Genomic DNA, 56,294 nt, shown 5'->3' on the forward strand with positions numbered 1-56,294 from the left:
CCAGTTCGGTACCGAACTGCAAGATGCCGCCTTTTTTCGGGTCTTTCTTGATGATCTGCACACGCTGACCAGCAATCTCCAAACGCCAATCAGCAGCCTTGGCATTCGGGAAGAAGCGCTTCAGCGATTCCATGCGCTGCTCGCTGGACTGCAACACTTCACTGATCAGGTACTTGGTCAGGTCGAAGTTGTCGCGCGCCACCGCCAGCATCGGGCCGAGGTTGCTCGGGCGAACCGACAGCGGCAGGTCGAGGAACGAGCCGTGCTTGAGGAACTTGGTGCTGAAGCCGGCGTATGGCCCGAACAGCAAGGATTTCTTGCCGTCGACCACGCGGGTGTCCAGGTGCGGTACCGACATCGGCGGCGAACCGACCGCGGCCTGGCTGTACACCTTGGCTTCGTGCTGTTTGACGATTTCCGGGTCATCGCAACGCAGCCACTGGCCGCTTACCGGGAAACCACCAAAGCCTTTGCCTTCCGGAATACCGGACATCTGCAGCAGCGGCAGGGCCGCGCCGCCGGCGCCGAGGAACACGAATTTGGTGTCGACTTCACGGCTGGCACCGGACTGCGTGTCCTTGATGGTGACGCGCCAGCCTTTGTCGGTGCGCTTGAGACCGACAACCTTCTGGTTGTAGCTCACGCGGCAATCGCTTTGCTCACCGAGAAATTTCAGCAACTGGGTGGTCAGGGCGCCGAAGTTGACGTCGGTACCAGACTCCACGCGGGTGGCGGCGATGGCTTCATCGGCAGCACGGCCGGGCATCATCAGCGGCATCCACTCGGCCATGGTGGCCTTGTCTTCGGTATAGAGCATGTCGTCGAAGGCGTGGTGCTTGACCAGGGCTTCGTGACGGGTTTTGAGGAACTCGATGCCTTTTTCGCCCTGCACGAAACTCAGGTGCGGAATCGGGTTGATAAAGGCTTTCGGCGAACCGAAATTGCCTTGCTGCATCAAGTGCGCCCAGAACTGCTTCGACACCTCGAACTGGGTGTTGATCTGCACGGCTTTCTTGATGTCCACCGAGCCATCGGCGGCTTGCGGGGTGTAGTTGAGCTCACACAGCCCGGCGTGACCGGTACCGGCGTTGTTCCAGGGGTTGGAGCTTTCGATGGCCCCGCTGCCCTGCATTTCAGCGACTTCCAGCTTGATGCCGGGGTCGAGCTCTTTCAACAGAACGGCCAGTGTCGCGCTCATGATGCCGGCACCTACCAGCAGCACATCGACAGCCTCGTAATCGTTTTGCGCCATTTGCTCGCCACACTCTTGTGAAGTTGTGAAACCGTTTTTTCACGCTCTTTTGGAGACGTGAACCTCAAAAGTTCGGGTGCCAAGGGTACGTTCTGCGCGCTTTTACCAGCCCGTGGAGAGCAAGTGTGAGAGCAAGGCAGAGGTGCTGCAAGGCCACGCGAAGTGGGCGACTCTCTGGGGCGGTGCGGACTGATGCTGAGTACATCAGGGTAGCTGCGAGGCCCGATCAGGAGACGACCTTATAATCGGGGCGCGATTATAACGGCGAAATGACAAAAGTTGGTTTTTTAGCGTGACTTTTATTTCCCCACCGGTCAGCCCGCCAACGCCGAACCCCGTAATCGCACCGATGCCGACCGGTATTTGTGGCCCCCAAATGTTAAAACGCCAGCACGGCCGGAACCTCGCCACACCTGCTGTGTCTCACATTTCAGCGCTGTCAGGCCGCCGCCCTGCTGGGTATACTGCGGCCCCTTCAAGCGGCGACTTTTGGTGGCCGCATCTGCGGCCCAAGCCGGGCGTTTTCATTCCTTGTGGAGAGATGAGCATGCTGCACCGTCTGTTGTTTGGTCTGATCGCTGTAACCAGCCTGACGCTGGTTGGCTGTGCCCACAGCCCGCAACAACTGAGCCCAACTCCAAAACTCACCAGCAACCTCACCCCGGTCGGTCAAGGCCAGCCTGTGGTGGTGCGCGTGGTGGATGGTCGTCCATCGCCGGTGCTCGGCACCCGTGGTGGCCTGTACCCGGAAACCAGCGCCATCAGCGTGACCGGCGCGGATATTCTGCCCAAGCTGCAACAACAGGCTGAAGCCGCAGTACGTCTGCTGGGCTTCACCCCGTCGCCAGGCGCGCCGAATGCACCGCAAATCACCATCACCCTGGCCGAGCTGAAATACCAGTCGCCCAAAGAAGGCCTGTACGTGACCGAAGCCAGCATCGGCGCGACCTTCCGTGCTGACGTGCAGAACGCCACCCGCCGTTACAGCGGCCGTTACGGCGCCACCCTGGATCAGAAATTCGGCATGGCGCCAAACCAGGACACCAACACCAAGCTGGTCAGCGACGTGTTGAGCGATGCCCTGACGCGTACCTTCAAAGATCCAACGATTGGCCAGATCCTGTCGCAGTAAGGATCTCGCTGAAATAAAAAAGCCCGGCAACTAGCCGGGCTTTTTTGTGTCTGCGATCGTCGTTAACCGCAGAGGCAATTCCTTCCCTGCTGCTTGGCCTGATACAGCGCGCTATCGGCCCGGGCAATCAACGTCTGCAACGTATCGTTCGGCCGAATTTCCGCCAGTCCAATCGACATCGTCACCCCCGGCAATACCCCCACCGGCGAATAAAACGAGCTCACCTGCTCCAACGCCGCCCGCAGCCGCTCGCCAATTGCCCGGCCTTCATCGGCGTTCATCTCCGGCAGCAGAATCACAAACTCTTCGCCGCCGTAACGGGTCAGGCTGTCTTTGGGCCGCAACTGGTTGCGCAGGGTGTGGGCCACCAGGCACAAGGCGTAGTCGCCAGCCAGGTGGCCGTGGTTGTCGTTGTAGGGTTTGAAGTGATCCACATCAAGCATCAACAGGCACATCGGCTGGCCGTTGAAGGCGCAGCGGGTGTTTTCCCGTTCGAAGATATGTTCCAGCCAGCGGCGGTTGAACGCGCCGGTCAGGGTGTCGACGTTGGCGTTCTGCTCGCTGTCGATAATGATCTGGTTGCCCTGGCGCACGCGCTCGCAGAGCAGCTCCAGCAAGTTCTGCATCAGCTCAGGCGACTGCGCAAACAAGCTGAACAGCGAGTCACGGTGCAACCGCAGCACCAGGCAACGGCTAGCCGCCACCACATAAGCGGAAGGGTGGTCGTTGTCGATAAAGCTGATTTCGCCCACGCACTCGCCCGCCTGCAAGGTTTTCACCGCGGGGTTGTCCATGGAGGCGAGGAATACTTTCAGTTCGCCTTCCAGCAACACATACAGGTGCTGGTTACGGTCGAAAGGCGAGAGGAGTATTTCCTCTGCGTCGATTTCAAAGGCATGAAATTGCTCCAGCAGGCGGCCCAGGTTATGGGCGGCGACATTCTGGAACAGGCGCATGTCATGAATGGAATGCAGGTCGGCCTGCCACTGCGCGTTTTTCATCGCAATTGAAGCGTTCCGTGTGAATAAGCAATAGGGAATGGCATCGCGACGCATCCTTTCGTAAGTGCGAAAACCCGGTTAGCTGAACAAGGTCTGTCCCGTTGCAACCCCTTGGCGAAACGACGGTAAGCGCTGCGATCATCATGTTCGCGGCGCCACCTGTTGGCATTTCGTCGACAAGGGCTGGTAGAAAAAAGACCCAGGTGAACCATAGCTGGCAAGGCAGCAATCTGCTGCTCAGCGGTTCACAGCCCGGCAACTATTCCGAGTGCGCTGCCGGTTTTTCCGTTCCCTATTTATTTAGGTAGCGTCAGGCGCCTTGCACTACCTCGTAACGTACGGCGTAGCCGTTGAGGGCGGCCTCCACCGCTGCATGGCGCGCGGCGTCTAGCTCGGTGAAGTACAGACGTGCCAATTGGCCGTAGCTGTCATGGGCAACCACTTCCACACGTACTTGAGGGTCGATATGCCGTAGGTCGGCCTCGAAAACCCGACGGATGGCGTCATAGCGCAGCGTCGGTTTAAAGGTTTTACCCACCGCCGTCAGCGGAATGCTATCGATGATCCACACATCTTTCGGCACGGCTGCGCGCTCGGGAATATGTGCGCCGGCATGGGCCAGCAATTCCTCGGTAGTTACCGTCGCGCCCGGCACCAATTGCACATACACCACCGGCAACTCGCCGGCTTTTGCACAGGGTTTGCCGACCGCCGCGGCCATGGCCACCGTCGGGTGTTTGTGCAACGCCTCTTCGATCATCTGCGGGTCGATATTGTGGCCGCCGCGAATGATCAGGTCTTTGCTGCGGCCGGTCAGCCAGATAAATCCATCGGCATCGATGCGGCCCAGGTCGCCGGTGTTGAACCAGTCGCCATCCACCCAGATGCCTTTGTTCTTGTCGGCCTGCAGGTAGCCGTTGAACACAGTGATGCCGCGCAGCACCAGGTTGCCAATTTCATTCTCGGCGGCGTCGCGCAGGTAGTTGCCGTGGTCATCCAGTACGGCAATTTTTACCTCGCAATACGGCATGCGAATACCGATGGAGCCGGGCGGCGTTCGCCAGCTGGCGGGTTGCCGCAGCTGCCGCAGGTGCCTTCGGTAAGGCCGTAGCCTTCGATTATCTTCAGCCCGGTTTTGCTCTCGAATTGGCGGATCAACTCCACCGGCATCGGCGCTGCGCCACACAACGCGTGGCGCAGACTGGAGAGATCGTGTCCTGCGCTCGGCACCTGTAGCAGCCCGGCATAAATGGTCGGCACACCGCTGAAAAAGCTCACCCGGTAACGCTCGATGATTTTCCAGAAATGGCTGATCAAACTCGGGCTGCGATAGCCCTGCGGAGAAGCCAGCAGCACTTCGGCGCCGACGTAGAACGGCGCCAGGCCGGTGACCATCACGCCGTTAACGTGAAACAGCGGCAAGCCGCACAAGGTTACGTCGCTGGGATGCAGGTCAATGGCGAACGCCAGAATCATCGCCATCGCCACTTCATTGCGGTGCGTGTGCGGCGCCAGCTTGGGCGTGCCGGTAGTGCCGCCGGTGTGGAAGTACGAGGCGATATCGTCCGGGCTGATCACCCGGCCGCTTTCCAGGTGGTCGGCGGGGCAGGCGGCAATCAGTTCGTCAAAATCCAGCACGCCGGCGGGCAATGCACCGCGCTGGGCTTTTACGCCGCTGCGTTGTGGCTCGGCCAGGTAGTTGGCCATGTCCACGGTAATGATGTGCTTGAGCTCGGGCAGATGTTCGCGCAGGCCGGCGACCTTGTCCCACAAGTCGGTGCCGGGGAAGGGCGCCAGGGTTACCAGCACTTCGGAGTCGGACGCGCGAATCAGCTCGGCAATATGTTCGCTGTCGAGCAACGGGTTGATGGCATTGGTCACCCCGGCCGCTTCGCCGCCCCAGATGGTGAAGTGGGTATGCGGCAAATTCGGCAGCAGAAACGACACCGCCTTGCCGGGCCGCACGCCCAGGCGATGCAGCGCATTGGCGGTCTGCGTCACCTTGGCAAACAGCTCGCCATAACTCAGGCGGTACGGCTGCTCTTCATGGTTGCCCTGCAACAGAAAGGTCAGCGCCGTGGCATTGCTGTTGCGCGCCGCGCTGCGTTGCAGCACCTCGTAGGTGCTGGCCGGCATATCGCGGTCTTGCAGGGCGATTTGCTCGATGGCCTGGGTGTCGCGCAACGAGGCGATGGCGGGTACGTGAGCGAGTGGGTGCGCAACGGCTTGGCTCATTTGCTGACCTTTTCAGTGAGTGCTGTTCAGCCCAGTCGCGCTGCCAGCCAGGTGCCGATATCGTGGATTTCCTGGGGCAACACTTCATGGCTCATCGGGTATTCCTGCCAGGTTACGGGCACACCTTGCGCCTCCAGGCAGTCATGTGCAGCACGGCCCATGGCGCGCTGCACAACGTCGTCAAACGTGCCATGCAAACAGTAAACCGGCAGTTGTTTTTTTGTATCTGCCAACACCACGTCGGGGCTCAGGGTCGGCGAATAAGTGGACAGCGCGAGTACGCCACCCAGCGGTCCTTGCCAACGCAGGAAGGCCGCGTGATAGACCACCGCACCCCCTTGCGAGAAACCGGCGAGGAAAATGCGCGCCGGGTCGATACCGCTGTCGCGTTGTCCCTCTACTAGCGCAATCACCTGTTGCGCCGAGGCTTCCAGCTGCTCGTGGTTGATGGCGCGCGCCGGGCTCATGGCCAGAATGTCGTACCAGCTGGGCATGGCGTAGCCGCCATTGATGGTCACCGCCTGGGTCGGCGCCTGCGGCAGGATAAAACGCGTGCTGGTCAGTTTTTGCTGCAGCGCTTCGGCCACCGGCAGGAAATCGAAGCGGTCGGCGCCCAGGCCGTGCAACCAGATCACGCAGGCGTCTGCGCTAAGTGTGGGCTCAAGTATCAGATTTTCGTGCATGGCGGGCTCCAGTTCGGTGCGTACGCCCCGCTTCGGGGCGTGTGCTGAATAAGGGTTTGGTTGATCCGTTAATTACTTGTCGCAAGGGTACAAGTTTTGCTCTTGACCTGCCTGAATCGCCCCTTTCAAGGGCGTGTGGTACGGCGTTTGCTATAACTGATTTAACCGATTGCATGCCCCAATTTGGGTAACACTCCACCGTTTATGTGGTCCCACTCATGCAAAGTAGAGTGCGGCGAAGTAGACGGGCAATCGAGTTACGCAGGAACACGCTACAAAAATAAGCCACGGGAAATTCCCAACAGATTCGCCACGGGTCGCAGAGCGACTAAGCGAACGGGAAAATCCCCCACCCGTCTACTCGCGCAAACACATGCAAACAGTAAGCGGGGGGTGAGTTTTGGCCGGTGAGAGCATCGCCAACTAGACTCGCTCTCAGGTCTGCACCCCGTATTGACCATCCACTGATGGTTAAGCGTGCCTCAAAAGGGTACGGCGGTGGGGCCAAGACTCCAAACACAACAACAGCAACTGGAGGTTTTAATGAAGATGGTGAAATCCACCCTGGCTATCCTGACCGCAGCGACCATTCTTGGCGCCAGCGGCTTCGCTCAAGCGGGCGCGACTCTGGATAAAGTCAAGAAACAAGGCTTCGTTCAGTGCGGTGTAAGTGACGGTCTGCCGGGTTTCTCGGTTCCAGATGCCAAAGGTAACTACCAGGGTATCGACGTTGATATCTGCCGTGGTGTGGCTGCTGCTGTTTTGGGCGATGCCTCGAAAGTTAAATACAGCCCGCTGACCGCTAAAGAGCGCTTCACCGCCATCCAGTCCGGCGAAGTCGACATGCTGTCGCGTAACACCACCTGGACCAGTTCGCGTGACGCGGGCATGGGCCTGGTCTTCACCGGCGTAACTTATTACGACGGTATCGGCTTCCTGGTTAACAAGAAGCTCGGCGTTTCCAGCGCCAAGGAACTCGACGGCGCGACCATCTGCATCCAGGCCGGTACCACTACCGAACTGAACGTGTCGGACTACTTCCGCTCCAACGGCCTGAAATACACCCCGATCACCTTCGACACCTCCGACGAAAGCGCCAAGTCGCTGGAATCCGGTCGTTGCGACGTGCTGACCTCCGACCAGTCGCAGCTCTACGCACAGCGCATCAAGCTGGCTGCACCGACTGAATACGTGGTTCTGCCGGAAGTGATTTCCAAAGAGCCGCTGGGCCCAGTCGTACGTAAAGGCGACGAAGAGTGGTTCAGCATCGTTCGCTGGACACTGTTCGCCATGCTCAACGCTGAAGAGGCCGGTATCACCTCCAAAAACGTTGAAGCTGAAGCCAAGTCCACGAAGAACCCGGACGTTGCTCGTCTGCTGGGTGCTGACGGTGAATACGGCAAAGACCTGAAACTGCCGAAAGACTGGGCAGTGCAGATCATCAAGCAAGTGGGTAACTACGGCGAAGTGTTCGACCGCAACGTCGGTGCGGGCAGCGAGCTGAAGATCGAGCGTGGCCTTAACGCTCTGTGGAACAAAGGCGGTCTGCAATACGCACCACCAGTGCGTTGATGTCCCAGACCACATGAGAACTACTGCGCTCGGTTAGGCGGCGTTGAAAACAATCTCAAAATGCTCATTGGCTACAGCCAACTCCGCTTTTTCGATTGTTTTCGCCTTGCCTAACCTTCGCTCGCTACGTTCTCACGCGGTCTGCCCAGTGATTGCTCTGCGATCACTGGGCTTTTTTCGTTTCGACGTTTTTGGGGACACTACATGCAAAATAAAATCGGCACAGCGGGGAGCTTTTCGTTAAGCGATCCGCGCTTGCGTGCCTGGCTCTTTCAGATTCTTACGATCGTCGCGGTGGTTGGCACTGGCTGGTTTCTGTTCGACAACGTACAGACCAACATGCAGCACCGCGGCATCACCTCCGGCTTTGGCTTCCTGCAAAACAGTGCAGGCTTCGGCATCGCCCAGCACCTGATCGACTACACGGAAGCGGACACCTACGCACGCGTGTTTGTCATCGGCCTGCTCAACACCTTGCTCGTTTCGGCCATCGGTATCGTGCTGGCCACCATCCTGGGGTTCATCATCGGTGTGGCGCGGTTGTCGTCCAACTGGGTGATCAACAAGCTGGCCATGGTCTATATCGAGACCTTCCGTAATATCCCGCCGCTGCTGCAAATCCTGTTCTGGAACTTTGCGGTGCTGCAGCCCCTGCCAGGGCCGCGCAACAGCATCAACGTGGGCGACACCTTCTTTCTCAGCAACCGCGGTTTGAACATGCCCCAGGGCACAGCAGCCGACGGCTTTGCCGCGTTCGCTGTAGCCGTGGTGCTGGCGATTGCGGCCACTGTGTTGATGGTTCGTTGGGCCAACAAGCGCTTTGAGGCCACCGGTGTTCCGTTCCACAAGGGCTGGGTTGGCGTCGCCATCATGGTGGTTATTCCTGCGCTGAGCGTGGTCATCTTCGGCGCCCCGTTCCACTGGGAAACGCCAGTACTCAAGGGTTTCAACTTCGTTGGCGGCTGGGTGATGATTCCCGAGTTGTTGGCGCTGACCATCGCCCTGACCGTGTACACCGCAGCATTTATTGCTGAGAACGTACGTTCGGGCATCAAGTCGGTTACCCACGGGCAGACCGAAGCGGCGCACTCGCTGGGCCTGCGCAATGGGCCGACCCTGCGCAAAGTGATCATCCCGCAAGCCATGCGCGTGATCATTCCGCCGCTCACCAGCCAATACCTCAACCTGGCGAAAAACTCCTCCCTGGCCGCCGGTATCGGTTACCCGGATATGGTGTCGCTGTTTGCCGGTACGGTGCTCAACCAGACCGGGCAAGCGATTGAAGTAATTGCCATCACCATGAGTGTGTACCTGGCCATCAGTATCAGCATTTCCATGTTGATGAACTGGTACAACAAGCGCATTGCGCTGATCGAACGGTGAGGAAGGGCGCATGACGACTCATACATTCAAACCCGACATGCCACCACCGAGCACCAGCGTCGGCGTGGTGGCGTGGATGCGGGCCAATCTGTTCTCCAGTTGGCTCAATACACTGCTGACCCTGTTCGCCATTTACCTGATCTGGCTGATCGTGCCGCCGCTGTTGAGCTGGACGATCTTCGACGCCAACTGGGTGGGCACCACCCGCGCCGACTGCACCAAGGAAGGCGCGTGCTGGGTGTTTATTCAGCAGCGCTTCGGCCAGTTCATGTACGGCTTCTACCCAACCGAACTGCGCTGGCGTGTCGATGCCACCGTGTGGCTGGCAATCATTGGTGCGGCGCCGCTGTTTATCAGCAAGTTCCCGCGCAAGGCCTATTACGCCATCGGTTTTCTGGTCATCTACCCGTTGGTAGCGTTCTGGCTGCTGCACGGCGGCATGGGCCTGGAAAACGTTGCCACCAGCAAATGGGGCGGCTTGATGCTGACCTTGGTGATTGCCGCGGTCGGTATTGCCGGTGCATTGCCGCTGGGTATTTTGCTGGCCCTCGGCCGGCGCTCGAAGATGCCCACCATTCGCGTGGTGTGCGTCACTTTCATCGAGTTCTGGCGCGGCGTGCCGTTGATTACCGTGCTGTTTATGTCCTCGGTAATGCTGCCGCTGTTCCTGCCTGAAGGCATGAGCTTCGACAAGCTGCTGCGCGCCCTGATCGGCGTCATCCTGTTCCAGTCGGCCTATGTGGCCGAGGTGGTACGCGGTGGTATGCAAGCCATTCCCAAGGGCCAGTACGAGGCGGCTGCCGCCATGGGCCTGGGTTACTGGCGCAGCATGGGCCTGGTGATTCTTCCGCAAGCCCTGAAGCTGGTTATTCCCGGCATCGTCAACACCTTTATCGCCCTGTTCAAGGACACCAGCCTGGTGATCATCATCGGTCTGTTCGACTTGCTCAACAGCGTCAAACAAGCCTCCGCCGACCCGGCCTGGCTGGGCATGGCCAGCGAAGGTTATGTATTCGCGGCCCTGGTGTTCTGGATTTTCTGTTTTGGTATGTCCCGCTACTCCCAGCATCTGGAGCGTAAGCTGGACACAGGCCACAAGCGTTAGGAGTCGACTAAATGAGCGAAGCGATCAAAGAGCCTGTGAGCCCTGAAGGCATTATTCAAATGCAGGGCGTGAACAAGTGGTACGGCCAGTTTCACGTACTCAAAGACATCAACCTGAACGTGAAGCAGGGCGAGCGTATCGTGCTGTGCGGGCCTTCGGGCTCGGGCAAATCGACCACCATCCGCTGCCTTAACCGCCTGGAAGAACACCAGCAGGGCCGCATCGTGGTAGACGGCGTGGAACTGACCAGCGACCTCAAGCAGATCGAAGCGATCCGCCGTGAAGTCGGCATGGTGTTCCAGCACTTCAACCTGTTCCCCCATCTGACCATTCTGCAGAACTGCACCTTGGCGCCGATGTGGGTCCGCAAGATGCCCAAGCGCAAGGCCGAAGAAATTGCCATGCACTACCTGGAACGCGTACGCATTCCAGAGCAGGCGCATAAATACCCGGGCCAGCTTTCCGGTGGTCAGCAACAGCGTGTGGCGATTGCCCGTGCGCTGTGCATGAAACCGAAAATCATGCTGTTCGACGAACCCACTTCCGCCCTCGACCCCGAGATGGTGAAAGAGGTGCTGGACACCATGATCGGCCTGGCCGAAGACGGCATGACCATGCTGTGCGTAACCCACGAAATGGGTTTTGCGCGCACCGTGGCCAACCGCGTGATCTTTATGGACAAAGGCGAAATCGTTGAACAGGCACCGCCAAACGACTTCTTCGACAACCCACAAAGCGACCGCACCAAGCTGTTCTTGAGCCAGATCCTGCACTAGTAGGGGATGGGTCAAAAGGAAGGAGCCGCGAGGCTCCTTTTTTTGTGGCTATAAATCGCGTAACGGCTAGCCCCTCAGGGGAATCCATCACCGATTTATCAGTGAAATGCGCTCTGGCCCCCTCTCCCGTTTACGGGAGAGGGCTGGGGGGAGGGGCTCTTTTACGCTCAGTGCAAATGATCCAACAGCCGCTGCGCCGCCTGCTTGCCACTCAGCCAGGCGCCTTCCACCCGCCCGGACAAACACCAATCCCCGCAGGCATACAGCCCCAGGTCCGCATCCAGCAGCGAGCCCCATTCATGGTTGCTCGCCGGCCGCGCATACAGCCAGCGGAGCGCCAGGCTGAACACCGGAGCGGGCAGGGCGCAGCCGATCAGTTCGGCAAACGCGCCGTGCAAATGCTCAATCACCGCTTCCTTGCTCAGGTCCAGGTGCTGACGGCTCCAGGTACTGCTGGCGTGCAGCACCCAGGTGTCCATGCTGGTGTCGCGTCCGGGTTTGCTGCGGTTGCGCGCCAGCCAGTCGAGCGGGCCTTCGCGTACAAAGCAGCCTTCTACCGGGGTATCCAGCGGTTCGGCAAAGGCCAGGGCGACGGCCCAGGTCGGGTCCATGGCCACGCTGGCGGCGGCGCCGGCCAGTTTCGGCGCGGCCGCCAGCAGCCCGCTGGCCTGGGAGGCCGGGGTGGCGATGATTACGTGGCTGAACGGGCCGTGGGTTTGCCCTTCGGCATCTTGCAGGCTCCAGTGCTCGGGGCCGCGGAATACTTCGGTGATACGGCAGGAAAATTTCACCGCCAGCGCACCGAGCATCGCCCGGGTGATCGCGCTCATACGCGGCGTGCCCACCCAGCGCACCTGCTCATCCGGCGAGGCGCCGAGCAGGCCGTTGTTGAAGGTGTAAAGGCTCGGCGTCCACTCGGCGACCCAGCCACGGGCCTGCCATTGGTGCACGGTTTCGAGAAAGCGGCGGTCGCGGGCGGTGAAGTACTGCGCGCCCATGTCCAGCGCGCCGGCATCGCTGCGCTTGCTGGCCATGCGGCCGCCGCTGCCACGGCTTTTATCGAACAGTTGAACGGACAGACCTGCGTCGTGCAGGGTTTGTGCGGCAGAAAGACCGGCGATGCCGGTGCCAATAATGGCAATGGGGAAACTCATGTCTGACCTCTAGAAATCGCAGGCTGGGCGGGGCTGTCTCCAGGTGTTGGCCATGGGCGTTGAAAGCAGGAGGACGGCGGCCGGGCAGGGGCAGTGCGGCGGCGACCGGCTGTGCTTGCGCGAGGACCTTCCCTCGCTCTGATTCGCGGATTGGCCACAGGTTCGAACGGCCTGTGTGCTTGTGTTAGGTATAGAACGCTTCCCCGGCAGATGCCTGCTTTGTTTGCGCATCGGGTTCGTCTCTATAATGCCGGCCTTCTTCCGCGTTATTACGCCTCGTTAGGGAATATGCATGACCGATCACGCCTTGCTTCTGGTCAACCTCGGCTCGCCGGCCTCGCCGCAAGTGGCCGATGTACGCAGCTACCTCAACCAGTTTCTGATGGACCCCTATGTAATCGACCTGCCGTGGCCCATCCGCCGTCTGCTGGTGTCGCTGATTCTTATCAAGCGTCCGGAAGCGTCGGCCGAGGCGTATGGCTCCATCTGGTGGGAAGGCGGTTCGCCACTGATCGTACTCAGCCAGCGCCTGCAAGCCGCCATGAAAGACACCTGGAAACACGGCCCGGTGGAACTGGCCATGCGCTACGGCGAGCCGTCGCTGCAAACCGTGCTCACCCGTCTGGCCAAGCAAGGCGTGAAAAAAGTCACCCTCGCGCCGCTGTATCCGCAATTTGCCGACAGCACCGTGACCACGGTGATCGAAGAAGCCAAACGCGTGGTGCGCGAGCAGAACTTGAAGTTGGAGTTCGCCACGCTACGGCCGTTCTTCGCCGAGCCTGCGTATATCGACGCCCTGGTGGCCAGCGCTCAGCCGTACCTGGAACAAGGTTACGACCACCTGCTGTTCAGCTTTCACGGCTTGCCGGAAAGCCACATCCGCAAACTGGTGCGCGACCCCAAGCACGACCTGCTCGCGCCGAACAGCAAAGGCGTCAGCGACGAGATCATGGCCTTCTGTTACCGCAGCCAGTGCCAGCGCAGTGCCGAGGCCTTTGCCGAACGCATGGGGCTCAAGCCGGAGCAGTGGTCGGTGTCGTTCCAGTCGCGCCTGGGCAAAAACAAATGGATCGAACCCTACACCGAAGCGCGCCTGGATGAGCTGGGCAAGAAAGGCGTCAAGAAGCTGCTGGTGATGTGCCCGGCTTTTGTCGCCGACTGCATCGAGACGCTGGAAGAAATCGGCATTCGCGGTGAAGAGCAATTCCACGAAGCCGGCGGCGAGAAGCTGGTGCTGGTGCCGTGCCTAAACGATCACCCGCAATGGGTGCAAACGCTGACCGAGCTTTGCGAAAAGGCGCCGGCAGGGCTGGGAAACTCGCTTAATTCGTAACAGGTTTTTGCACCGGTTTGAAAAGCCCCGCTTTGGCGGGGCTTTTTTATGCCCGATCAAGAGCATCGAGGCTGAAACCTCTCCCACAAGGGACCTCATTTCTCCTGTGGGAGAGGCTTTAGCCTCGCTCGGCGGACCTGAAAACGGCTGATCTGAGATCAAATCCCTTCGGTCAATCAATCCAAAGAGCGATTCCAGGAAGTAAAAAACAGGTGCTGACTGGCAAGTCATTCGCCAAAGGCGCGTACCTGCATTCGCTCGGCTGATAACGGCCAAATGGCGCGCTGGATGGGGCTACTCTGCGAGCACTTTCAACGGCCGCGCGTTGCACTGGCAGCGCCGAAGGAGACCATGGTGCATAACAACAATAATGCCGGTTATCCCTCCAGCCTCCGCGCTTGGGGCACTGTCACCATTCTGATGGTGGCGTACATCCTGTCATTTATTGACCGGCAAATTCTCAACCTGCTGGTCGGCCCCATCCGCCGCGATCTGGAAATCAGCGACACACAAATGAGCCTGCTGATGGGCTTGTCATTCGCGCTGTTTTACACCGTATGCGGCATTCCCCTCGGGCGCCTGGCTGACACCAAAAGCCGTCGCGGCCTGATCGCCGTCGGCGTGCTGTTCTGGAGTGCCATGACGGCGGCCTGCGGCATGGCCCGCCTGTATTGGCAATTTCTGCTCTGCCGTATCGGCGTTGGTGTGGGCGAGGCGGCGCTGTCGCCGGCGGCCTATTCGTTGATCGCTGACAGCTTCCCCAGCGACCGGCGCGCCACCGCCATCAGCGTGTATTCCATGGGCGTGTACCTGGGTTCTGGGCTGGCGTTTCTACTCGGCGGCCTGGTGATCAAGTTCGCCTCGGCGCAGGGCGACGTGGTGTTGCCGTTGCTTGGTGAAGTGCGCCCGTGGCAGCTGATCTTTCTGCTGCTCGGCGCGGCGGGTGTGCTGTTTACCCTGCTGATGCTGGCCGTTCGGGAGCCTGCTCGGCGTGGCGTGGGTGCCGGGGTGGCGGTGCCGCTCAGTGAAGTGGGCCGTTATATCCGCTCCAACCGCACCACCGTGCTGTGCCACAACTTCGGCTTCGCCGGTCTGGCCTTCGCCGGTTACGGCAGCGCCGCGTGGATTCCAACCTTCTATATCCGCACCTACGGCTGGGATGCCGGCCATGTGGGCGTGGTGTACGGCAGCATCGTGGCCGTGTTCGGGTGCCTGGGCATCGTGTTCGGCGGGCGTCTGGCTGACTGGATGAACAAACGCGGGCGTACCGACGGCAATATGCGTGTCGGCCTCATCGCCGCCATCGGCGCCTTGCCCTGCGTACTGGCGTTCCCGCTGGCCACCAGCGGCAATATCGCCTCGATCTTCATGTGCCCGGCGGTGTTCTTCCTGAGCATGCCGTTCGGCGTCGCGCCGGCGGCAATTCAGGACATCATGCCCAACTCGATGCGCGGGCAGGCGTCGGCCATTTACCTGTTTGTAATCACGCTGATCGGCCTGGGCATTGGCCCGACGGCGGTGGCGATGGTGACCGACTACGGCTTTGGCAACGACAACGCGCTGCAGTATTCGCTGCTGATCGTGACCACCGTGGCTGTGGTGTTTTCGATCACGCTGCTAGCCAAAGGCTTGAAGCCGTATCGGGCGAGTGTTGAGCGGTTGAAGGGCTGGTCGGCGGAGCCGGCTGTGGAAGCAATCGGGGTTCCGGCGAAGGCTTGAATTTCTGGTTTTCAGGGCAGGCCAATCGAGGCTGAAGCCTCTCCCACAGGGTTCACCAGGTCCTTGTGGGAGAGGCTTCAGCCTCGACGCTTTTAAGTGGTCAAACCCAGGTATTCAACTCAAGCGCCAGCTTCGACGTCAGCCGCAAATACTGCTCGCTGGCCTTGGTCAAAAATGCCTGGCTATCCACGGTCAATTCGCGGCTCTGTTTGCCGGCCGTCTCGTAGCGATACAAGGTGTGCTCGTCCTGCTGGCGCAGGCACTGGTAGCGCTGGCTGCGCGCTTGCACGGTGAACGTCAGCATATCCACATAGGCCACCAGCACCTCATCGCTTTGCCCCACTTCCAACCCGCTGCGCTGCAGGATGGCCGTGTGGGTGAACGGGGTGGCCGAGAGCATTACGTGCTGGCAATCGTTGAGGTCAGGGCGCGGCTCGCCATCGAGTAGCCAGTGGCCGCGAATATCGCGTTCCAGCTTCAGGCTGCGCTGGCCGAGGTTATCCACCTTCAGCCACAGGCGACGGAAGCGCCAGCGCGGGTCGTAGTTGAGCACGTAGGTAGCGGCGATGCTGTTGCCGCGCACGCTTTGAATCAGATGGCTGCTGGCATGAATGCCGCTGTCGTCCTGGCGCAGGCGCAGGTTTTCCACGCCAGGGTTGAGCCAGGGTTTCCACACGAGGGTTTGTTGCTGCATCAAGGTTGGCTGCATCCGTGCAACTCCAGGGAGTGGACGGCGGGGCGCGTTCTTGCAGCCGCAGGGCACCGTCCATGGTGTACACCGGCGGGCAGAATAAGCGGTGGTTTCTGTGATGTATGTAGGATTTCAGCTACACGGGAAAGTATTTTTGCGGGCCGCTAGGCCTTGTGCTTGAGCGGTTGCTGCGCAAAGTTCACGCCGCCAAGGCCGGTTTCCATCAGCGCACGGATATTGCCGTGGTCGCTGCCGGTCGGGGTGGCCAGCACGCTGCGGTAATGCTCGCCAAACGCGCGCAGGGTTTCTTCCAGGCTCAGGCCTTCGAGCAGGGCCAGGCCGAGGGTTTTGCACGAACCTTCGTTCTGCCCGCTGGCATTGTTCTGGTTGCCGTTTACGAAGGCGCTTGGCTGGTAGTCGTAGTGCTCGGCGATAAACGCCAGGGTGCTGGCAAACAGGTGCTGGTCGCTGTGCAACGCAGCGCGAAAATCGGTGAGTGCAGTCATTACTTCTGGCCTTTGTTGAACGCCGCTTGCTGATCGCTGCTGGCTTCTTTCTGGTATTTGGTTTTCCACTCGCTGTACGGCATGCCGTAAACCTCTTCGCGCGCCTGGTCGATGGTGACCGGCAGGCCGACATCATCGGCGGCGGCCTTGTACCACTTGGACAGGCAATTGCGGCAGAAACCGGCGAGGTTCATCAGCTCGATGTTCTGTACATCGGGGCGATCGCGCAGGTGTTGCACCAGTTGGCGAAAGGCGGCGGCTTCGAGTTCGATCTGTTCTTGCTCGGTCATGGCGACGTACTCCGAGAACGTGCGGGGCTAAAAGGGGGGCAACGCAATGGGCGCGATGATAAAAGCGCCCAGCCCGCACGGCAATGCGGCGCAGGCAAGTTAGCGATGACCGGCGAGGGTGATCGACACCGACTCGGCAAACCGCAGGGCGTGCAGCTTGTCCACTTCAACTTCGGCATAACGCACCGCCGGGTGGGCCATGACCAGGTCGAGCAATTCCTGAGTCAGGCGCTCGAGCAGGGCAAAGCGGTTGTTTTCCACGTGGGCAATGATGGCTTTGGTGATAGTGCGGTAATTGAGCGCGTGCTCGATATCGTTCACCTGCACCGCGTCTACCGCCGGGTAGAGGATGGTCAGGTTGATCAGCACGTCCTGCTTGTTATCGATTTCTTCCTGCTTGATTCCGATGAAGGTGCGCAGGCGCAGGTCTTTGACCCTGATGCGCGCCATTCCAGGCTCCAGTCTCGCATAGCGATGTACTCCAATCTGTTTACTTCAGGTGCCGGCCGCCGTTGACGCTGAGGGTGGTGCCGGTGACATAGGGGTTGTCGAGCAAGTAACGCAGGCTCTGGTAGACGACTGCGGCGCCGGGTTCGATACCCAGCGCCGATTTGGCCAAGGCGTTGGCGCGGTAAGCGGCGTCATCGCCTTCATTGACCAGAACCAGTGCCGGGGCAATGCCATTGACCTTGATCGCCGGCGCGTACTTGGCCGCGAACGACAGCGTGAGGTTTTCCAGCCCCGCCTTGCTGGCGCAATAGGCCAGGTGTTTGGCACTGCCTCGGCGTACAACGTCGTCACTGATGTGCACGATATCCGCCGGGCTCGACTGGCGTAGCAACTCGGCGCAATGCAGGTTGATCAGGTAGGGCGCGAGCATATGCACGCTGAACATCTGTTGGAAGATCGCGCCTTCATCGCCGGCCGTTTTCCGCCAGCCATTGCGACGCGTTGTGCACGATGGCGCGCAGGCTTTGCGTATGGGTTTTCAGCTCGGCGACAAAGGCCAGAATGCTGGCCTCGCTGGAAAAGTCCGCCTGAATAGTGATCGCCCCGCGCTCGCGCAAGCGTTGCAGGCTGTCGCGCTCCTGGCGGTAGGTAACAATCAGCGGATGACCGTCATCGAGCAAACGCTCGGCGCAGAACAGGCCGACGCGCTGGCCGGCACCGGTTAGCAGAATGGGGGCAGAAACAGACATGGGTCACTCGCAGGCAAACAGGCCCGGCAACGTTAACCCAGTCTGCCGCCGGGTACAAAAGGCGGCGTTTTACTTGGCGTCGCTTGCCAGGGCCGAGCCACCCGCTGCGCGCAATTCTTTGCGCTTGTGCAGCCACGGCGCCAACAGCCGGGTGGACAGCGGAATAAACCAGTAGGTCATCAGCGGCGTCAGCGCCAGGGTGCTGAGCAGAATGCGCACGGCCAGCGGCAATTCGCTGAGCAGCCCGCCAAAAATCAAATTGAACGCCAGCGACACTGGAAAGAAGGCCAGCCAGATGGCCACGCTCTGTTTCCAGCGCGGCACGTTGCGGCTGGCGCTGCCGAACCAGGCGTCGATGCCTTGTACCCGGTGTTCCAGCGGCTGGGCGAACAGGCCTTGGCCACGTTGCAGCCAAGCGCGGCGCGAAACGGAGTGTTCCCAGCTGGCGAGCAGCTCGGCATCGGCGAAGCGGAATACGATTTGAAATTCGTCATCGTCGGGCGGTGGGGCGAGAACGCCGGAGCCGAGATAACCAGGGAAGTCGGTGGCCAGTTGTTCGCCTTCGCGCAGCCAGAGCATGAAGTCCTGGTAACGCTCGCGGGGCACGCGGCGAGCCACCATCAGGGTGACGGGGGAAGCAGACATTATGTATCTCCTCAAAACCTCGCCGCCGCTCGGATAAAGCCTTGGCAAAAAAAGCGCCCCAGGGGTGGCGGGGCGTTGGGTGAAGAGTAGTGGTTGTTCGCTGCCAAATGCCAGCAAAGATGCGAAATAGACGGGTGCAGCTCGTCAGATGGCTGGCGCGGGCTCGACTGGGTTGAGCAAGCGGTGCTGCTGATAGATGTACTGACGCAGACGCTCGCTGTGCACGGTTTTGCGCCCGCTCAGGCGGTAGGCCACCAGGCGCTGCTCGCTACGCCGGGCCAGAATGCCCTGCAAGCGAATCGGCGACGCACCCGCTTGCGGCAGCCACAGGCTGAAGTTGTTGGGCACCAGTTTGTGCCGCACTTCCACCAGCAGGCCGGTGGTGGACAGCGTGTGCAACCAGAAACCGCTGGGTTTGCCATGCTCATCCACCAGCGCCACTGCCGGGTTCAGGTGCAGCCGCCACGGCCGTTCGGACGGGCCTTGCTCCACCACCTGCGGCGGACCTATTTCGAGGGTCAGGCTATGGAATTCGTCTTCCACCAGTTGCAGCGGGAAAGTCACGCGCTCGCCGTTGAAGTGCGCTTCGATGGTCAGTTGGTCGCTGGCCGCCAACGGGTGAGCAGGGCTTTGGTCTGGGTGCCACCGTCTACCCGCAGGCTCGGGGTTTGCACCGGGCCCTGGGAGCGGGGCGGGGTCTGCAGGTCTTGGAGGAAGTCCAATTCCTCGCTAGTAAGAAGAGAAGAGTCTTGCATGGGGTAGATGCTCCAGTACTACGGTGGGCAACTGGCAGTGTGTAGCTAGGTGAATCAGTGGCGACGCTGGTGGGACAACGCAGCGGCAACTTTATTAGAGTGCTCCAGAGCCTTTCCGATAGACGGGGCAAAGGGTGACGGCAAGCGCGGCTCAGGCATAATGGCCGGCATTTTTTTAGCCCTGCTGCGGAGCATTTTGATGAAAGTTGCGATCTTGTCCGGTTCGGTATTTGGCACCGCCGAGGAAGTGGCCCGTCATGCCACCCAACTGCTCAAGGCGGACGGCTTCGATGCCTGGCACAACCCCCGTGCCACCCTGGAAGAACTCAAAGCCTTCGCCCCCGAGGCCTTTCTGGCCGTGACCTCCACCACCGGCATGGGTGAGCTGCCGGATAACCTGCAGCCGCTGTTTCACGCCATCCGCGATGTGCTGCCCAGTGAGTGGCGCGGTTTGCCTGGCGCAGTGATTGGCCTGGGCGATGCCAGTTATGGCGACACGTTCTGCGGTGGCGGCGAACAATTGCGTGAGCTGTTCGCCGAGCTGGGCCTGCGTGAAGTGCAGCCGATGCTGCAACTGGATGCCAGCGAGAGCGTGACGCCGGAGACGGATGCCGAGCCCTGGTTGGCGGGGTTTGCGGCGGCGCTCAAGGGCTGAGTTCACATCAGGCTCACCGTCATCCCGGCGCAGGCCGGGATCCAGACTTTTGTGGCGAGCTCGCTACCTCGTCCACTCCAACATTCTGGATCCCGGCCTACGCCGGGATGACGGTGGATTTGCTCATACTGGCGTCACCCCTGACCCACAAGGCCACCAAGCTGGCCGCAATAGCGACTACCGCCCCCGCCATCCCTCGCTAGACTCAACCTCACTAAAAAACAACAACAAACCGAGGTGATTGCCGTGACTGCTGCGCAGATCAAATCCGTACCGACTATCAAAGATCAGGTGTCCGCCGCTGAATGGCAGGCCCGTGTCGACCTCGCCGCCTGCTACCGCCTTATCGCCCTGCACGGCTGGGACGATCTGATCTTCACCCATATTTCCGCCAAGGTGCCCGGCACCGAAGACTTCCTCATCAACCCGTTCGGCTTGATGTTCCATGAAATCACCGCCTCCAGCCTGGTAAAGGTCGACCTCAATGGCGTGAAGCAAATGGACAGTCCCTACGAAATCAACCCGGCTGGCTACACCATCCACAGCGCCGTGCACGAAGTGCGTCACGACGTGGGTTGCGTGATTCACACCCATACCGCCGCCGGTATCGCGGTGTCGGCGCAGAAGCAGGGTTTGTTGCCGTTGTCGCAGCAGGCGCTGTTCGTGCTGGCTAGCCTGTCGTACCACGGCTATGAAGGCGTAGCGCTGAACCATGAAGAGAAGGCTCGCCTGCAGGCGGATCTGGGTGAAAGCAATTTCATGATTTTGCCCAACCACGGCCTGATGACCTGCTCGGCCAGCATCGCTGATGCCTTCCTGATGATGTTCACCTTGCAGCGTGCCTGCGAAGTGCAGGTGATGGCGCAAAGCGGTGGCGCCGAGCTGATCCATATTCCCCAGCAGATTCTCGACGGCGCCAAAGCCATGGTGCAGGGCGTGATGAAAACGGCCCAAGGCATGGGCGGCAATCTGGCCTGGCCAGCGCTGATGCGCAAACTCGACCAACAGAACCCGGGCTACGCCGTCTGATGTCGCCGGCGCTCGCCGGCATTCCCCTGCGTGACTGGCGCGCGCAGGGGAAGAGCCTGAATTTTCAGGGCCACACCATTGCCTACTGGACGGCCGGTCAGGGCGAGCCACTGTTGTTGATTCACGGCTTTCCCACCGCCAGTTGGGACTGGCATTTTCTCTGGAACACCCTGGCCCAGCATTACCAGGTGATCGCCTGCGACATGCTCGGCTTCGGTGATTCGGCCAAACCCCGTGGCCATAACTACCGCTTGCTGGAACAGGCCGATATTCATCAGGTGCTTCTTGCCCATTTGAATGTCGACGCCCCGGTGCATGTGCTCGCCCATGACTACGGCGACAGCGTCGCCCAGGAACTGGTCGCTCGCCATCACGAAGGCCGCGCGCGCTTGGCGTCCTGTGTGTTTCTCAACGGCGGTCTGTTCCCGGAAACCCATCGCCCGGTGCTGGTGCAGAAACTCTTGCTCAGCCCGCTCGGGCCACTGATTGGCCGGCTCTTTAGCCGCAAGAAACTGGCGTCCAGTTTTGCCCAGGTATTCGGCCCGCACACCCAGCCCAGCGAAGCGGAGCTGGATGACTTCTGGAGCCTGATCGCCCGCAACAACGGCCCAGCGGTGATGCATCGGTTGATTCACTACATTCCCGACCGTCGCGAGCACCGTGATCGTTGGGTGAGTGCGATGCAGAAGGGCGGCCTGCCGCTGCGGGTGATCGATGGCGCGGTGGATCCGATTTCGGGTGCGCATATGGTGGCCCGCTACCGCGAGCTGATCCCCGAGCCCGATACCGTGTTGCTCGACGGCATCGGCCACTACCCGCAAACCGAAGCGCCGTGCCAGGTGTTGCAGCACTACCAAGCTTTCCGCGCCGGGTTGGGCAAGGCTGCTGTAGCCTAGCCGCTGACTTTTTCGGCGGGAGGCGATATGCGCAGGTTGGCGGTGATGGCAGCGGTGTTGGCCCTGGGCGGTTGCGCAAGCACCGGCCCGCTAGATGCGCCGCCCTTGTTCGATGGCTGGTATGCCCAGCAACCGCTTGGCAACCCCGACCACGCGCCGGGGCTGTGGCCATTGCTGGCCAGTCGCGCCAATTACCCGGTGCTCGATGCGCCGGGTACGGCGGGGCTGGTCCATCTGCATATCGACGCCGATCAGCAACTCACCGCGCGCCTGCAGCGTGACGGCCGTTGTGTGGGGCAACTGAGCATTGCCGGCAATCTGGATGGCACGAAGTACCAGTTTTCCGACAACGACTTCAATGGCATTCCGCTGCTCGCCTGGGGCCACAACAGCCGCGAGGTAACCCTGGATCTCAGTACGCCCGCGCAACTGCCGGCCACCATCCACACCAGCAGTTTCGGCATGTTCCTGATCATTGCCGGCGGCGCGCCCGACCGCGATGTCACCTATCGCTACACTGCCATTGCCGCGCCCAGCGAACCCGCGCCCAAATGCCCGGCACCCACGCCGGGCCGCTAGGTAAACGGGTCTGGAATCATGCCCTAACCTTATTGGGCGCTATTCAGCCCCGGCCGCTTTTATTGTGGCTGCCGCCGCGCTACCGGAAACTCGGCGCATCGCATGTTCTGCCATCTGCCCCAGGAGTTATGTATGAGCGAGTCCGTTCGTTTTGAAGACAAGGTTGTAATCGTCACCGGCGCCGGTGGTGGTATCGGCCGCGCCCACGCCCTGGCGTTCGCCAAAGCTGGCGCCAAAGTGGTGGTGAACGACCTGGGCGGCAGCACCCACGGTGAAGGCGCCAACGCGTCGGCAGCCGACCGCGTAGTGGCCGAAATTCGTGAAGCCGGTGGCACCGCCGTGGCCAACCACGACTCGGTAACCGACGGCGAAAAAATCGTACAAAACGCCCTCGACGCCTTCGGCCGTATCGATGTGGTGGTGAACAACGCCGGCATCCTGCGCGACAAAACCTTCCACAAAATGGAAGACGCCGACTGGGATCTGGTTTACCAAGTGCACGTGGCTGGCGCCTATAAAGTCACCCGCGCCGCCTGGCCGCACATGCGCGAGCAGAACTACGGCCGGGTGATCTTCACCTCGTCCACTTCGGGCATTTACGGCAACTTCGGCCAGTCCAACTACGGCATGGCCAAGCTCGGCCTGTACGGCCTGACCCGTACGCTGGCCATCGAAGGCCGCAAGAACAACATCTTCGTCAACGCCATTGCCCCAACCGGCGGCACGCGCATGACCGAAGGCCTGATTCCGCAGCAAGTGTTCGAACAGTTGAAGCCGGAACTGGTCAGCCCGTTGGTGGTGTACCTGGGCAGCGAAAACTGCCAAGACACCGCCGGCCTCTACGAAGTAGGCGGCGGCTGGATCGGCAAAGTACGTTGGGAGCGCAGCAACGGCGCAGGCTTCGACCCGAAAGTCGGCTTTGACGCTGACGACGTGGCCGCCGCCTGGAAACAGATCGGCGACTTCGAAGGCGCTAGCCACCCTGAAGACAGCCTGCAAGCGCTGCAGGCGATGATGGCCAATCTGCAGAAATACGCCGGCAAGTAACGGTAGCGCCGTTTGCAGGAAATCGAGGCTGAAGCCTCTCCCACAGGGCTCGATGAAACTTGTGGGAGAGGCTTCAGCCTCGAGCTTTTGAGCTAGCAAAAAACCAAAAGGCCGACTTCTGGCAGAAGTCGGCCTTTTTTGTTTTCCGATATCGGCGATTTTGTTGACCCGTTGGTAACGCATAAACGCCGGCAATATTTTGTAGTCTTTCCCTTACAAATATGAAAGTTCCCTCAGCGCCGAATATGCCTCCATTCATTCCAGTGTTGGTGCCCTGTGATCGCCATATGGAGCGGGCATTCATACTTACGAGCGACAGAAAGAATCAATCCTTCGTGCGCTACTCCGTCTATCATCCGCTGAGTACGGTGCATCACAGTTTCACCAACTAGGAGAGCCGCATGACAACAACAAAAAGGCCCGGACTGTTCCAGCCAAAGACTCTGGCAATCGCGATCGCAATGGGCATGTCGGCCCAGGCTGGCGCGGTAAGTTTCAACATCGGCGAGATCGAAGGGCAATTCGACTCCTCGCTGTCCGTAGGGGCCAGCTGGTCCACCCAGAAGCCGGATTCGACCTACATCGGCGAAGCCAACGGCGGTCAGGCGTTTACTCAAACCAACGATGACGTCGCCAGAACTTCCAGCGCGGCAAGACTTTCTCGAAAATCTTCAAAGGCATTCACGACCTTGAGCTCAGTACGGGGGGGATACGGTATCTTCCTGCGAGGCAAGTACTGGTACGACTTCGAGCTGAAGGATGAACACCAGAACTTCGTAGACGTCACCGACGACCACGCCAAAGAGGGCGCCAAGTCCTCGGGCTATCAACTGCTCGACGCCTTCGTCTACCACAACTACCAAATCGCCGAGCAGCCAGGTAGCGCCCGTCTCGGTAAGCAAGTTGTGAGCTGGGGTGAAAGTACCTTTATCCAGAACGGTATCAACTCGATCAACCCGGTTGACGTTTCCGCCTTCCGCCGCCCTGGCGCTGAGGTTAAGGAAGGTCTGATTCCGGTCAACATGTTCTACATGTCGCAGAGCTTCAACGAGAACCTGTCCGCCGAGGCGTTCTACCAGCTCGAGTGGGACCAGACCGTTGTGGATAACTGCGGCACCTTCTTCTCCAGCACGGACGTGCTTCAGGAAGGCTGCGATACGAACTACCGAATTCTGGACGGCGCCACTGTTACTGCGTTGAACGATCCGAGTACCAAAGCGTTACTTTCAAGCCTTGGGGTAGACGTCAACTCTCAGGGGGTGGCCGTTCCCCGTACAGGGGATCGTGACGCTCGCGACGGCGGTCAATGGGGTGCTGCACTGCGCTGGCAGGGTGATGAAACCGAGTACGGCGCGTATTTCATGAACTACCACAGCCGTACGCCATTCCTCGGCGTGCAAAACGCCAATGCTGCTGATATCCAGACTGGCCTGGGCCTTGCGTTTAACCCCATCCCGGCGCTGCGTCCACTCGCCCAACCTGAGTTGCTGGGTACCGGCCGTTACTACTTTGAGTATCCAGAAGATATTCAACTGTATGGCCTGAGCTTCTCCACCACGTTGCCTACCGGTACTGCGTGGTCGGGTGAAATCAGCTATCGCCCGAACCAGCCGCTGCAGATCAACACCAACGATATGACGCCGCTTGTAGCTACTAGCGTTGTTGCCGGCCTGACCACTGGTGGTGTTGCAGGTGCCTTGGCCACTGCCGGCGACGATCATCGCGGTTACAACCGCAAAGAAGTCACCCAGATCCAAACCACCTTCACTCAGTTCTTCGACCAGTTCATGGGCGCAGACCGTCTGACGATCGTGGGTGAAATCGGTGCCAACTCCATCGGTGCTCTCGGTGATATCGATGACATCCGCTATGGTCGCGACTCCACCTTCGGCAACATGGCCCAGGGCGGTCGTCACGGTTACTACACCAGAACCTCGTGGGGCTACCGTGCTCGCGCCATCTGGGATTACAGCGATGCATTCGCCGGTGTGAACCTGAAACCGAACCTGTCGTGGTCTCACGATGTCGATGGTTACGGGCCTAACTTCAACGAAGGTGCCAAGGCCGCGAGCATTGGTCTGGATGCCGAGTACCGCAACACCTACACCGCGGGTATTTCGTACACCAACTTCTTCGGCGGCGACTACAACGTACTCACCGACCGTGACTTCCTGGCCCTCAGCGTTGGCGTGAACTTCTAAGAATTGCTTGGCGGAATAACAGAGGACTACAAGAACAATGAAAACAACGAAAAATCTGTTTGGTGCATTGGCCCTCTCGCTGCTTGCCAGCAGCGTGTTGGCCGCCGTACCGGCTGCGGAAGTAGCCAAACTCGGCACCACCCTCACGCCACTGGGCGGCGAGAAAGCCGGTAACGCTGATGGCAGCATTCCGGCCTGGACCGGTGGCCTGCCAAAGACCGCTGCCTCGGTAAACGCCGGTGGCTTCCTCGGCAACCCGTTTGCCGATGAGAAACCGCTGTTCACCATCACCGCAGCCAACGTCGATCAGTACAAGGCCAAGATGTCGGCCGGCCAGATCGCGATGTTCAAGCGCTACCCAGAAACCTACAAAATGCCGGTGTACACCACTCACCGTACGGTTTCCGTGCCGGATGCAGTGAATGAAGCGGCCAAACTCAGTGCGGCTAAAACCACCACCGTAGAGGGCGGCAATGGCCTGCTGAATTTCCAGGACAGCCGTTACTACGCTTTCCCGATTCCGCAAAACGGTCTGGAAGTCATCTGGAACCACATTACCCGTTACCGCGGTGGCAACCTGCGCCGTAGCTATACGCAGGCCACGCCGCAAACCAACGGCAGCTACACCCTGGTGAACTTCACCGACGAGGTGTCGTTCCCGCAATCCATGACAGGTATGGACGCCGACAAAGCCTCCAACGCCCTGCTGTTCTTCAAACAGCAAGTAACCGCGCCGGCACGTCTGGCCGGTAACGTGCTGCTGGTACACGAGTCGCTCGACCAGGTTAAAGAGCCACGCATGGCGTGGATCTACAACGCCGGTCAGCGCCGTGTACGCCGTGCTCCACAGGTTTCCTACGACGGCCCGGGCACTGCCTCGGACGGTCTGCGGACCTCGGACAACTTCGACATGTTCAACGGTGCACCTGACCGTTATGACTGGAAGCTGATCGGCAAGAAAGAAATGTACATCCCGTACAACAACTACAAGCTGGAATCGCCGGACGTTAAGTACGACGACATCATCAAGACCGGCCACACCAACCAGGACCTGGCGCGTTACGAGCTGCACCGCGTGTGGGAAGTGGAAGCGACCCTGAAGTCTGGCGAGCGCAACATCTACGCCAAACGTAAGTTCTACGTAGATGAAGACTCCTGGACCATCGTGGCTTCGGAAATGTATGACGGCCGTGGCCAACTGTGGCGCGTCGGTGAAGCCATGATGTATCAGCAGTTCGTGGCTCAAGCACCGGCATACGCCTTCGAAGCGCTCTACGACATCATCGCTGGCCGCTACCTGGCCATCGGCATGATGAACGAAGAGAAGAAGTCGTATGAATTCGGCATCAAGACCTCGGCTACCGACTACACCCCGGCAGCTCTGCGTAACGCCGGCGTTCGTTGATGGTGTGCGTGTTGGGCTTCGCAGGGCTCAACCCAACCTACGAATCTGTAGGTTGGGTTGAGCGCAGCGAAGCCCAACAAGGTCCATCACCCAGCGTGATGATCCGCACTAAGTTGTAAAAATAAGGCGGCCCGAGGGTCGCCTTATTTGTTTCCAAGGCTCTACTCAGCGCTTTTTGTGGTTAAGATCGGTTCACCGCTACACCCTAATAAAAACAAAAAAGCAGAGGCATCGACCATGCATAACGTTCACGCGATTGGACCGCGCCCCCTGCGTTTAACCGACAGTCCGCTGCCGCGTTTGCCGGCCGCCCATTTTCCCCGTCCACGCCTGGTGCAGGCGCTTCTCGCTGGCGACAGTCGCCTGGCGCTGATTTGCGCGCCCGCCGGTTTTGGCAAGAGCGTGTTGCTCAACGAATGTGTACGGCAAGCGCCGGTCGGCACCCAGGTGGTGTGGCTGGACTTGCTCGGTCGCGCCCTGACCCCGGTGGAATTGCTCAAGCGCCTGGCCAAGGCCATGGGCCGCCCGGTGGAAGAGGGCGATACCTATGACGAGCTGTGCAGCCTGCTCAGCCGTAGCGAAACACCCCTGTGGATTGTGCTCGACGACTACCCGCGCGATGCCTGCGCCGAGCTCGACGACTGCCTCGACCGCCTGCTCGAACAAGCCCCGCACACCCTGCGCTGGTGGATCGGCGGACGCCGTCGCCCGGCCTGGAACTTGCCGCGCCTGATGCTGCAGGGCGACCTGCTGGAGCTCGACGCCCCGGCTCTGGCCCTGGACGAACCCGAGCTCGACGGCCTACTGCACCAACATCACCTCGACCTGCCCCCGGAGCTGCGTTCACAACTGCTGCACAACAGCGAAGGCTGGGTAGCCGGCGTTTGCCTGCTGCTGATCAAAGGCACGGCGGAAAACCTGGGCGAGCGGCTGGCCTCGGGCACGCCGCTGCTCAACGAATACATCGTGCGCGAAGTGCTGAGCGGCCTGTCGCCCACCTTGCTGCGCGCGCTGTCACTGATGGCGCATATGCCGAAGTTTTCCTCGGCCTTGTGCGAGCACGTGCTTGATGAAGGCGGCGCGGCGCTGTTCGAAGAATTGCAGGCGCGGCAAATGTTCTTTCTTGGCCTGGACAGCTGCGGCGAGTGGTTCCGCCTGTCGCGCCCGGTGGCAGCCGTGCTCAAGCGCCAGTGCGCGGCACCGGCGCCGACCCAGGCCCATGTGCGCGCCTGCCAATGGTTTGCCAGCCACGGCGACGTGCGTGCGGCGGTAGAACATGCCCTGTTCGCCAACCAACCGGATGTAGCCGCCAACTACCTGCAACGGTTTGGCCAGGAGCAATTGCTGATCGGCCAGAGCGTTGCGCAATTTCTGCAATGGCGCCACGAGCTGCCGGCCAGCCTGTACTCCAGCACGCCACGGCTTATCACCTTGCAAGCCTGGGCGCTGCTGATTTGTGCGCGCCTGGATGAAGTGGACGAGTGCCTGGAAGACCTCGGCCGTTTCTTCCCGCAACCCAGCTTGCGCCAGCAGCAACAGTTGCTCGCCCACTACCAGGCGATTCAGGGCGTGCTGCAACGCCAGCGCGGCCAACGCAGCGCCCGCGAGCAATCGCTGCAAGCGCTGGAAGTGTTAGTGGATGAAGCCTGGTCGCAGCGTGCGCTGTGCTACCAGGCGCTGGCCCAGCAAGCGTTTTCGGAAAGCCTGCTGAGCGATGCCCAAGACTATATTCAGGAAGGCCTGAAGCTGGCGCGGTTGAACGGTAGCGTGCTGTTCGAAGCGCTGCTGAGCGTCGACCGCATTCACCAGCTGACCATCCTTGGCGACTCGCGCGCGGCGCTGGAGTTGGCCGAACTGTGCCTGCAACACCTGCAAGCCGGCGGTTGCCAGGGCCCGGTACTGGGGCGGCTGCAGCTGTTGCGCGGCAGCCTTCTGGCCAGCCACGGGCAGGTGGAAGCCGCCCATGCCTCGTTCACCGCCGGCCTGCATGCCGCTGAAGCCTGCGAAGACGCCTACATTATTTTTGGCTATCAGGGCCTGGCCGAACTGGCCGCCCAGGCCAATGACTTCACCCTTGCCTTCCAATTGCTGCGCAAAGCCGAGCGTTTGATGCAGTGGCAGCATGTACCCGAAGTGCGCTATCGCGGCGTGCTGCAGCTGGCCCAAGGCTCGCTGTGGCTGCGCCAGGGCGAAGCCCAGCGGGCGCGCACGCTCTTGCAGGCAACGCTGGACAGCTATCAGCAGCGCGACCTGTTGGCGCCGTCCGGTTTCTACGACCTGCTGCCGCGGCTGCGCTACTACGTGGCGTTGGCCGATCTGCAATTGGGCGAGGTGCGTTCAGCACTCGAAGCCTTGCAAGCCTTGAGTGAAGACTGCGAACTCAGCGGCTATTTCAATTTGCAGAATCGCTGCCGGTTCAGTCTGGTTCAGGCTTTGCTGGCCACCGGGCAGGAGAAACCCGCCGAAGCGATGCTGCGGCTGGCGCTGGAGACTTCTCACCAGCAGGGCGTAAATCCGGAATTGCAGGCGCTGCATGCGCAATTCGGGACATGGTTGGAGCAGGTGTTACCGCAGTTGGCCGAGCCGCTGGAGTTGCGTCAGTTGCTGAACCAGGCGGGTGCCGGTGTGCAGCCGAGCCCGGAAAGCTCGCCGCTCAGTGCGCGGGAGAAGATGGTGTTGGAGCAGATTGCTCAGGGGTATTCCAATCTGCAGATTGCCGATCGGCTGCATATCTCGCTGCACACGGTGAAGACCCATGCGCGGCGGATTAACGTGAAGCTTGGGGTTGAGCGGCGTACTCAGGCAGTAGCGCGTGCCAAGGCGTTGGGGTGGTTACTGTGAGTGTGAGTGTGATTTTCTGACGGTGTAGTTCTTCGTTACCGCGTGTGCTGGGCGTTTTGTTTCGCGCCTTACGCGCGAGTTTCTTTTGTCAGTCGCCACAAAAGAAACCAAAAAGGCTTGCCCCTACCTGGGCCCTACGCTGCGCTTCGGGTTCCCTCGCTACGTCGTCGCTCCAGGGGCCGGGCTGAGGGCCATCCATGGCCCCATCCCTCTGCGCGGCTCCCGGCCGCTACGACCCCTTACGCAACGACTCCACTCGGCCTGGCGCTAAAGGGGCGGGTAGATCACAAGCGGTAGATCACAAGCGGTAGATCACAAGCGATAGATCAAAAGCGATAGATCAAAAGCCCCTCTCGCCTGGCCGGCCGGCCTAGCGGGCGAGGGGTGACGTTTGTGCTGCGACCTCACTCGGTCAAGCCCCCTCTCCCGCGTGCGGGAGAGGGTTGGGGTGAGGGGCCGTTGAGCACACGAACGCAAACAACCAATTCCCTCCATCCGACATAATTTTCACACCTCCCCCAGTAAGGTCCATGCCCTTACAATCCGCGCGCGGTGTTTTTTCATCGTCTTCGCCGCGCCGGGAGTCTGACCCTCGGTGGAGCGACGCGGCATGCAAGTACGAAGTGAGAAAGGATGGGGTATCGACTGGGCCGGCATTGGCTGGTTGTTTCTGTTCTTCTGGTATTTCTCCTGTGTTCCGCAACTACTCATTCAAATCACCGGCACGTCCGGCTTTACCGGTTTTCGCCAAGCCTTTCTGATGAGCGCGCTGTGGCTGGTGCCGGTGTTGATGTTCCCGGCCAAAACCCGCGTTATTGCCGGCGTAATCGGCCTGCTGTTGTGGGCGGGCTCGCTGGTCAGCCTTGGTTATTTCTTTATCTACGGCCAGGAGTTCTCCCAGAGCGTGATTTTCATCATGTTCGAATCCAACGCCGCGGAAAGCGCTGAATACCTGATTCAGTATTTCGCCTGGTGGATGATTCCAGCCTTTGCCCTTCACACCTTTGTTGCCTACCTGCTGTGGCGTCGGGTGCGGCCGATTGAGATGACCCGCCAACCGGCCTTTGCCGCCGCTGCGTTCATGCTGCTGTGTTCGCTGGGCTACCCGCTGATCAGCCAGACCCTGCGTGAGCCGACCTTCAAAGGCGCCTTGCTGAAAACCGAAGCGCGCCTGGAGCCGGCCGTGCCATGGCAGCTGGTGCTGGGTTACCGCCAGTACCGCGAACAGTTGAGCAATATGCAGGGCATGCTGACTGACGCGGCCAAGATTCCACCGCTCAAGCACCTCAAAAGCAGCCTGGGCGATGAACCGGCAACCTTGGTGCTGGTGATTGGCGAGTCCACCAACCGTCAACGCATGAGCCTCTACGGTTACCCACGCAACACCACGCCAAACCTCGACAAGCTGCGCCAGGACATGCTGGTGTTCGACGATGTGGTCACCCCGCGGCCTTACACCATCGAAGCGTTGCAACAGGTGCTGACCTTCGCCGACGAAGAAAGCCCGGACCTGTACCTGAAAACCCCGTCGATCGTCAGCGTGATGAAACAGGCAGGGTTCAAGACCTACTGGATCACCAATCAGCAGACCATGACCAAGCGCAACACCATGCTCACCACCTTCTCCGAGCAGGCCGATGAGCAGGTGTACCTGAACAACAATCGCAACCAGAACGCCCGGCAGTACGACGGTGACGTGCTGGCGCCGTTTTGCCAAAGTGCTGCAGGAAGACGCGCCGAAGAAGTTTATCGTCGTGCACTTGCTGGGCACGCACATGAGCTACCAGTACCGTTATCCGCCCGAGTTCGAGAAGTTCACCGACCGCAGTGGCGCGCCGGCTCGCCTGAGTGACGACCAGTTGCCCACCTACAACGCCTACGACAACGCGGTGCTGTACAACGACTTCGTGGTGTCCAGCCTGATCAAGGAATACGCCCAGAAAGACGACAACGGCTTCTTGCTGTACCTCTCCGACCATGGCGAAGATGTGTTCGATTCGCCCACCGGCAATGTGCTGGGGCGTAACGAGGCCAAGCCAACGGCGCCGATGTACACCATTCCGTTTATGGTTTGGGCCTCGCCGAAGTGGCGTAACGGGCATGAGTGGAGCTTTATCGCCGATACCAATCGGCCGTATAGCAGCTCGCAGCTGATTCACACCTGGGCCGATCTGGCCGGGCTGAGTTTTGATGAGTACGACGCCAGCAAAAGCATTGTCAGCCCCGAGTTCAAGGAGCGGCCGCGTTTGATCGGCAACCCCCATGGGGACAAGAAATCCATGATCGACTTCAGTTTGATCAAGCCCAAAGCGCCGAAGACCGATATCGAAACCGCGCAGAAGTAACGCCATTGCACCTTTGAAAACGCCCCGACCAGGGGCGTTTTCATGTCTGAAAGCGACCAACCGGCCGCTCTAGTGGCGAGAAGCCATGCAAGTTACCGTTGGTGACCTACTCTTTTGCTTGGGCAGGCGTATAAGTAGGAAATATCTTACGCATGGTGTCGTCCGTATTCGGGGTAGTGGGTGTAATGCGGCTGTTTCTTTCTATATTGCTGAGTGCGCTCACGCTGGGGGGCTCGTCACTGGTGCTGGCTGCACCAGGGATTAATTGCACCCGCACCATGACCCTGGCCCTGCATGACCACGGCCTGCTTTATTCAGCCGATACCGACGCCGGCATCGACAAAGATTTCTCGGATGAACTGATCAAGCGCAGTGGCTGCAAGGTCACCGTGTCGTTATTGCCGCGCGCGCGTATCTGGCAATTGATCGAGCAGGGCGGTCTGGATTTCAGCCTGTCCGGCATCGCCGATGAGGCGCGCAACCGCTACGCCAGCTTTGCCTGGTACTTTTCCGACCAGTTCTATCTGCTGGTGCGCAAAGATGCCGAGGTGCAGAAGCTTGCCGACTTTGCCGCCAACCCCGCCTTGCAGCTGGGGATAATCCGCAGCTTTCGCTACAGCCCCAAAGCCAACGACCTGGTCGATGACCTGACCGCCCAGCGCCGCGTGCGCCATGCCGCTCGCCTTGAGCCGTTGTATGAGGTGCTGATGGCCAACCAGATCCAGGGCATGATCATTGAGCCGTTCGACTATCCCCAGGTGCAGAGCGAGGAGATTCGCCAGCACACCCGCGTGGTGGAAACCGGCGATGCGCCGACGCCCCACGGGCTGATCATGTCCAACAAATCTCTGAGCATCGAGGAGCGCGCGCAGTGGCGGGCCATCGTCGATGACATGCGTGCCGACGGCACGGTGGAGCGCATTTTCGCCAAATACTTGCCAGCGGACTTGGCCCATACGCTGGTTGATTTCTGATCATGTCCCGCCTTGGCTTGCGCTACAAATTGCTCGCGCCGCTGATGCTGCTGATATCGCTCGGGGTCACTTATTGGCTGTGGCACCACGAGCAGCGCAACGCTCAGATCGACCGCCTGGAAGCCGCCGATTACAACCTGCGTGAAGCCACCGGCAATATCGACCAGCGCATCGCCGCCTATGAACAGGTGCTTCGCGGTGTGCAGGGTTTGTTCGCCGCCTCCGATTTGGTGCGCCGCGAGGAATTCAAAACCTACCTGGACTCGCTGCAACTGGGCGCCGAATACGGCGGCCTGGAAGGCATTGGCTTTTTGCAGTGGACGGCGCGGGCTGATTTGCCGGCGCTGATCGACCAGCAGCGCAGCAGCGGGGTGCCCGATTACCAAGTGCGCCCTGAGAGCGACCGCGACTTCTATGCGCCGGTGGTGCAGATGGAATTGCTGTCGGGCAACAGCCACCTGATTCTGGGTATCGACCCCTACGTCGACGCGGAGCGGCGCTCGGCCATGGAGCGGGCCCGCGATTCGGGCGATGCGAAAATCACCGGCAAGGTGGAACTGGTTATTCCCGGCGAGACGGATGCGCAAACCAAGGCCGGCTTTCTGATGTTTCTGCCGGTGTATGCCAAGGGCAAGCCCCATCAAACCCTGGAAGAACGCCGCGCGGCCATTATCGGTTGGGTGGTGGCGCCGCTGCGTATCAACAAGTTGATGGCCAGCCTGTATGGCACGCGTTCCACGGCGATGCCGATCCGTATTTATGAAGGGGTGAAGCAGGCCAAGCAATCGCTGCTCTACGACTCCAGCCAAGACAACGGCCGCAACGCTATCGGCCACAGCGACGCGGTGGAATACCTCGAAGTCGCCGGCCGTACCTGGACCCTGGAAATGCTCGGCGAACAGCGTCGGGCGCGGCCGATCAGCAAGGACAACTCGGGGTTGATCGCGGGCGCCGGTCTGGCCTTGAGCCTGTTGCTTGCCGTGCTTACCTGGGTGCTGACCACTGGGCATTCGCGGGCGTTAACGTTGGCGCGGGAAATGACCCGTGAGTTGCGCGACAGCGAAACCCGGCTGCGCCATCAGGCCGAGCACGATGCGCTGACCGATCTGCCTAACCGGCGTTGTTCAGTGATCATCTCAGCCATGCCCTGGCTCAGGCGCGGCGCAACCGCACGCGGTTGGCGCTGATGTTTATCGACCTGGATCGGTTCAAGCCCATTAACGACACCCTGGGGCATCATGTGGGGGATGCGTTGCTGCAGGAGGTTGCCAAGCGTTTGCAGCACTGTGTGCGGGAGTCGGACATTGTGGGGCGTATGGGCGGGGATGAGTTTGTGGTGTTGTTGCCGGTGATTGATGGTGATGAGGATGCGTTGCTGGTGGCGGAGAAGATTCGTGAGGCGCTGAATGAGCCGTTTGAGTTGGGCTGCGGGCAGCCGCTTAGTTTGTCGTCGAGTACGGGGATTGCGCTGTTTCCTGAGCATGGGCAGGACGAGGTGCAGCTCACTAAGAATGCTGACGCGGCGATGTATCTGGCTAAGGATAATGGGCGCAATCAGGTGCAGTTGTATCGGGCTGGGGTGAATGTTCTGGGGTAGGGATATTTGGTGGTTTGGTGATGGCTGTGGTTTTGGGGACTTCTTCATTACCGCGTGTGCTGGGCGTTTTTGTTTCGCGCCTTACGCGCGAGTCACTTTTTAGCAGTCGCCCTAAAAAGTAACCAAAAACGGCTTGGGTACGACTCACCCACATAGGTAACAAATCAGTTCAACCACATGGGTAACAGTTTTTAACCTAGTGGGGTCTCCTCAGGAGGGTGCCCCATGCCGTGGCGAGAACTGAAACCTATGGACGAGAAAGTGTTGTTTATTGCTGACTACCTCAGGCAGGTCAGCAGCTTCACTGCGTTGTGCGAGCACTTCGGCATCAGTCGAAAGACCGGCTACAAGTGGGTGGAACGCTACAACCTAGCCGGTATGGAGGGGTTGGCTGAGCAAAGTCGCCGCCGCCGCGAACAGGTGTGCACCCCCTTTGTTATTCGTGAATACATCCTCGATCTGAGGCGCCGATCTGCCGTTGAGCTGGGACCGAAGAAGATCCAGGCACTGGTGGAGCAGCGATACCCTGGGCAGAGTCCTTCCCGGACCACGATCTACACCATCCTTAAGCAGGCGGGGTTGGTCACGCCCCGCCGGCTTCGTAAGCGGGTGCCCAGCTATCCAAAGCCGCTTAAATCCACCAACGAACCTAATGAACTCTGGAGCGCCGACTACAAAGGCCAATTCCTGACTCAGGACGGGAAGTGGTGTTATCCGTTGACGGTGATGGATCACGCCAGCCGCTTTCTGCTGGCTTGCGAAGGCATGTCTGGCACGCGATTGAAGGAAACCCAGTCGGCTTTTGAACACCTGTTTCGCTGCTACGGATTACCTTCGCGCCTGAGAACAGACAACGGAACCCCTTTCGCCAGCGCTGGCAAAACCGGCCTAAGCCAATTGTCCATTTGGTGGTTACGGCTGGGCATCATTCCTGAGCGAATAGCACCTGGTCGCCCCGAACAGAATGGGCGCCACGAACGCATGCATCGCACGTTGAAACGCGCCGTCACTCACCCCTGTTCTGCGCATATGGCAGAGCAGCAAAAGCAGTTCGACCTGTTTCGTCACAACTACAATGAGCAGCGGCCGCACGAAGCGCTAAACCAGAGCACGCCCAAATCGCACTACCAGAGTTCGCCACGCCCATACCCTGAACGGTTGCCGGAGCCGGCCTATCCTGGCTATGTCGAACCACACCGTGCCGACTGCAGCGGAATCATCAATCGGCACGGCATGCGCATCTATGTGGGGCACCTGTTGAAGCACGAGCTAGTTGGGCTGGAGCAAATTGGCGATGATCTTTGGGCCATACATTTCGGCCCGGTAGTGATCGGTAGGCTGGACGAAAGGGAGCAGAAGGATGGATATCTATCCTTGAAAGTGTCACCCATGTGACTGAACACTTTTGTTACCCATGTGGTTGTCTCGTACACTTGCCCCTACCTTGGGTTTTCACTGCGTGAAAACTCCCCTCGCTCCGTCGCCGCTCCAGGGGCCGGCAAAACGCGGCCATCCATGGCCCGTCTTTGCCTTTCGCGGCTCCTGCCGCTCAACCCCTTCCACGACGACTGCGCTCGGCCTGCGCTCAAGGGGCGGGCAGATCAACAGCGGTAGATCAAAAGCGGATCAAAAGCAGATCAAAAACTCGAAGCTGAAGCCTCGCAGGGACCGAGCTGTTTGTGGGAGAGGCTTCAGCCTCGATTCCTGAAAAAGGCGATTTAAGACCAGACCTCAATGCAGTTCGGGCGTCGCCCGCAATTGCCGCAGCCGTTCACTAAGCAGCAACCGCTGCGCCGTGTCGTCGCACAGTAGCAGCGCATGCTCCACGTCGTATCGCTCCGCCTGCGGGCATTCCAGTTGCCGATAGATATCCGCGCGGGCCAGGTGGTCGACCAGATTCGGTTGCCCCAGCAGCAATACGCGTTCGGCGTCCTTGAGCGCCGCCAGCGGTTCTTGCGCTTGGGTGTGCAGGCTGCGCAGGTTGCGTGACAGGCGTTGTAGCATTTGCCGCGGGTTGCAGCTTTGCAGGTGGCCGGCTTGCAGTTCGGCTTTGGGGCCCAGGGTGCGCAGCAGCAGTTCGCGGCAGTCGCGGGTGTACAGGCGGCGGCCGCTGCTGGGGTCGAGCAGGTGGTCGGCGCCGGGTACGCGCAGTAGAAAATGGCCGGGGAAGTTCACGCCTTGCAGGGGGATTTGCAGGCGCTCGGCGAGCTCCAGAGCAATTAACGCCAGCGACAGGGGTTGGCCGCGCCGGCGCAGCAGTACCTGGTCGAGCAGGGCGCTGCGCGGGAGTAGTGGGGTGCTGTCGTCTTCATGGAAGTCCAGCTCGCCGAGGCGGCGCAGTAATGGCTGGGCTAGCTCGTTCGCCGGGAGGTGGGGCAAGCCGCTGCTGACTAGCTGGGTCAGGCCGCTGAAATCGCGCATCACTTGCTGCGGCACCAAGCTGTCGTCGTGTTCAGCGGCTACCCACAGCGCAGCTTCGAACAGCGCGGGCGGTTCACGGTCTAGGCAGGCGAGGCAGGCTTGGCGTGGGGTCATCGGATTCTCCGGGTCGCCCTAGGTTTGTAGCGCTTCGCTCGCCCTTCGTCCAGCGCCCCGTTATGCCCGGTCCAGAGGGCTGGCTGAAATGCTTATGCCCGGCTGGTCGGTTGGGTTGCAGGCGCTTACCTATACTGGTTGGAATTACAAAAACAAGGAGTCACCGCATGTTCGCTTTAATGGAAGCGGCACGTGTCGAGGCCCTGCATTGTTTTAATGATTCTGTCACCGGGCTGCGGGCCATCATCGTTATTCACAACACTCGCCTGGGCCCTGCTCTGGGCGGTTGCCGGTACCTGAGCTACCCCGACGAAAAAAGCGCCATCGATGACGCCGTGCGCCTGGCCCAGGGCATGAGCTACAAGGCGGCGTTGGCGGGCTTGGCCCAGGGCGGCGGCAAGGCGGTGATTCTGCGCCCGCCGGGTGTGGATAACCGCGCCGAGCTGTTCGAAGCGTTTGGTCGTGCTGTCGATAGCCTCGGCGGCCAGTACATCACCGCCGTCGACAGCGGCACCCTCAGCGCCGATATGGACTGCGTGGCGCAGTTCACTGGCCATGTTACGAGCACGACTAGCGCCGGCGACCCTTCGCCGCATGCCGCCATGGGCGTGTTCGCTGGCATACGTGCTACGGCGCAAGCGCGTTTGGGTAGCGATGACCTGGAAGGGCTGCGTGTAGCCATTCAGGGCTTGGGCAATGTGGGCTATGCGCTGGCCGAACAACTGCATGCGGCGGGTGCCGAGCTGTTGGTCAGCGACCTCGACCCAGGTCGCGTGCAACTGGCGGTGGAACAACTGAACGCGCGTCCGGTGGCCAATGAAGCGCTGCTCTGCACTCCATGCGACATCCTCGCGCCCTGCGGGTTGGGCGGCGTGCTCAATAGCGCGAGCGTAGCCAAGTTGCGCTGTTCTGCGGTGGCCGGCGCGGCGAATAACCAATTGCTTAACCCCAGCGTGGCCGATGAGCTGGAAGCGCGCGGCATTCTTTACGCGCCGGATTATGTGATCAATTCCGGCGGGCTGATTTATGTCGCGCTGAAACACCGGGGGGAGGAGTTGCCGGCGATTACGGCCCATCTGACGCAGATTGATCGGCGTCTGACCGAAATCTACGGCCACGCGCAAGCCGATAAACGCTCACCGGCCAGGGTGGCGGATGCGTTGGCGGAGCGGATTTTGTACGGGAATCGTTAGATCAAGCGCATCGCGGCTGAAGGCGCTCCCACGGATTGTGCACCCCGTAGGAGCGGCTTCAGCCGCGATGCTGTTCGCTTACAAATCAATCTCGCCTTCAGCCTTGCGCTTCCAGCTGTCGTTACCCGGCAGCAGCAAGTTCAGGGCGATGGCGACGATGGCGCACAGGGCGATGCCCTTGAGGCCCACATCGTCCGGGCCGGTGCCGGTACCCACCAGTACACCGCCGATACCGAACACCAAGGTCACCGACACGATCACCAGGTTGCGCGCCTCGGCCAGGTCGACCTTGTGGCGAATCAGGGTGTTCATGCCTACCGCTGCAATGGAACCGAACAGCAGGCAAAGAATGCCGCCCATGACCGGCACCGGGATGCTTTGCAGCAGTGCGCCGAACTTGCCGATAAAGGCCAGCACGATGGCGAACAGAGCCGCGTAGGTCATGATTTTCGGGTTGTAGTTTTTGGTCAGCATCACCGCGCCAGTCACTTCGGCGTAGGTGGTGTTGGGCGGGCCACCGAACAGGCCGGCCACCGAGGTGGCAATGCCGTCACCCAGCAGGGTGCGGTGCAGGCCAGGTTTTTTCAGGTAGTCGCGACCGGTCACGCTGCCCACCGCAATTACGCCGCCGATGTGTTCAATGGCCGGTGCCAGGGCGACCGGCACGATGAACAGAATGGCCTGCCAGTTGAATTCCGGCGCGGTGAATTTCGGCAGTTCGAGCCACGGTGCGGCGGCAATCTTGGCGGTGTCGACTACGCCGAAATAGAACGCCAGAGCAAAACCCACCAGCACGCCGGAAATGATCGGCACCAGGCGGAAAATACCTTTGCCAAACACGGCCACGATCAAGGTGGTCAGCAGCGCCGGCATGGAGATCAGCATGGCGATTTTGTACGGGATCAGCTCGGTACCATCACCGGCTTTGCCCATCGCCATATTGGCGGCGATAGGCGCCATGGCCAGGCCGATGGAAATCACCACCGGGCCAATTACCACCGGCGGAAGCAGACGGTCGATAAAGCCGGTGCCTTTGATTTTTACCGCCAGGCCCAGAAAGGTGTACACGAAGCCGGCGGCGACGATACCGCCCATGGTCGCGGCCAGGCCGAACTGGCCCTTGGCGAGAATGATCGGGGTAATAAAGGCAAAGCTCGAGGCGAGAAATACCGGCACCTGCCGACCTGTGACGATCTGGAACAAGATGGTGCCCAGGCCCGCGGTAAACAGCGCCACGTTGGGATCCAGCCCGGTAATCAGCGGCATCAGCACCAGGGCGCCGAAGGCCACGAACAGCATTTGCGCACCCGATAGCACGGTGCGCCAGAGTGGATCGTTGAATTCGTCCTGCATGGGTTAGGCGTCCTTTTGCTTGGTACCGAAGATCTTGTCGCCGGCATCGCCCAGCCCGGGAATGATGTAACCGTGTTCGTTGAGTTTTTCATCGATGGAGGCGGTGAAAATCATCACTTCGGGATGCGCGTCTTGCACCGCCTTGATGCCTTCTGGCGCGGCCACCAGCACCATGGCGCGAATGTCTTTGCAGCCGGCTTTTTTCAGCAGATCGATGGTGGCGACCATCGAGCCGCCGGTGGCCAGCATCGGGTCGATGATCAGCGCCAGGCGCTCATCAATTTCCGGCACCAGCTTTTCCAGGTAGGTGTGTGCTTGCAGGGTTTCTTCGTTGCGGGCCACGCCCACCGCGCTGACCTTGGCGCCCGGAATCAGGCTGAGCACGCCTTCGAGCATGCCGATGCCCGCGCGCAGAATCGGGACTATGGTGATCTTCTTGCCGGCAATTTTTTCCACTTGCACGCTGCCACACCAGCCATCAATGGCGTAGCTTTCCAGGGGCAGGTCCTGGGTGGCTTCGTAAGTGAGCAGTGCGCCCACCTCCTGTGCCAATTCGCGGAAGTTTTTCGTGCTGATATCGGCGCGACGCATCAGACCTAGCTTGTGGCGGATCAGTGGGTGGCGGATTTCACGGATGGGCATGGGTAGGCTCCGAAACGGGCTGCAAAAAATTGTGACAAGAGTAAAGCATTCGATATGCCAAGTGGCGCGGTGACCGCGTGGTCAGGCAGATTTCCTGTTCTGCAAGACAGGAGATGTCGCAAGCAGATACGCGGCGCGTCATTGGCGACACGTGACCGACGGGGCTTGCCCCACGGCAAGGGGATGCGTACCTTTGCCGACTTTTATTTTGACGCCTTGATCAGGTTTTGATCAGCGCACCTAAACCCCGTGAGGAATAGCCCATGTCCGTCGATATTGCCCACATCCGTCAAGTGATGGCCGAAGCCGATTGCCTGTACAGCAACGCCGAGGTCGAAGTGGCCATCGACACCATGGCCAGCGCCATCAACAGCGAAATGGGCGACAGCAACCCGGTGGTGTTCTGCGTCATGAACGGCGGGCTGATCTTCTCCGGCAAATTGCTGCCCAAGCTCGACTTCCCGCTGGAACTCTCCTACCTGCACGCCACCCGCTACCGCAATGAAACCAGCGGCGGCGAGTTGTTCTGGAAAGCCAAACCGGAAATCTCCTTTATCGACCGCGACGTGCTGGTTATCGACGACATCCTCGACGAAGGCCACACCCTGGGCGCGATCATCGACTTCTGCCGCCATGCTGGCGCGCGGAACGTGCGCATTGCGGTGCTGGTCGACAAGACCCACGACCGCAAGGCACGGCCGGATCTGAAGGCGGATTACGTGGGCATGCCGTGTGTGGACCGGTATGTGTTTGGGTATGGCATGGACTACAAAGGCTACTGGCGTAATGCGCCGGGCATCTACGCCGTAAAAGGGATGTAAGCGTTACGTTCGAGATTCTGGATCCAGGTGCGCAGATGTATGGCGGCGAACAGCGGTTGGCCGTTTCTACTTCCGTTACAACCCTACATCCAACAACACCGGCCGCTTGGCCAGCGCCTTCTCCATCACGCCTTCCACAAACAACCGGTCACTGTCCGGCAACGCCAAACGCGGTGGACGGGTGAGGGCGCTGCCGCGTTGCATGATCTGCTCGCAAAGCTTGATGCATTGCACCAGGTCCGGCCGCGCATCCAAATGCAGCAGCGGCATAAACCATTCATACAGTGGCATGGCTTCGGCAAAGCGCCCGGCTTTCGCCAGGCGGAACAGCGTTTCGCCTTCTTTGGGGAAGGCATTCGACATGCCCGACACCCAGCCCACCGCGCCCACCGCAATGCTTTCCAGCACCACATCATCCAAGCCTGCGAATAGCACAAAGCGGTCGCCCACTTCATTGCGCACGTCGATAAAGCGCCGGGTGTCGCCGGAGGAATCCTTGAAGCAGACGATGTTGTCGCAGTCGGCCAGTGAAATCAGGATGTCCGGCGTCACGTCGTTTTTGTAGATCGGCGGGTTGTTGTAAACCATCACCGGCAGGTCGATGCTGGCCGCCACACTGCGAAAGTGCGCGGCGGTTTCAAAGGGTTTGGAGGAGTACACCAGCGCGGGCATCAGCATGATGCCGTCGGCGCCCACGCGTTGAACTTCCTTGGCCACTTTGCTGGCATTCAAACTGGTGAATTCGGCGACGCCGGAAATCACCGGCACGCGCCCGGCTGCGGCGTCTTTGGCCACTTCCACCAGGCTGATTTTTTCCTCGACGCTCAGCGAGGTGTTTTCCCCCACCGTGCCGCAAATCACCAGGCCCGACACCCCGTCGCGCACCAGGCCGCTTATCACGGCGTGGGTGGCGTCCAGGTCGACCGAGAAGTCGGCGCGAAATTGCGTGGTAACGGCGGGGAAAACCCCACTCCAGCTAGGTTTGCTGCTCATGCTCGACTCCAGGATTGGCTGTGGATAAATGCAAATGACGGGCACACGGCCACGCGGGAAAAGCGCCCGTGCGGGGTGTGGATAACGTGGGTTATTGGGTGGCGAGGCTTTCGCGATAACGCGTCGGCGACAGCCCGGTCAGCGCTTTGAACTGCCGGCTGAACGCACTGTGGTCGGTGTAGCCACAACGCAAGGCGATGTCGGTGATCGGCAATTCGCCGGCCAGCAATTGCGAGGCCGCGCCCAAGCGGGCTTTGTGAATCATCTGCCGTGGCGTGAGCTGGAAGATGCGTTTGCAGTGCCGCTCCAGTTGCGCCACCGACAAGCCGGCAATCGCGGTCAGATCGCCAAGGCTGATGGGCTGGGCGAAGTGTTGGCGAATATGCGCATCGACGCTGGCCAGCTTCTGGTACGCCGGATGGCTGGACTGCGGCGCCAGCAGGTCGTAGGAAATGCCCGCCATGCCGATGATCGAGCCATGCAGGTCGCGCAACGCCAGCTTGTGGGTCAGGCACCAGCCCGGTTCGCGGCCGGGGTAGAGGTGCAGTTCGAGCTGATCGCTTAGGGGATTGCCGCCGCCCATCACTTGCCGGTCCTGCTCGGTGTACAGCGAGCCAAAGCGCGCCGGGAATACCTCGGCGGCGGTCTTGCCCAGTAACTCGTTTTTGTCCTTCAGGCCGCAGCGCTGGGCGAGCGTCTGGTTGGCCAGCACGTAGCGGGCCTGCATGTCCTTGATAAAAAACACCACGCCGGGCATGGCATCCAGCAGGGGCGCAATCTGCGTCAGGCTGCCGAGCAGGTCGGGCAAATTCCGTGGGGTGGGCAGCGGGGCGGGGAACATTGGCCTGGAACACTCCGGTCATGGCGGCGGACCTACTCTACGGCCGCGGGCGCTGCGCTGGAAAGCGCGGCACTGTGCAGCAGGCTGTCGAGGCGTGCCGGTACAAAAGGCGCACGCAGCGTTGGCGTCGGCCAGCCCAGCAGAAACTCGGCCGCCGTACCGCATACCCGGCCCTGGCACGCGCCCATGCCGCAGCGGCTGTGCAACTTGGCCTGGTGCCAGTTGGCGTGTTGGGCTACGGCGCCGTAGGGCACGTCTTCGCAGCGGCATAACAGGGTGTCCGCGGCAGGCAGGTTTTTCAGCGCGGGGTTGAGGGCGAAGTGGCGTTTGAGCAGATCGGCAAAACGTTGCCAGTGCTGGCGCTGGGCCGTTAACGCCGCTGCCTGATCCAGTAAACCGACGGCGGCAAAACCCGCGATGGCGCCTTCTACTTGCGCCAATTCATTGCCACCGATGCCGGTGCATTCGCCGGCGGCAAAATGGTGGGCGAGGGTGGTGCGTTGCAGGTTATCCACAGCGATAGCTTGGGCTTCAATTGTGCAGCCCAAGGTCTGCGCAAGGTCGGTATTGGCACGCAGACCGAACCCGCAGGCGACCCGGTCGCAGGGGATTTCGATCAGGTGATTGCCCCGGCGAATGCGCACCGCCTCCACGCGCTTATCGCCCAGCGCTTCAACAACCTGGCTGTCCGCGCGGTAATGCCGGTCGAACAGTTGAATGGCCTGACGCAACTTGCCCGGCCAGCGCGGTAACTGCAGGGCGAAGGCCGCCAACTGCGCCTTTGATGCCTGCTCGGCGATGTACTCAATGTGCGCGCCTGCCGCCTTGGCGCTGGCCGCGCTGGCCAATAACAACGGTCCGCTGCCGGCAATTACCACGCGCTCGCCGCGCACCGGCATTCCGCCTTTGATCAGCGCCTGCAAGCCGCCGGCGCCGGTCACGCCGGGCAACGTCCAGCCGGGGAAGGGCAGCAGCACTTCGCGAGCGCCGCTGCAGAAAATCAATTGCCCGTAGCCGATGCGCCAGCTGTGCAGGGCGTTTTCCAGCAGCAGTTCGTGGTGGCCGGTGTGGGCGATCACGCGGGTGGCGGTGAATAGCTCGATGGTGTTTGCAGCGCTAAGTTGATCGCGCAGTTTTTCCGCCGCCGGGTAAGTCGGTGCTTTTACGCCGGCGCGCCAGATCTGCCCGCCGGTGGCCGGGTTGTCGTCCAGCAGGGCAATGCGCTGGCCGCTCGCACTGGCCGCCACAGCCGCCGCCATGCCCGCCGGACCGGCGCCGATAATCAGCAGATCGAACTCGCGCTTCATGGCTGGCTCTCCACCTGCATTCCTGCGCTGCACGCCGTCTGGCAGGCCAGGCGCCGCTGGCCGTCGATAGTCACCCGGCATTCCTGACAGATGCCCATGCCGCACAATGGCGCGCGGCGTTGGCCGCTGACGGCGGTGCGGGTGCTGCCATCGCCAGCCAAGTACAGCGCGGCGGCCACGCTGGTGCCGGGGGCGACGCGCAGGGCTTGGCCGTTGATATGGAGTTCGATCATGCCGGCTGCTCCACTGCGGCAAAACGCTGCGGCAGGTAGGGCGTGGTATCGATTGCGCAGGTTTCCTTGAAGAGCTGTGCGACCAGCAATTGCGCGCTGGCCGGTGCGGTGGTGACGCCCAAGCCTTCATGCCCGAGTGCCAGCCACAGGCCGGGTTGAGTCGGGTGCGGGCCCAGCAGCGGCAAGCTATCCGGCGTGGCGGCGCGAAAGCCGGTCCAGCTGCGGATGGCATTGAGCTGCGCGAGCCCCGGCAGATAGTCGATGGCCCGCTGCAGCATGCGCGCCAATACGTCGTGCTCAATCTCGGGGTCGAGGCTGTCAAATTGCCGGGACGAGCCAATCAGGATCTGCCCGGTCGGTCGCGGCTGCGCATTGAACGCCACCGACGTGCCGGAGCTGCTGTGGGCGCTGCTCACATAACCCAGTTCCACCAGTTGATGGCGGATGCCCGCGTGGTAGCGGTCGGTGATCAGCAGGTGGCCTTTTTTCGGCCGAATCGGTAACTCCGGGCACAGCTCGCGGGCGCTGCCGGTGGCCAGCACGACGGCTTCAGCGCTTAACCATTCGCCGCTGCCGAGCTTTACCCGATTGCCGCTGACTTCACTGACCTGTGCCTGCCGCTGACGAACACGCGCCGGCTGCTGGGCCACCAGCCAACGGGCCACATTGGGCGCATATACAATGCCGTCGCCGCTCACATGCAGGCCGCCGACCAACCCAGGCCGCAGCAGCGGCTCGGCCTGCTGCACGGCGCTGGCCGTCAGCATGCGGCAGCCCAGGCCTTCGCCTTCGAGCAGCGCGCGTTTCTGTTCGGCCACCGCCAGCTCTTCATCATTGGCGGCCAGCCACAGCGTGCCGCAGTTACGGTAGGCGCAGTCGTCAGCCAACAAGGGCGCCCAGTGCCGCCACAGGCTCAGGGAATATTGGCTAAGGGCCAACTCGGCCGGGTTGTCATCCATCACCACCAGGTGGCCCATGCCGGCGGCCGTGGCGCCGCCGCGCTGGTCGTCGAGCAGCAGCACATCCAGGCCGCGCTCGGCGAATGCATGGGCGCATGCCGCGCCGATAATGCCGGCGCCGACGATGATGACGTCGGCATTCACAGCACGATGCCCCAGGCGAACGGGTCGTCGTCTTGCAGCAGCAGGGTGGCCTCGGCACTCAGGTGCGCGCGGCCGCGAATGGTGGGAATGACGCGGCCCGGTTCGCCGTCGTTAAGCCATTCGTAACTGCCTTCGAACTGGCTGCCGATCACACTGGCCTGGCGCCAGATTTCGCCCGGTTTGAGTTTGCCGTCGGCTGCCAGGCACGCCAGCTTGGCGCTGGTGCCGGTTCCGCAGGGCGAGCGGTCGTAGGCCTTACCGGGGCAAAGCACGAAGTTGCGGCTGTCGGCCTCAGGGTCGTCGGCGAACAGTTCGATATGGTCGATGACGCCGCCGTCCTCGCCGTAAATGCCCTGGGCTTGCAGCGCGGCGCTGACCGCCACCGTGTAGGCCGTCAGGGCATCCAGGTTGCTGCCGTCGATGCGCTGGCCATGTTGGCTGACCAGAAAGAACGAGTTGCCGCCCCAGGCGATGTCGCCGGTAACCGCGCCGTAGCCTGGCACCTCGACGGTGACCGCAGAGCGAAAGCGATAAGCCGGCACATTGCGCACGCTCACCGAGTGGTCGTCGTGCAAGGTGGCTTGCACCGTGCCCACCGGCGTTTCGATGCGGTGCGTGCCCGGCCCGATGCGACCCATATGGGCGAGCGAAATCACCAGGCCGATGGTGCCGTGGCCGCACATACCGAGGTAACCGCTGTTATTGAAAAAGATCACCCCGGCACAGGCCGTCGGGTCGACCGGGGCGCAGAGCAGGGCGCCCACCAGTACGTCGCTGCCGCGTGGCTCCAGCACGGTGGCGGCGCGGTAGGCATCGAAGCGTTCGGCCAATAGCGCACGGCGTTCGGCCATGCTGCCGCTGCCCAGGTCGGGAAAACCGTCGATGACCAGGCGGGTCGGTTCGCCGCCGGTGTGGCTGTCGATAATCTGGATGCGCCGCATGGATCGTCCCCGAAAGCCTTGGAAGTAACGGCAAGCCTGAGCTTTTCGGGCGGGGGCGGCTTGAGGGTTTTGTACCGTCTTGAAGACGAAATCGGCACAGAGCCGTACGCCAGGCTACGCACAGCACACCCGGCCTGCGTGCTAAGGTTGCTCGCTGATTTTCTGCGAGGACGTAATCGTGTTGCGTGTTTCCCTGTTGGCGCTGTTGCTCGGTGGTTCGTCCCTGGCGTTTGCCGCATTGCCCCATGACCAATATCTGCCCCCGGACGAGCAGAACCTGCGCTCGGACGCGCCCGAGCAACAGCAAGTGCTGCAAGTGACCGAGTACTCGGTGGTGGTCGGCAGCCAGCGCGAATCCAACCAGCAACCCATTCCCATCACTTCGCCCACCTGGCTGCTGCTGAAAACCAAAGCGGTGAGCAAAGGCGCAGCGGCGAGCAAGGTAGTGGTGCGGTTCGAGTCCGAAGGCAAAAGCCTGAAACGTCCGAGCTATGACGAGGCCAGCAAAACCCTGACCCTCAACTACCCGCTGGCGCAGTACCGCGTGCTGCTCGACTTGCTGCGCAACGGCACGGTGTATGTGCAGTTTCTGAGTTACCCCAACGGCCACGTGTGGGCCGACCTGCACACTGGCGTGCAGCGCGCGCGTTGAGCCCGCGGCCCGGGGCGGAGTAAACTGCCGGCCCGGCGTTCCCCCGTTAAGAGAAGTGATCATGCGTAAAGACAAGAAACAGGTGATTGGCGAAGAGATTGGTGACGAGCCGATCAAACTGTTCCTGAGCGTGGAACCGGCCGACGACACCCCGCCGTCGCTGCACAAGCTGGTCAAGGCCTACCGTGGCCTGCGTATCGACGACTTCGAACGCTTCCTGGGTTTTTTCGTGGAAGCCGGTTTCGACCTCAACGCCAAAGATGCCCAGGGCCATGACTTTGTAGCCCTGATTCAGGACCAGCGTCTGGCTGAGCCCTATATCGAGGCGATCAAGGCTGCTCGCGGGTAACCGCACGCCGTCGTGAAAAAGCCCGCTTAGTGCGGGCTTTTTATTTCTACAACGGCTGCAGGCTACCGGCCGTACGCAAGTACGTTTCAAACTGCTGCACAATCGCCGGCCAGCCCTGGCGACTGGCATGCTGGCGGGCATTCAAGCGCACCCGGCGCAAGGTTTCCGGGTCTTCCAGCAGCCAGCAGGCGCTGTCGATAAACGCCGCTTCATCACCGGGCATCGCCAACGCGCCGTTATGGCCGTGGCGAACGTGTTGCCCGGCCGCCGCCTGATCAAAGGCCACCACCGCGAGCCCCGACGCCAACGCTTCGAGCAGCACATTGCCGAAGGTTTCCGAGAGGCTGGGAAACAGAAACAGGTCGGCGCTGGCGTAGTGCGCAGCCAAGGCCTGATCGCGTTGCATCCCGCAGAACACGGCGTCCGGCAGTTCCTTTTGCAGCGCGGCACGTTGCGGCCCGTCGCCGACCAGCACCAGCTTCATGCGCCGCTGTGGATAACGTTCTTGCAGGGCGCGAAAGCTGCGTACCAACAACCCCAGGTTCTTTTCCGCCGCAATGCGTCCGACATGCAGCACAGCCAGTTCGTCGTCCGCCAGGTCCCAGTCGGTTCGCAGCGCGCTGCTGCGTTTGGCCGGGTGGAACAGCTGGCTATCCACGCCTCGGGCCAACAAGTGCACCCGCTCGAAACTGCGCCGCTGCAACTCCAGGCTCTGACTGGCACTGGGCACCAGGGTGAGCTGCGAGCGGTTGTGAAACCAGCGCAGGTAGTTGGTCAGAAAACGGGTCAGCAAACCAAACCCGTACAGGCTGCTGTATTGCTGAAAATTGGTGTGAAAGCCGCTGATCACCGGGATGTGCAAACGCCGCGCCGCGCGTAGGGCCGAGAGCCCCAACGGGCCTTCGGTGGCGATATACAGCACATCCGGACGCTGGCGTTTCCAGCGCCGCAGCAGCTTGTGCATCGAGGCCTGGCCCCACTGCAAACCGGGATAACCGGGCACTGGCCAGCCGCGGGTGAGCAGCAATTCATCGGTGCTTTTCTGCCCGTCATCGCCGCTTTGCCGTGGGCGTATCAGTTGCAGCCGATGGCCCCGTTCGCGCAGGCCCGCACATAGCCGCCCCAGCGTATTGGCGACGCCGTTGATTTCCGGGGGAAAGGTTTCGCTGATCAGCGCGATATGCAAGGGGGATTGGCTCATGACGCCAGTGTCAATGGGCGCCGTTTAACCTGTGTGACGGTTTTGTGGCTTTTCGTTGACGGTGGGTATAGGCGTTTTGTGCCAATTTGTAGGCAATAGGTGTAGGGGGCTTAAGAGGACGATTACAGGGTAGCAGGGGAGACAGCGCATAGAGTTTGCGCCCTCCTCCTTTTGACTGAGCCACCATGAACACGCGCTGCTTCCGCCTTATTTTCAGTAAGCCACTTGGCTTTTTATTCCTGTAGCCGAAATCGCTCGCACCCAGCGGAAGCCGGGGCAGCAGAAAGCGGCGTCGCCGGTAAAACCTCTTGTGGTGACGCTGTTGCTTGCCAGTCTGCCTGGCTGGGCGGTGGCCGAGATTGTGGTCGATCCGATCCGCCCCTCTGACACTAACGTGATCAGCGCACCCAACGGCGTGCCTGTGATCGAGATCGCCTATCCAACCCGCATTGATATCGATGATCAAGGCCATAAATACCCGGTAGAAACAGGCGGGTTGATGAGACTGGCTAAAGATGCGCCATTGATAACGAAAACGCGGGTAGAAAACTTGCCTCCTCCTGCCCGCACTGATGTGGAGGTTCTGTATTCAAACGCTTTTCAAGCCGTCGCGGAAAAATACAAAACCGTAATTGGTTTGCGCGCTCCCAACCCACTGGGCGCAAGTTTGTTGACTGAGGGTTTTCCCTCCAAGAATTTCCATGTGAAGGCCAAGTCCAGCCCAACCGGGCCGACTGCTGGGTTTATTGCTGAAAGCCCGGAGTACTCAAAAGTGCCGGTGGCCAAGCATGACGTGCAGAAAAAATACATCAAAGAAAGTGTGGATAAAGGGGCAGAACTGGTACCGCTGAACTTGTCGCCGAAGCGCGTGCAGGAATTGTTGAAAACGGGGGATTTAAAGTCACTTGGCAATGACCAGTACGCGGCGCAGTACCCTTCAGGCACTCAGCGCTTTTCCATCGGCAAGGATGGGGCGGTATTGAATCAAAGCGGAAAACCGGTGCGCGTGTTGACCAACCCGCCAGAGGTGGGCGCAACGTCGCATCATCCATTACCCATTACGGCGGATTACGACCTTTTCAGCCTCTCGCCGAAATGGTCGCAAAACTACAACGAGACTCCGTTTCATATCGGGGCGCGCTTTGAGTATGGGGCGTGGGGTGAAAAGGGGCTGCCGCTGTTTTCCAGTGCTCTGCCGCCGGGCAAGGCGGGTGATCCCAACATGGGCAACATTAGCCATTACACCCGAACCATCGTCAAAAGCTTGAACAAGGCAGCGCAGAACGAGGGTTATCAAGGAGGGGCGTTGGTCTGGCATGGCGACGAAGCTAACAACCCGTTTAGCCCCGGCTTTGACCCTAACGACAAACCTATCTTTTTTGTGCCGGGCAAAAAGCCGGTGCAAATAAATACCAAGCAGGAGCTGGATAAGTTTCAGGAGGAGTTGAAGCGCGAGGGATATAGCCCGGGTACTAGCAACCGCATTTAACTATTGGGTTAAGCGTCATCCGTTGTAAGCAGGCAGCCCGGTCAAACGGGCTGCCTTTTTTATGTATGGGTCAGTTCGAACGGGCAGTGCGTTCGCGCACCCAGAACAAGGTCGCACCGGCCACGGCGGCGGGCATCATCACCACGTTGACGCCCGGAATCAGCAACGCCAGGTACACCGAGCCACCAAAGCCCAGACTCTGCCATCGCTTTTCCCGTAGCCAGGCGAGCATTTCATTCCAGCCGAGTTTGTTGTTGTCAGCCGGGTAGTCGATGTACTGCACGCACATCATCCAGATGCCGAACAGCACCCACAGCGGCGCGGCGATGATATTCAGGCCGGGGATAAACGAGAGGATAAACAGGCCGATGGCGCGCGGCAGAAAGTAGCCCAGCTTGCGCATTTCGCGGCCCAACGTGCGCGGCACCATGGCCACCAGTTCGCCCCAGCGAAACGGTGGAAAGGTGTCTTCGCCGCGTACCACCACTTCCACTTTTTCCGAGAGAAAGCCGTTGAACGGCGCGGCGATGATATTGGCCAGGGTGGTGAAGGTGAAAAACACCATCAGCAGAATCAGCACGAAAAATATCGGCCAGAGAATCCAGCTGAGAAAGCTGAGCCAACCGTCCGGGTTGGGCATCAGCGCATTAAGCCAGCCGTTGAACTCCTGCACGGCGAAGCCGATAAGGCCGATAAACAGGATCAGGTTGATGGCCAGCGGCAGCAGCACGAACAGGCGCAGGCCTGGGCTGAGCACCAGTTTCAGGCCTTCGCGCAGGTATTGGGGGCCGGAGAGAACGGGAGCGGGCATTGGGTTTTCCTTTTAAAAGCACGGGCCGAACATAAACGCTTCATGCAGACATCGAAAGCCTGTCGCTGTTTCAGTTTGTCTGCGACCTCGCGGGACGTCGGCCATGCTGCGTTGAGCTCGATTTTTAAATGCTCACGTACCTTAAGTACGCTGCGCTTTAAAAACCAACCTCGCCTTGCCTGACCTAGCCCGCGAGGCCGTTAAGAAGCCAGATCAAAATCAAAAGCGTGGGATAGCGCCGGACTATCGAACGCATAAGAATTCGACACTTCCTGCCTTGGAAACGTCTGAGTAACCTTGCCGCCATTCAGCCCGTACTGCGGGCATTGTTTGCGGGACACCCACTCTCTAAAGCCTTCCCCAAGTGCTCGGGTGCCCCTTTTTATTTCTGGCTGCGGCCAGGAGAGGAGGCGGTCAATGTCGGTTCGTCACGCTCGCGTCATCATTCTCGGCTCAGGCCCTGCCGGTTATTCGGCGGCGGTGTATGCCGCCCGCGCCAACCTCAAGCCGCTGCTGATTACCGGCATGCAGGCCGGCGGGCAACTGACTACGACCACTGAAGTGGATAACTGGCCCGGCGACGTGCACGGCCTGACGGGTCCTGCGCTGATGCAGCGTATGCAGGAACACGCCGAGCGCTTTGAAACCGAGATCGTCTTCGACCATATCAACGCCGTCGACCTGGCCGGCAAGCTGTTCACCCTTACCGGCGACAGCGCTACCTATACCTGCGACGCGCTGATCATCGCCACCGGCGCCAGCGCCCGTTACCTGGGTTTGCCTTCGGAAGCGCAATACATGGGGCAGGGCGTATCGGCCTGCGCCACCTGCGACGGTTTTTTCTACCGCAACCGCGAAGTGGCGGTGGTCGGTGGTGGCAACACGGCGGTGGAAGAAGCGTTGTACCTGGCCAATATCGCCAGCAAAGTGACCCTGGTACACCGTCGCGAGACCTTCCGCGCCGAGAAGATTCTGATCGACAAACTTTATGCTCGGGTAGCCGAAGGCAAGATTGAGCTCAAGCTGAATGCCTCGGTAAACGAAGTGCTGGGCGATGCAAAAGGCGTGACCGGTGTGCGCTTGCAGCACAACGACGGCGGCAGTTCAGAGTTGAAAGTGGACGGCGTATTTATCGCCATCGGTCATACGCCAAACACGGCGTTGTTCGAAGGCCAGCTGGCATTGAAAGACGGTTATCTGGTGGTGAATGGTGGCCGTGATGGCAACGCCACTGCTACCAGCATTCCTGGCGTATTTGCGGCGGGGGATGTGGCGGATCATGTGTATCGGCAGGCGATTACGTCGGCAGGCGCGGGTTGCATGGCGGCCTTAGACGCAGAACGTTATCTGGAAGCCTAATCGGCTTCCGGGGCTTCGGCCATGCTGCGTTGCGTCCTCGCTTTTAATGCTCACGTACTGGAGTACGCTGCGCTTAAAAGCTCCGGTGCGCCTTGCCTGGCCTTCGCCCCGAAACCCTCGACCGAATTAGGGCCACTACTTTTTTAAGAGCGCGTTGATCAGGCTTCTTCAGGACTGATCAATTCGTTGAGCGCCTCTGGATTCTTAAAGGCTTTAGCAAACACATCGCGATTCTTCGCCATGTAAATACCAATCTCCTCAACCTGCTGCTCGCTTAGCGACGGCACGGCTTTTTGCAGCACATCGGCCAACGATTCGGCCAACTCCAGCATCTTGTCGTAACGATCGGCTTCGGCTTTATCCATGAACAAGCGCTCCGGATCGCGACTGCTGCGGTACACCACTTCGACGGCCATTCATCACCTCACCTTCTAGCAAGCTATTACTGTGTATTTATACAGGTGGCGAGCATAAAGCTTTGGCTCGCCCTTGAATAGTCACGCGATGAAATCTAGGCCATCAGCCTCATGGCAATGGCGCGTACTCAATCGGCACCCAGGCAAAGCCTGTCTCGCGCAGGCGCACATGGCCGATGCCGGGGAAGGGCAGGTGAGCGCCGGCCACCAGAAATTTCTTGGCCGCGGCTTCAGCCAGAATATGTTTGCGGGTTGCGATGGCTTGTTTGGAATCGCTGTCGAAATCGATCGCCACCTGCGGGTGGGCGAATTGAATCGAATAGCTGTGCACCACATCGCCCCACACCAACAGATTCTGCCCCTTGGACGTAAACATATAGCCGCTGTGCCCCGGCGTATGGCCGTGCAGCGCCACGTCTTTCACACCGGGCAATACTTCGGCGCCATCGGCAAACAGCTGCAATTTTCCGGCCGCTTTATAAGGCGCCGCGCTGGCTGCAATCATCTTCAAGCGCGCTTGTTTGTCGGCCGGTGCTTTGGCGAGTAATTCCGGGTTTAGCCAATAGTCTGCTTCGGTTTTGTCGAGCATCAGCGTGGCGTTGGGGAAAGCCCGTTCACCGTTGCTGTCGAGTAGGCCGCAGGCGTGGTCAGGGTGCATATGGGTAAGCAGCACGGTATCGATTTGCTCAGCCTTGTAGCCGGCCGCCTCAATGGTGCGCTGAACATTGCCGAGCTTGTCGGTAAGGCACTTGCCCGCGCCGCTGTCGACCAGCACCAGGTGCTCGCCGGTATTGATCAGAAAGGCGTTGACCGCGGTTTGCACGCCGTTGGAGGCATCCAGAAAGCGCCGCGCCTGGGAGCTCTGGATGGTTTCGGCTCTGGCGCCTTTAAGCAGTTTGTTGCTGATCAGGTTGTAGCCGTCGTAAAGGGCCGTCACTTCAAAATCGCCCAGCGCCAAACGGTAGTAACCGGGCACCTGGGTGTTCTGTTTGGCCACCGGCGCGGCAATCGCCAGGCCCGGATGGAGCAGGCTGAACGCGCACATCACGGCCAGAATAATCAGCAGCAGCGCCTGATGCGTCGTGCAGCACAGTGGGTTTTTCATCGCGAGGCTCCCGGCGGAATGTGTTCCCAACCACGATAGACGGACTTGGGCAGGGCAGAAGTTATCGCCGGGAAAATGCCCCCCTGTCCAGCGAAACTGCTGTGACAGACTGTTTCGAGCGGTCGTCCATGGCCTCTAACCTGCATGACATATGTCGCCCGTAGCCTGGGTCGGACCACCACAAGGAAGCACCGCGTTGAAAATCAAATGGGCAGAGAACCTGAAACAATCCATGCACGGCCTGGCCGAGTCATTGGGCGATCTCTTGGTGGAAGGTTTTCACTATCTGGCGCTGTTCGGCATTGGTGGCATCACGGCGTGGGCGGCGGTCACCGCCTTTTTGCAGATGATCGAGAAGGGCCACATCACGGTGGACGACATTCTGCTGCTGTTCATTTACCTGGAGTTGGGCGCCATGGTCGGCATCTACTTCAAGACCAACCATATGCCGGTGCGCTTTCTGATTTACGTGGCGATTACGGCGCTCACACGGCTGCTGATTTCCGATGTGTCGCACCATCAGAGTCCGGATATGGGCGTGGTGTATGTATCGGGCGCGATTCTGCTATTGGCCCTGGCGATTCTGGTGGTGCGCTATGCGTCGTCCAACTTTCCGTCGGTGACGCCTAGCAAGTCGGAAAGCAAAAGCGCTTCGTCCTCGCGCTCGGCAGAAGCCGAGGCTGCGGATACCGACTAGGCGCTGTGCTTGGTGGGCTGTTTCAGACGGCGGCGTGTTCCAGTTCGATGCGTTGTTGCAACGAGCGGATCACGTTGCGCATCCGTGTTTCGTCATTGCGCTGGGCCGGGCTGATCAGCCGTTTGGCCACCACGTTCTGCTCTTCAGACAAGGTCAACATGATGCTGCCATCGAGCCGCTCGATGCTCAGGTTGACGCGGTATTGCGGGTGGAACGCTTCGGTCAGTAACTGAAAGGGATTGTGCATAGTCCATTACCTGTTTGCTAAAGGGCTGAATAAAACTTGGCAGTGGCAGGTAGTTAAAACAGCCTGGTTTGCACACCAGTTAGGCAAGTCTTGTTATTCAAGTCTTGGTTGTTGACCGGTCGCGCTCGTACAAAGTTCTAGCCTTCGGACAAGAAGTTTTGCGACACAGGTAATCAGCGTAGACGGCTCTGTAAAAACGACCAAACAGCGGCGAATAAAAAATTCTCCGGCACTTTTTTTGACTGCTTTTGTCGCTCTAATTAACTGCCCAGTTACAGGGCAAGTGATTGTTTACGGTGCATTTTTTGTGAAGAAAATGTGAAGGCGAATGGCCAGTTTTGCCGGTTAGAACTGGCGAGTCGGATAAATAACGACGCAAATCCTTTCATTCACGACCGTTTGTCGACTTGGTTACAAACTTGGCCCCTGACTTGCGAAGGGAATGTCAGGCAATCGAACAACCGAGGTATGAGGCCATGGTCAATCCTTTCAAATATGTCAGCGACTCCTTTAAGGATGAGTTCCTGGTGCGCTTCAGCATTGGCAGCGACGATGGCAGCGCCATGCTTTCCCTTTCCAACGATCAGGGCCGCGTGGCTCAACGCATGCTTAGCTGCGACCAGTTGGCGGATGTGGAGAAGCTTGAACAGGTGATTATCAGCATTCGCTTTGGCCTGGCCATCGACCAGGGCCGCGGGTTTTCGTGCCTGGGCAAGCTCAGCCCGGCAGCGAACGAAACGCTGGCCTAAACCGGCATGCGTGACACTATGTCTTAAATGAAATATATTCGCATTTAAGAACGTGTCACCCATTCAGGTGGATGCTGTGCCGGCTCAATCCGCGTTTTCCTCCTTTCTTACTGCGCTGTATCACGACCACCATCGCTGGCTGAATGGCTGGCTGCGCCAACGCACCGATTGCCCGCATAACGCCGCGGACCTCGCGCAAGACACCTTCGTGCGCGTGCTGCTGCAGCGAGAAAGCAAAGAGCTGCGCGAACCGCGCG

At 60.3% G+C, this 56,294-nt stretch carries 52 protein-coding genes and 4 pseudogenes (2 of these 56 running past the window's edge); 29 read left to right on the forward strand and 27 right to left on the reverse strand.

Annotated elements, in window-relative coordinates:
• Positions 1–1,252, reverse strand: the 5' portion of a protein-coding gene (mqo, locus tag AC0V2S_RS03875; RefSeq protein WP_475508573.1) for a malate dehydrogenase (quinone). 263 nt of this gene lie to the left of the window's left edge; the window shows 1,252 of its 1,515 coding nt (coding positions 1–1,252); its start codon is at positions 1,250–1,252; the stop codon falls past the left edge of the window.
• A gap of 547 nt (positions 1,253–1,799) precedes the next feature.
• On the opposite strand from mqo, the gene AC0V2S_RS03880 reads away from it, so the two are divergent.
• Positions 1,800–2,384: a YajG family lipoprotein gene (locus AC0V2S_RS03880; RefSeq protein WP_475508574.1), complete on the forward strand. Its 585-nt coding sequence runs from the start codon at positions 1,800–1,802 to the stop codon at positions 2,382–2,384.
• 62 nt (positions 2,385–2,446) lie between these two features.
• Here AC0V2S_RS03880 and AC0V2S_RS03885 read toward each other — a convergent pair whose 3' ends face one another.
• From AC0V2S_RS03885 to AC0V2S_RS03895, 3 genes and pseudogenes are all read right to left on the reverse strand, one after another.
• On the reverse strand, positions 2,447–3,385 hold the full coding sequence (locus AC0V2S_RS03885; RefSeq protein WP_475508575.1) for a GGDEF domain-containing protein: 939 nt from the start codon (positions 3,383–3,385) through the stop codon (positions 2,447–2,449).
• A gap of 310 nt (positions 3,386–3,695) precedes the next feature.
• Positions 3,696–5,620: pseudogene (locus AC0V2S_RS03890) on the reverse strand (acyl-CoA synthetase).
• A gap of 26 nt (positions 5,621–5,646) precedes the next feature.
• Entirely contained in the window at positions 5,647–6,303 is a 657-nt protein-coding gene (locus AC0V2S_RS03895) for an alpha/beta hydrolase (RefSeq protein ID WP_475508576.1), read from the reverse strand.
• Positions 6,304–6,846: 543 nt separating this feature from the next.
• Here AC0V2S_RS03895 and AC0V2S_RS03900 point away from each other — a divergent pair.
• The 4 genes from AC0V2S_RS03900 to AC0V2S_RS03915 all read left to right on the forward strand — a co-directional run bounded on the left by AC0V2S_RS03900 (position 6,847) and on the right by AC0V2S_RS03915 (position 11,139).
• Entirely contained in the window at positions 6,847–7,875 is a 1,029-nt protein-coding gene (locus AC0V2S_RS03900; protein ID WP_475508577.1) for an amino acid ABC transporter substrate-binding protein, read from the forward strand.
• A 204-nt stretch (positions 7,876–8,079) separates the two neighbouring features.
• Complete coding sequence (locus tag AC0V2S_RS03905) at positions 8,080–9,258, forward strand: amino acid ABC transporter permease (RefSeq protein ID WP_475508578.1); 1,179 nt, start codon at positions 8,080–8,082, stop codon at positions 9,256–9,258.
• A 10-nt stretch (positions 9,259–9,268) separates the two neighbouring features.
• Positions 9,269–10,363, forward strand: coding sequence for an amino acid ABC transporter permease (locus AC0V2S_RS03910; RefSeq protein ID WP_475508579.1), 1,095 nt, complete (start codon positions 9,269–9,271; stop codon positions 10,361–10,363).
• A gap of 11 nt (positions 10,364–10,374) precedes the next feature.
• Positions 10,375–11,139: an amino acid ABC transporter ATP-binding protein gene (locus AC0V2S_RS03915; protein WP_475508580.1), complete on the forward strand. Its 765-nt coding sequence runs from the start codon at positions 10,375–10,377 to the stop codon at positions 11,137–11,139.
• A gap of 167 nt (positions 11,140–11,306) precedes the next feature.
• On the opposite strand, the gene AC0V2S_RS03920 is transcribed toward AC0V2S_RS03915, so the two are convergent.
• The gene (locus AC0V2S_RS03920) at positions 11,307–12,293 is read right to left on the reverse strand and encodes an NAD(P)/FAD-dependent oxidoreductase (protein ID WP_475508581.1); all 987 of its coding nucleotides are present in this window, start codon (positions 12,291–12,293) and stop codon (positions 11,307–11,309) included.
• A gap of 292 nt (positions 12,294–12,585) precedes the next feature.
• On the opposite strand from AC0V2S_RS03920, the gene hemH reads away from it, so the two are divergent.
• Together hemH and AC0V2S_RS03930 are read left to right on the forward strand one after the other, a co-directional pair.
• Complete coding sequence (hemH, locus tag AC0V2S_RS03925) at positions 12,586–13,626, forward strand: ferrochelatase (protein WP_475508582.1); 1,041 nt, start codon at positions 12,586–12,588, stop codon at positions 13,624–13,626.
• A gap of 354 nt (positions 13,627–13,980) precedes the next feature.
• Entirely contained in the window at positions 13,981–15,345 is a 1,365-nt protein-coding gene (locus tag AC0V2S_RS03930; RefSeq protein ID WP_475508583.1) for a spinster family MFS transporter, read from the forward strand.
• A gap of 100 nt (positions 15,346–15,445) precedes the next feature.
• Here the strand turns inward: AC0V2S_RS03930 and AC0V2S_RS03935 are convergent, their stop codons facing one another.
• The 8 genes and pseudogenes from AC0V2S_RS03935 to AC0V2S_RS03970 form a co-directional block, all read right to left on the reverse strand.
• Positions 15,446–16,054: a putative glycolipid-binding domain-containing protein gene (locus AC0V2S_RS03935; RefSeq protein ID WP_475508584.1), complete on the reverse strand. Its 609-nt coding sequence runs from the start codon at positions 16,052–16,054 to the stop codon at positions 15,446–15,448.
• Between the two features lie 146 nt (positions 16,055–16,200).
• Positions 16,201–16,542 carry a HopJ type III effector protein gene (locus AC0V2S_RS03940; RefSeq protein WP_475508585.1) on the reverse strand — a complete coding sequence of 114 codons (342 nt, stop codon included), beginning with the start codon at positions 16,540–16,542 and terminating at the stop codon, positions 16,201–16,203.
• Entirely contained in the window at positions 16,542–16,832 is a 291-nt protein-coding gene (locus AC0V2S_RS03945) for a DUF1244 domain-containing protein (RefSeq protein WP_475508586.1), read from the reverse strand. The genes AC0V2S_RS03940 and AC0V2S_RS03945 overlap by 1 nt, the downstream gene beginning before the upstream one ends.
• A gap of 99 nt (positions 16,833–16,931) precedes the next feature.
• Positions 16,932–17,282, reverse strand: coding sequence for a dihydroneopterin triphosphate 2'-epimerase (gene folX / locus AC0V2S_RS03950; protein ID WP_475508587.1), 351 nt, complete (start codon positions 17,280–17,282; stop codon positions 16,932–16,934).
• A 40-nt stretch (positions 17,283–17,322) separates the two neighbouring features.
• A pseudogene (gene folM, locus AC0V2S_RS03955) lies at positions 17,323–18,031 on the reverse strand (dihydromonapterin reductase).
• Between the two features lie 69 nt (positions 18,032–18,100).
• Complete coding sequence (locus tag AC0V2S_RS03960) at positions 18,101–18,676, reverse strand: antibiotic biosynthesis monooxygenase (protein ID WP_475508588.1); 576 nt, start codon at positions 18,674–18,676, stop codon at positions 18,101–18,103.
• Between the two features lie 144 nt (positions 18,677–18,820).
• Positions 18,821–19,291 carry a hypothetical protein gene (locus AC0V2S_RS03965; RefSeq protein ID WP_475508589.1) on the reverse strand — a complete coding sequence of 157 codons (471 nt, stop codon included), beginning with the start codon at positions 19,289–19,291 and terminating at the stop codon, positions 18,821–18,823.
• A complete protein-coding gene (locus AC0V2S_RS03970) occupies positions 19,270–19,431 on the reverse strand; it encodes a hypothetical protein (RefSeq protein WP_475508590.1) in 162 nt (53 codons plus the stop codon). The genes AC0V2S_RS03965 and AC0V2S_RS03970 overlap by 22 nt, the downstream gene beginning before the upstream one ends.
• Positions 19,432–19,630: 199 nt before the next feature.
• On the opposite strand from AC0V2S_RS03970, the gene AC0V2S_RS03975 reads away from it, so the two are divergent.
• From AC0V2S_RS03975 to AC0V2S_RS04035, 13 genes and pseudogenes are all read left to right on the forward strand, one after another.
• On the forward strand, positions 19,631–20,086 hold the full coding sequence (locus AC0V2S_RS03975) for a flavodoxin (protein ID WP_475508591.1): 456 nt from the start codon (positions 19,631–19,633) through the stop codon (positions 20,084–20,086).
• A gap of 261 nt (positions 20,087–20,347) precedes the next feature.
• Positions 20,348–21,115, forward strand: coding sequence for a class II aldolase/adducin family protein (locus tag AC0V2S_RS03980; protein WP_475508701.1), 768 nt, complete (start codon positions 20,348–20,350; stop codon positions 21,113–21,115).
• Positions 21,115–22,011 carry an alpha/beta fold hydrolase gene (locus tag AC0V2S_RS03985; protein ID WP_475508592.1) on the forward strand — a complete coding sequence of 299 codons (897 nt, stop codon included), beginning with the start codon at positions 21,115–21,117 and terminating at the stop codon, positions 22,009–22,011. Before AC0V2S_RS03980 ends, AC0V2S_RS03985 begins: the two co-directional genes overlap by 1 nt.
• A 27-nt stretch (positions 22,012–22,038) precedes the next feature.
• Positions 22,039–22,590: a hypothetical protein gene (locus tag AC0V2S_RS03990; RefSeq protein ID WP_475508593.1), complete on the forward strand. Its 552-nt coding sequence runs from the start codon at positions 22,039–22,041 to the stop codon at positions 22,588–22,590.
• Between the two features lie 132 nt (positions 22,591–22,722).
• The gene (locus AC0V2S_RS03995) at positions 22,723–23,637 is read left to right on the forward strand and encodes an SDR family oxidoreductase (RefSeq protein WP_475508594.1); all 915 of its coding nucleotides are present in this window, start codon (positions 22,723–22,725) and stop codon (positions 23,635–23,637) included.
• 401 nt (positions 23,638–24,038) lie between these two features.
• Complete coding sequence (locus tag AC0V2S_RS04000) at positions 24,039–25,838, forward strand: DUF1302 domain-containing protein (protein ID WP_475508595.1); 1,800 nt, start codon at positions 24,039–24,041, stop codon at positions 25,836–25,838.
• Positions 25,839–25,875: 37 nt separating this feature from the next.
• On the forward strand, positions 25,876–27,243 hold the full coding sequence (locus AC0V2S_RS04005) for a DUF1329 domain-containing protein (RefSeq protein ID WP_475508596.1): 1,368 nt from the start codon (positions 25,876–25,878) through the stop codon (positions 27,241–27,243).
• A 237-nt stretch (positions 27,244–27,480) separates the two neighbouring features.
• Positions 27,481–30,084, forward strand: a complete 2,604-nt coding sequence (locus tag AC0V2S_RS04010; RefSeq protein ID WP_475508597.1) for a LuxR C-terminal-related transcriptional regulator — start codon at positions 27,481–27,483, stop codon at positions 30,082–30,084.
• 610 nt (positions 30,085–30,694) lie between these two features.
• A pseudogene (gene cptA / locus AC0V2S_RS04015) lies at positions 30,695–32,429 on the forward strand (phosphoethanolamine transferase CptA).
• Positions 32,430–32,581: 152 nt separating this feature from the next.
• The gene (locus AC0V2S_RS04020; protein ID WP_475508598.1) at positions 32,582–33,403 is read left to right on the forward strand and encodes a substrate-binding periplasmic protein; all 822 of its coding nucleotides are present in this window, start codon (positions 32,582–32,584) and stop codon (positions 33,401–33,403) included.
• Positions 33,404–33,405: 2 nt separating this feature from the next.
• A complete protein-coding gene (locus tag AC0V2S_RS04025) occupies positions 33,406–34,590 on the forward strand; it encodes a CHASE domain-containing protein (RefSeq protein WP_475508599.1) in 1,185 nt (394 codons plus the stop codon).
• Positions 34,581–35,000: a diguanylate cyclase domain-containing protein gene (locus tag AC0V2S_RS04030; protein WP_475508600.1), complete on the forward strand. Its 420-nt coding sequence runs from the start codon at positions 34,581–34,583 to the stop codon at positions 34,998–35,000. The genes AC0V2S_RS04025 and AC0V2S_RS04030 overlap by 10 nt, the downstream gene beginning before the upstream one ends.
• A 225-nt stretch (positions 35,001–35,225) precedes the next feature.
• Positions 35,226–36,395 (forward strand): integrase core domain-containing protein, encoded by a 1,170-nt coding sequence (locus AC0V2S_RS04035; protein ID WP_475508601.1) that lies wholly within the window; start codon positions 35,226–35,228, stop codon positions 36,393–36,395.
• A gap of 336 nt (positions 36,396–36,731) precedes the next feature.
• Here the strand turns inward: AC0V2S_RS04035 and AC0V2S_RS04040 are convergent, their stop codons facing one another.
• Entirely contained in the window at positions 36,732–37,535 is an 804-nt protein-coding gene (locus AC0V2S_RS04040) for a SirB1 family protein (RefSeq protein WP_475508602.1), read from the reverse strand.
• A 167-nt stretch (positions 37,536–37,702) separates the two neighbouring features.
• Here AC0V2S_RS04040 and AC0V2S_RS04045 point away from each other — a divergent pair, with 167 nt between their 5' ends.
• Positions 37,703–38,728 (forward strand): Leu/Phe/Val dehydrogenase, encoded by a 1,026-nt coding sequence (locus tag AC0V2S_RS04045; RefSeq protein ID WP_475508603.1) that lies wholly within the window; start codon positions 37,703–37,705, stop codon positions 38,726–38,728.
• A 78-nt stretch (positions 38,729–38,806) separates the two neighbouring features.
• On the opposite strand, the gene AC0V2S_RS04050 is transcribed toward AC0V2S_RS04045, so the two are convergent.
• A complete protein-coding gene (locus AC0V2S_RS04050; protein ID WP_475508604.1) occupies positions 38,807–40,081 on the reverse strand; it encodes a uracil-xanthine permease family protein in 1,275 nt (424 codons plus the stop codon).
• Between the two features lie 3 nt (positions 40,082–40,084).
• Positions 40,085–40,723, reverse strand: a complete 639-nt coding sequence (gene upp, locus AC0V2S_RS04055; RefSeq protein WP_475508605.1) for a uracil phosphoribosyltransferase — start codon at positions 40,721–40,723, stop codon at positions 40,085–40,087.
• Between the two features lie 263 nt (positions 40,724–40,986).
• Here upp and AC0V2S_RS04060 point away from each other — a divergent pair, with 263 nt between their 5' ends.
• The gene (locus AC0V2S_RS04060) at positions 40,987–41,544 is read left to right on the forward strand and encodes a hypoxanthine-guanine phosphoribosyltransferase (RefSeq protein ID WP_475508606.1); all 558 of its coding nucleotides are present in this window, start codon (positions 40,987–40,989) and stop codon (positions 41,542–41,544) included.
• 75 nt (positions 41,545–41,619) lie between these two features.
• Here AC0V2S_RS04060 and AC0V2S_RS04065 read toward each other — a convergent pair whose 3' ends face one another.
• From AC0V2S_RS04065 to AC0V2S_RS04090, 6 genes are all read right to left on the reverse strand, one after another.
• Entirely contained in the window at positions 41,620–42,537 is a 918-nt protein-coding gene (locus AC0V2S_RS04065) for a dihydrodipicolinate synthase family protein (RefSeq protein WP_475508607.1), read from the reverse strand.
• Between the two features lie 91 nt (positions 42,538–42,628).
• Entirely contained in the window at positions 42,629–43,378 is a 750-nt protein-coding gene (locus tag AC0V2S_RS04070; protein WP_475508608.1) for an AraC family transcriptional regulator, read from the reverse strand.
• A 32-nt stretch (positions 43,379–43,410) separates the two neighbouring features.
• Positions 43,411–44,685, reverse strand: a complete 1,275-nt coding sequence (locus AC0V2S_RS04075) for an FAD-dependent oxidoreductase (RefSeq protein ID WP_475508609.1) — start codon at positions 44,683–44,685, stop codon at positions 43,411–43,413.
• Complete coding sequence (locus tag AC0V2S_RS04080) at positions 44,682–44,918, reverse strand: (2Fe-2S)-binding protein (RefSeq protein ID WP_475508610.1); 237 nt, start codon at positions 44,916–44,918, stop codon at positions 44,682–44,684. The genes AC0V2S_RS04075 and AC0V2S_RS04080 overlap by 4 nt, the downstream gene beginning before the upstream one ends.
• A complete protein-coding gene (locus AC0V2S_RS04085) occupies positions 44,915–46,021 on the reverse strand; it encodes an NAD(P)/FAD-dependent oxidoreductase (RefSeq protein WP_475508611.1) in 1,107 nt (368 codons plus the stop codon). The genes AC0V2S_RS04080 and AC0V2S_RS04085 overlap by 4 nt, the downstream gene beginning before the upstream one ends.
• Positions 46,018–46,962, reverse strand: coding sequence for a 4-hydroxyproline epimerase (locus tag AC0V2S_RS04090; RefSeq protein WP_475508612.1), 945 nt, complete (start codon positions 46,960–46,962; stop codon positions 46,018–46,020). Before AC0V2S_RS04090 ends, AC0V2S_RS04085 begins: the two co-directional genes overlap by 4 nt.
• Before the next feature lie 175 nt (positions 46,963–47,137).
• Between AC0V2S_RS04090 and AC0V2S_RS04095 the strand changes: the two genes are divergently transcribed.
• Together AC0V2S_RS04095 and AC0V2S_RS04100 are read left to right on the forward strand one after the other, a co-directional pair.
• Complete coding sequence (locus AC0V2S_RS04095) at positions 47,138–47,614, forward strand: hypothetical protein (protein ID WP_475508702.1); 477 nt, start codon at positions 47,138–47,140, stop codon at positions 47,612–47,614.
• A gap of 61 nt (positions 47,615–47,675) precedes the next feature.
• Positions 47,676–47,963 carry a PA4642 family protein gene (locus AC0V2S_RS04100; RefSeq protein ID WP_475508613.1) on the forward strand — a complete coding sequence of 96 codons (288 nt, stop codon included), beginning with the start codon at positions 47,676–47,678 and terminating at the stop codon, positions 47,961–47,963.
• 46 nt (positions 47,964–48,009) lie between these two features.
• On the opposite strand, the gene AC0V2S_RS04105 is transcribed toward AC0V2S_RS04100, so the two are convergent.
• A complete protein-coding gene (locus AC0V2S_RS04105; protein WP_475508614.1) occupies positions 48,010–49,164 on the reverse strand; it encodes a glycosyltransferase family 4 protein in 1,155 nt (384 codons plus the stop codon).
• 310 nt (positions 49,165–49,474) lie between these two features.
• On the opposite strand from AC0V2S_RS04105, the gene AC0V2S_RS04110 reads away from it, so the two are divergent.
• Positions 49,475–50,653 carry an anthrax toxin-like adenylyl cyclase domain-containing protein gene (locus AC0V2S_RS04110; protein WP_475508615.1) on the forward strand — a complete coding sequence of 393 codons (1,179 nt, stop codon included), beginning with the start codon at positions 49,475–49,477 and terminating at the stop codon, positions 50,651–50,653.
• A 70-nt stretch (positions 50,654–50,723) separates the two neighbouring features.
• Here AC0V2S_RS04110 and cysZ read toward each other — a convergent pair whose 3' ends face one another.
• Positions 50,724–51,464 (reverse strand): sulfate transporter CysZ, encoded by a 741-nt coding sequence (gene cysZ / locus AC0V2S_RS04115; RefSeq protein ID WP_475508616.1) that lies wholly within the window; start codon positions 51,462–51,464, stop codon positions 50,724–50,726.
• A 417-nt stretch (positions 51,465–51,881) separates the two neighbouring features.
• Between cysZ and trxB the strand changes: the two genes are divergently transcribed.
• Complete coding sequence (gene trxB / locus AC0V2S_RS04120) at positions 51,882–52,823, forward strand: thioredoxin-disulfide reductase (protein ID WP_475508617.1); 942 nt, start codon at positions 51,882–51,884, stop codon at positions 52,821–52,823.
• Between the two features lie 158 nt (positions 52,824–52,981).
• Here the strand turns inward: trxB and AC0V2S_RS04125 are convergent, their stop codons facing one another.
• Positions 52,982–53,239: a YebG family protein gene (locus AC0V2S_RS04125; protein WP_110616633.1), complete on the reverse strand. Its 258-nt coding sequence runs from the start codon at positions 53,237–53,239 to the stop codon at positions 52,982–52,984.
• A 109-nt stretch (positions 53,240–53,348) separates the two neighbouring features.
• Complete coding sequence (locus tag AC0V2S_RS04130; RefSeq protein WP_475508618.1) at positions 53,349–54,344, reverse strand: MBL fold metallo-hydrolase; 996 nt, start codon at positions 54,342–54,344, stop codon at positions 53,349–53,351.
• A gap of 196 nt (positions 54,345–54,540) precedes the next feature.
• On the opposite strand from AC0V2S_RS04130, the gene AC0V2S_RS04135 reads away from it, so the two are divergent.
• Positions 54,541–55,041, forward strand: a complete 501-nt coding sequence (locus tag AC0V2S_RS04135; RefSeq protein ID WP_475508619.1) for a phosphate-starvation-inducible protein PsiE — start codon at positions 54,541–54,543, stop codon at positions 55,039–55,041.
• A gap of 37 nt (positions 55,042–55,078) precedes the next feature.
• Here the strand turns inward: AC0V2S_RS04135 and AC0V2S_RS04140 are convergent.
• Positions 55,079–55,288, reverse strand: a pseudogene (locus AC0V2S_RS04140) (DUF3509 domain-containing protein); the annotation flags it as partial.
• 476 nt (positions 55,289–55,764) lie between these two features.
• On the opposite strand from AC0V2S_RS04140, the gene AC0V2S_RS04145 reads away from it, so the two are divergent.
• Both AC0V2S_RS04145 and AC0V2S_RS04150 read left to right on the forward strand, forming a co-directional pair.
• On the forward strand, positions 55,765–56,037 hold the full coding sequence (locus AC0V2S_RS04145) for a DUF3509 domain-containing protein (RefSeq protein WP_475508620.1): 273 nt from the start codon (positions 55,765–55,767) through the stop codon (positions 56,035–56,037).
• Between the two features lie 76 nt (positions 56,038–56,113).
• On the forward strand, positions 56,114–56,294 hold the 5' portion of the coding sequence (locus AC0V2S_RS04150; protein ID WP_475508621.1) for a sigma-70 family RNA polymerase sigma factor. The gene runs 326 nt beyond the window's last position; the window shows 181 of its 507 coding nt (coding positions 1–181); it begins with the start codon at positions 56,114–56,116; its stop codon lies beyond the right edge, outside the window.

This window comes from Pseudomonas sp. CC11G (assembly GCF_056174845.1).

Bases quoted from the DNA above. Each gene is read 5' to 3' on its own strand.
- AC0V2S_RS03880 (WP_475508574.1), top strand. From the start codon at position 1,800: ATGCTGCACCGTCTGTTGTTTGGTCTGATCGCTGTAACCAGCCTGACG.
- AC0V2S_RS03885 (WP_475508575.1), bottom strand. From the start codon at position 3,385: ATGAAAAACGCGCAGTGGCAGGCCGACCTGCATTCCATTCATGACATG.
- AC0V2S_RS03895 (WP_475508576.1), bottom strand. From the start codon at position 6,303: ATGCACGAAAATCTGATACTTGAGCCCACACTTAGCGCAGACGCCTGC.
- AC0V2S_RS03900 (WP_475508577.1), top strand. From the start codon at position 6,847: ATGAAGATGGTGAAATCCACCCTGGCTATCCTGACCGCAGCGACCATT.
- AC0V2S_RS03905 (WP_475508578.1), top strand. From the start codon at position 8,080: ATGCAAAATAAAATCGGCACAGCGGGGAGCTTTTCGTTAAGCGATCCG.
- AC0V2S_RS03910 (WP_475508579.1), top strand. From the start codon at position 9,269: ATGACGACTCATACATTCAAACCCGACATGCCACCACCGAGCACCAGC.
- AC0V2S_RS03915 (WP_475508580.1), top strand. From the start codon at position 10,375: ATGAGCGAAGCGATCAAAGAGCCTGTGAGCCCTGAAGGCATTATTCAA.
- AC0V2S_RS03920 (WP_475508581.1), bottom strand. From the start codon at position 12,293: ATGAGTTTCCCCATTGCCATTATTGGCACCGGCATCGCCGGTCTTTCT.
- hemH (WP_475508582.1), top strand. From the start codon at position 12,586: ATGACCGATCACGCCTTGCTTCTGGTCAACCTCGGCTCGCCGGCCTCG.
- AC0V2S_RS03935 (WP_475508584.1), bottom strand. From the start codon at position 16,054: ATGCAGCCAACCTTGATGCAGCAACAAACCCTCGTGTGGAAACCCTGG.
- AC0V2S_RS03940 (WP_475508585.1), bottom strand. From the start codon at position 16,542: ATGACTGCACTCACCGATTTTCGCGCTGCGTTGCACAGCGACCAGCAC.
- AC0V2S_RS03945 (WP_475508586.1), bottom strand. From the start codon at position 16,832: ATGACCGAGCAAGAACAGATCGAACTCGAAGCCGCCGCCTTTCGCCAA.
- folX (WP_475508587.1), bottom strand. From the start codon at position 17,282: ATGGCGCGCATCAGGGTCAAAGACCTGCGCCTGCGCACCTTCATCGGA.
- AC0V2S_RS03960 (WP_475508588.1), bottom strand. From the start codon at position 18,676: ATGTCTGCTTCCCCCGTCACCCTGATGGTGGCTCGCCGCGTGCCCCGC.
- AC0V2S_RS03970 (WP_475508590.1), bottom strand. From the start codon at position 19,431: ATGCAAGACTCTTCTCTTCTTACTAGCGAGGAATTGGACTTCCTCCAA.
- AC0V2S_RS03975 (WP_475508591.1), top strand. From the start codon at position 19,631: ATGAAAGTTGCGATCTTGTCCGGTTCGGTATTTGGCACCGCCGAGGAA.
- AC0V2S_RS03985 (WP_475508592.1), top strand. From the start codon at position 21,115: ATGTCGCCGGCGCTCGCCGGCATTCCCCTGCGTGACTGGCGCGCGCAG.
- AC0V2S_RS03990 (WP_475508593.1), top strand. From the start codon at position 22,039: ATGCGCAGGTTGGCGGTGATGGCAGCGGTGTTGGCCCTGGGCGGTTGC.
- AC0V2S_RS03995 (WP_475508594.1), top strand. From the start codon at position 22,723: ATGAGCGAGTCCGTTCGTTTTGAAGACAAGGTTGTAATCGTCACCGGC.
- AC0V2S_RS04000 (WP_475508595.1), top strand. From the start codon at position 24,039: ATGACAACAACAAAAAGGCCCGGACTGTTCCAGCCAAAGACTCTGGCA.
- AC0V2S_RS04005 (WP_475508596.1), top strand. From the start codon at position 25,876: ATGAAAACAACGAAAAATCTGTTTGGTGCATTGGCCCTCTCGCTGCTT.
- AC0V2S_RS04010 (WP_475508597.1), top strand. From the start codon at position 27,481: ATGCATAACGTTCACGCGATTGGACCGCGCCCCCTGCGTTTAACCGAC.
- AC0V2S_RS04020 (WP_475508598.1), top strand. From the start codon at position 32,582: ATGGTGTCGTCCGTATTCGGGGTAGTGGGTGTAATGCGGCTGTTTCTT.
- AC0V2S_RS04025 (WP_475508599.1), top strand. From the start codon at position 33,406: ATGTCCCGCCTTGGCTTGCGCTACAAATTGCTCGCGCCGCTGATGCTG.
- AC0V2S_RS04035 (WP_475508601.1), top strand. From the start codon at position 35,226: ATGCCGTGGCGAGAACTGAAACCTATGGACGAGAAAGTGTTGTTTATT.
- AC0V2S_RS04040 (WP_475508602.1), bottom strand. From the start codon at position 37,535: ATGACCCCACGCCAAGCCTGCCTCGCCTGCCTAGACCGTGAACCGCCC.
- AC0V2S_RS04045 (WP_475508603.1), top strand. From the start codon at position 37,703: ATGTTCGCTTTAATGGAAGCGGCACGTGTCGAGGCCCTGCATTGTTTT.
- AC0V2S_RS04050 (WP_475508604.1), bottom strand. From the start codon at position 40,081: ATGCAGGACGAATTCAACGATCCACTCTGGCGCACCGTGCTATCGGGT.
- upp (WP_475508605.1), bottom strand. From the start codon at position 40,723: ATGCCCATCCGTGAAATCCGCCACCCACTGATCCGCCACAAGCTAGGT.
- AC0V2S_RS04060 (WP_475508606.1), top strand. From the start codon at position 40,987: ATGTCCGTCGATATTGCCCACATCCGTCAAGTGATGGCCGAAGCCGAT.
- AC0V2S_RS04065 (WP_475508607.1), bottom strand. From the start codon at position 42,537: ATGAGCAGCAAACCTAGCTGGAGTGGGGTTTTCCCCGCCGTTACCACG.
- AC0V2S_RS04070 (WP_475508608.1), bottom strand. From the start codon at position 43,378: ATGTTCCCCGCCCCGCTGCCCACCCCACGGAATTTGCCCGACCTGCTC.
- AC0V2S_RS04075 (WP_475508609.1), bottom strand. From the start codon at position 44,685: ATGAAGCGCGAGTTCGATCTGCTGATTATCGGCGCCGGTCCGGCGGGC.
- AC0V2S_RS04080 (WP_475508610.1), bottom strand. From the start codon at position 44,918: ATGATCGAACTCCATATCAACGGCCAAGCCCTGCGCGTCGCCCCCGGC.
- AC0V2S_RS04090 (WP_475508612.1), bottom strand. From the start codon at position 46,962: ATGCGGCGCATCCAGATTATCGACAGCCACACCGGCGGCGAACCGACC.
- AC0V2S_RS04100 (WP_475508613.1), top strand. From the start codon at position 47,676: ATGCGTAAAGACAAGAAACAGGTGATTGGCGAAGAGATTGGTGACGAG.
- AC0V2S_RS04105 (WP_475508614.1), bottom strand. From the start codon at position 49,164: ATGAGCCAATCCCCCTTGCATATCGCGCTGATCAGCGAAACCTTTCCC.
- cysZ (WP_475508616.1), bottom strand. From the start codon at position 51,464: ATGCCCGCTCCCGTTCTCTCCGGCCCCCAATACCTGCGCGAAGGCCTG.
- trxB (WP_475508617.1), top strand. From the start codon at position 51,882: ATGTCGGTTCGTCACGCTCGCGTCATCATTCTCGGCTCAGGCCCTGCC.
- AC0V2S_RS04125 (WP_110616633.1), bottom strand. From the start codon at position 53,239: ATGGCCGTCGAAGTGGTGTACCGCAGCAGTCGCGATCCGGAGCGCTTG.
- AC0V2S_RS04130 (WP_475508618.1), bottom strand. From the start codon at position 54,344: ATGAAAAACCCACTGTGCTGCACGACGCATCAGGCGCTGCTGCTGATT.
- AC0V2S_RS04145 (WP_475508620.1), top strand. From the start codon at position 55,765: ATGGTCAATCCTTTCAAATATGTCAGCGACTCCTTTAAGGATGAGTTC.